43 protein-coding genes and 3 rRNA genes (2 of these 46 cut by a window edge) are annotated in these 57,671 nt (G+C 66.2%); 35 read left to right on the top strand and 11 right to left on the bottom strand.

Annotated elements, in window-relative coordinates:
* The 5 genes from BLV49_RS02495 to BLV49_RS02475 all read right to left on the bottom strand — a co-directional run.
* Nucleotides 1–35, bottom strand: partial view of an ABC transporter substrate-binding protein gene (locus BLV49_RS02495; RefSeq protein WP_091179489.1) — the beginning only. It extends 1,246 nt beyond the left edge of the window; only the first 35 of its 1,281 coding nucleotides appear in the window; its start codon is at nt 33–35; the stop codon falls past the left edge of the window.
* Between the two features lie 111 nt (nt 36–146).
* On the bottom strand, nt 147–1,208 hold the full coding sequence (locus tag BLV49_RS02490) for a LacI family DNA-binding transcriptional regulator (RefSeq protein WP_091179487.1): 1,062 nt from the start codon (nt 1,206–1,208) through the stop codon (nt 147–149).
* Nucleotides 1,209–1,265: 57 nt separating this feature from the next.
* Entirely contained in the window at nt 1,266–2,660 is a 1,395-nt protein-coding gene (gene xylB / locus BLV49_RS02485; protein WP_091179485.1) for a xylulokinase, read from the bottom strand.
* An 89-nt stretch (nt 2,661–2,749) separates the two neighbouring features.
* Nucleotides 2,750–3,943 (bottom strand): xylose isomerase, encoded by a 1,194-nt coding sequence (xylA, locus tag BLV49_RS02480; protein ID WP_091179482.1) that lies wholly within the window; start codon nt 3,941–3,943, stop codon nt 2,750–2,752.
* Nucleotides 3,944–4,039: 96 nt separating this feature from the next.
* Nucleotides 4,040–4,612 carry a DUF1697 domain-containing protein gene (locus BLV49_RS02475; protein ID WP_245723508.1) on the bottom strand — a complete coding sequence of 191 codons (573 nt, stop codon included), beginning with the start codon at nt 4,610–4,612 and terminating at the stop codon, nt 4,040–4,042.
* A 6-nt stretch (nt 4,613–4,618) separates the two neighbouring features.
* Between BLV49_RS02475 and BLV49_RS02470 the strand changes: the two genes are divergently transcribed.
* The 7 genes from BLV49_RS02470 to BLV49_RS02440 all read left to right on the top strand — a co-directional run bounded on the left by BLV49_RS02470 (nt 4,619) and on the right by BLV49_RS02440 (nt 11,094).
* Nucleotides 4,619–4,960, top strand: a complete 342-nt coding sequence (locus BLV49_RS02470) for a hypothetical protein (protein WP_143033935.1) — start codon at nt 4,619–4,621, stop codon at nt 4,958–4,960.
* A 318-nt stretch (nt 4,961–5,278) separates the two neighbouring features.
* A complete protein-coding gene (gene chvE / locus BLV49_RS02465) occupies nt 5,279–6,394 on the top strand; it encodes a multiple monosaccharide ABC transporter substrate-binding protein (protein WP_091179474.1) in 1,116 nt (371 codons plus the stop codon).
* Nucleotides 6,395–6,463: 69 nt separating this feature from the next.
* Nucleotides 6,464–7,996 carry a multiple monosaccharide ABC transporter ATP-binding protein gene (gene mmsA, locus BLV49_RS02460; protein ID WP_091179472.1) on the top strand — a complete coding sequence of 511 codons (1,533 nt, stop codon included), beginning with the start codon at nt 6,464–6,466 and terminating at the stop codon, nt 7,994–7,996.
* 63 nt (nt 7,997–8,059) lie between these two features.
* Entirely contained in the window at nt 8,060–9,220 is a 1,161-nt protein-coding gene (gene mmsB / locus BLV49_RS02455; RefSeq protein WP_434061466.1) for a multiple monosaccharide ABC transporter permease, read from the top strand.
* 50 nt (nt 9,221–9,270) lie between these two features.
* Nucleotides 9,271–10,503 (top strand): ROK family transcriptional regulator, encoded by a 1,233-nt coding sequence (locus BLV49_RS02450; protein WP_091179467.1) that lies wholly within the window; start codon nt 9,271–9,273, stop codon nt 10,501–10,503.
* A 52-nt stretch (nt 10,504–10,555) separates the two neighbouring features.
* Nucleotides 10,556–10,756 (top strand): hypothetical protein, encoded by a 201-nt coding sequence (locus BLV49_RS02445; RefSeq protein ID WP_091179464.1) that lies wholly within the window; start codon nt 10,556–10,558, stop codon nt 10,754–10,756.
* Entirely contained in the window at nt 10,750–11,094 is a 345-nt protein-coding gene (locus BLV49_RS02440) for a type II toxin-antitoxin system PemK/MazF family toxin (protein ID WP_218132586.1), read from the top strand. The genes BLV49_RS02445 and BLV49_RS02440 overlap by 7 nt, the downstream gene beginning before the upstream one ends.
* Nucleotides 11,095–11,109: 15 nt before the next feature.
* Here BLV49_RS02440 and BLV49_RS02435 read toward each other — a convergent pair whose 3' ends face one another.
* The 4 genes from BLV49_RS02435 to BLV49_RS02420 form a co-directional block, all read right to left on the bottom strand.
* Nucleotides 11,110–11,601, bottom strand: coding sequence for a SprT-like domain-containing protein (locus BLV49_RS02435; RefSeq protein WP_091179461.1), 492 nt, complete (start codon nt 11,599–11,601; stop codon nt 11,110–11,112).
* A gap of 39 nt (nt 11,602–11,640) precedes the next feature.
* Complete coding sequence (locus BLV49_RS02430; protein ID WP_245723686.1) at nt 11,641–12,096, bottom strand: tetratricopeptide repeat protein; 456 nt, start codon at nt 12,094–12,096, stop codon at nt 11,641–11,643.
* A 108-nt stretch (nt 12,097–12,204) separates the two neighbouring features.
* Nucleotides 12,205–13,374, bottom strand: coding sequence for a PQQ-dependent sugar dehydrogenase (locus tag BLV49_RS02425; protein ID WP_245723507.1), 1,170 nt, complete (start codon nt 13,372–13,374; stop codon nt 12,205–12,207).
* Nucleotides 13,375–13,376: 2 nt separating this feature from the next.
* Nucleotides 13,377–14,240 (bottom strand): spermidine synthase, encoded by an 864-nt coding sequence (locus BLV49_RS02420; protein ID WP_091179455.1) that lies wholly within the window; start codon nt 14,238–14,240, stop codon nt 13,377–13,379.
* A gap of 130 nt (nt 14,241–14,370) precedes the next feature.
* On the opposite strand from BLV49_RS02420, the gene BLV49_RS02415 reads away from it, so the two are divergent.
* The 4 genes from BLV49_RS02415 (at nt 14,371) to BLV49_RS02400 (ending at nt 17,135) form a co-directional block, all read left to right on the top strand.
* The gene (locus BLV49_RS02415) at nt 14,371–15,117 is read left to right on the top strand and encodes a 5-oxoprolinase subunit PxpA (protein WP_091186641.1); all 747 of its coding nucleotides are present in this window, start codon (nt 14,371–14,373) and stop codon (nt 15,115–15,117) included.
* Nucleotides 15,114–15,728 (top strand): 5-oxoprolinase subunit B family protein, encoded by a 615-nt coding sequence (locus tag BLV49_RS02410; RefSeq protein WP_091179454.1) that lies wholly within the window; start codon nt 15,114–15,116, stop codon nt 15,726–15,728. Before BLV49_RS02415 ends, BLV49_RS02410 begins: the two co-directional genes overlap by 4 nt.
* Complete coding sequence (locus BLV49_RS02405; protein ID WP_091179452.1) at nt 15,725–16,585, top strand: 5-oxoprolinase subunit C family protein; 861 nt, start codon at nt 15,725–15,727, stop codon at nt 16,583–16,585. Before BLV49_RS02410 ends, BLV49_RS02405 begins: the two co-directional genes overlap by 4 nt.
* A gap of 61 nt (nt 16,586–16,646) precedes the next feature.
* On the top strand, nt 16,647–17,135 hold the full coding sequence (locus BLV49_RS02400) for a P-loop nucleotide/nucleoside kinase family protein (protein WP_245723506.1): 489 nt from the start codon (nt 16,647–16,649) through the stop codon (nt 17,133–17,135).
* Here the strand turns inward: BLV49_RS02400 and BLV49_RS02395 are convergent.
* Nucleotides 17,112–17,528: an OsmC family protein gene (locus tag BLV49_RS02395; RefSeq protein WP_091179450.1), complete on the bottom strand. Its 417-nt coding sequence runs from the start codon at nt 17,526–17,528 to the stop codon at nt 17,112–17,114. The two genes, BLV49_RS02400 and BLV49_RS02395, sit on opposite strands and share 24 nt — an antisense overlap.
* A gap of 269 nt (nt 17,529–17,797) precedes the next feature.
* On the opposite strand from BLV49_RS02395, the gene rpoB reads away from it, so the two are divergent.
* The 15 genes from rpoB (at nt 17,798) to BLV49_RS02320 (ending at nt 39,917) form a co-directional block, all read left to right on the top strand.
* Entirely contained in the window at nt 17,798–21,289 is a 3,492-nt protein-coding gene (gene rpoB / locus BLV49_RS02390; protein ID WP_091179447.1) for a DNA-directed RNA polymerase subunit beta, read from the top strand.
* A 45-nt stretch (nt 21,290–21,334) separates the two neighbouring features.
* Nucleotides 21,335–25,216: a DNA-directed RNA polymerase subunit beta' gene (locus BLV49_RS02385; RefSeq protein WP_091179445.1), complete on the top strand. Its 3,882-nt coding sequence runs from the start codon at nt 21,335–21,337 to the stop codon at nt 25,214–25,216.
* A gap of 130 nt (nt 25,217–25,346) precedes the next feature.
* Complete coding sequence (locus BLV49_RS02380; protein WP_143033934.1) at nt 25,347–26,024, top strand: hypothetical protein; 678 nt, start codon at nt 25,347–25,349, stop codon at nt 26,022–26,024.
* Nucleotides 26,025–26,182: 158 nt separating this feature from the next.
* Entirely contained in the window at nt 26,183–27,850 is a 1,668-nt protein-coding gene (locus BLV49_RS02375) for a GspE/PulE family protein (RefSeq protein ID WP_091179442.1), read from the top strand.
* Nucleotides 27,851–27,928: 78 nt separating this feature from the next.
* Nucleotides 27,929–29,449, top strand: coding sequence for a PilT/PilU family type 4a pilus ATPase (locus BLV49_RS02370; protein ID WP_281245300.1), 1,521 nt, complete (start codon nt 27,929–27,931; stop codon nt 29,447–29,449).
* On the top strand, nt 29,449–30,678 hold the full coding sequence (locus BLV49_RS02365) for a type II secretion system F family protein (RefSeq protein WP_176980695.1): 1,230 nt from the start codon (nt 29,449–29,451) through the stop codon (nt 30,676–30,678). The genes BLV49_RS02370 and BLV49_RS02365 overlap by 1 nt, the downstream gene beginning before the upstream one ends.
* Nucleotides 30,679–30,850: 172 nt before the next feature.
* Entirely contained in the window at nt 30,851–31,348 is a 498-nt protein-coding gene (locus BLV49_RS02360; RefSeq protein ID WP_245723505.1) for a type IV pilin protein, read from the top strand.
* Nucleotides 31,349–31,442: 94 nt separating this feature from the next.
* Nucleotides 31,443–32,816, top strand: a complete 1,374-nt coding sequence (locus BLV49_RS02355) for a type IV pilus modification PilV family protein (protein ID WP_091179440.1) — start codon at nt 31,443–31,445, stop codon at nt 32,814–32,816.
* The gene (locus BLV49_RS02350) at nt 32,813–33,508 is read left to right on the top strand and encodes a type IV pilus modification PilV family protein (protein ID WP_091179438.1); all 696 of its coding nucleotides are present in this window, start codon (nt 32,813–32,815) and stop codon (nt 33,506–33,508) included. Before BLV49_RS02355 ends, BLV49_RS02350 begins: the two co-directional genes overlap by 4 nt.
* Before the next feature lie 71 nt (nt 33,509–33,579).
* A complete protein-coding gene (locus BLV49_RS02345; RefSeq protein WP_245723504.1) occupies nt 33,580–35,268 on the top strand; it encodes a hypothetical protein in 1,689 nt (562 codons plus the stop codon).
* Nucleotides 35,265–36,110, top strand: coding sequence for a prepilin peptidase (locus BLV49_RS02340; RefSeq protein ID WP_091179434.1), 846 nt, complete (start codon nt 35,265–35,267; stop codon nt 36,108–36,110). The genes BLV49_RS02345 and BLV49_RS02340 overlap by 4 nt, the downstream gene beginning before the upstream one ends.
* Nucleotides 36,111–36,122: 12 nt before the next feature.
* Nucleotides 36,123–37,172, top strand: coding sequence for a type IV pilus assembly protein PilM (gene pilM, locus BLV49_RS02335; RefSeq protein ID WP_091179432.1), 1,050 nt, complete (start codon nt 36,123–36,125; stop codon nt 37,170–37,172).
* The gene (locus BLV49_RS02330) at nt 37,169–37,840 is read left to right on the top strand and encodes a hypothetical protein (RefSeq protein WP_091179429.1); all 672 of its coding nucleotides are present in this window, start codon (nt 37,169–37,171) and stop codon (nt 37,838–37,840) included. Before pilM ends, BLV49_RS02330 begins: the two co-directional genes overlap by 4 nt.
* A gap of 2 nt (nt 37,841–37,842) precedes the next feature.
* A complete protein-coding gene (locus BLV49_RS02325; protein WP_091179428.1) occupies nt 37,843–38,547 on the top strand; it encodes a hypothetical protein in 705 nt (234 codons plus the stop codon).
* A 92-nt stretch (nt 38,548–38,639) separates the two neighbouring features.
* Nucleotides 38,640–39,917, top strand: a complete 1,278-nt coding sequence (locus BLV49_RS02320) for a hypothetical protein (protein WP_091179426.1) — start codon at nt 38,640–38,642, stop codon at nt 39,915–39,917.
* Here the strand turns inward: BLV49_RS02320 and BLV49_RS02315 are convergent, their stop codons facing one another.
* Nucleotides 39,918–40,802 carry an EamA family transporter gene (locus tag BLV49_RS02315; RefSeq protein ID WP_091179423.1) on the bottom strand — a complete coding sequence of 295 codons (885 nt, stop codon included), beginning with the start codon at nt 40,800–40,802 and terminating at the stop codon, nt 39,918–39,920.
* A 619-nt stretch (nt 40,803–41,421) separates the two neighbouring features.
* Here BLV49_RS02315 and BLV49_RS02310 point away from each other — a divergent pair.
* The 9 genes from BLV49_RS02310 to BLV49_RS02270 form a co-directional block, all read left to right on the top strand.
* A 16S ribosomal RNA gene (locus BLV49_RS02310) occupies nt 41,422–42,948 on the top strand.
* Between the two features lie 429 nt (nt 42,949–43,377).
* Nucleotides 43,378–46,510, top strand: a 23S ribosomal RNA gene (locus tag BLV49_RS02305).
* A gap of 116 nt (nt 46,511–46,626) precedes the next feature.
* A 5S ribosomal RNA gene (rrf, locus tag BLV49_RS02300) occupies nt 46,627–46,743 on the top strand.
* The 16S, 23S and 5S rRNA genes sit together here, the layout of an rRNA operon.
* A 149-nt stretch (nt 46,744–46,892) precedes the next feature.
* Nucleotides 46,893–47,723 (top strand): PP2C family protein-serine/threonine phosphatase, encoded by an 831-nt coding sequence (locus BLV49_RS02295; RefSeq protein ID WP_091179420.1) that lies wholly within the window; start codon nt 46,893–46,895, stop codon nt 47,721–47,723.
* An 11-nt stretch (nt 47,724–47,734) separates the two neighbouring features.
* Complete coding sequence (locus BLV49_RS02290) at nt 47,735–48,973, top strand: FHA domain-containing protein (protein WP_091179418.1); 1,239 nt, start codon at nt 47,735–47,737, stop codon at nt 48,971–48,973.
* Between the two features lie 2 nt (nt 48,974–48,975).
* Nucleotides 48,976–50,580, top strand: coding sequence for a serine/threonine-protein kinase (locus BLV49_RS02285; RefSeq protein WP_245723503.1), 1,605 nt, complete (start codon nt 48,976–48,978; stop codon nt 50,578–50,580).
* Nucleotides 50,568–51,296 carry a hypothetical protein gene (locus tag BLV49_RS02280; protein ID WP_434061448.1) on the top strand — a complete coding sequence of 243 codons (729 nt, stop codon included), beginning with the start codon at nt 50,568–50,570 and terminating at the stop codon, nt 51,294–51,296. Before BLV49_RS02285 ends, BLV49_RS02280 begins: the two co-directional genes overlap by 13 nt.
* Nucleotides 51,297–51,401: 105 nt before the next feature.
* Entirely contained in the window at nt 51,402–56,702 is a 5,301-nt protein-coding gene (locus BLV49_RS02275; RefSeq protein ID WP_143033933.1) for an Ig-like domain-containing protein, read from the top strand.
* Between the two features lie 23 nt (nt 56,703–56,725).
* Nucleotides 56,726–57,671, top strand: partial view of an AAA family ATPase gene (locus BLV49_RS02270; RefSeq protein WP_176980694.1) — the 5' portion only. 23 nt of this gene lie beyond the right edge of the window; 946 of the gene's 969 nt are visible here — the first part of the coding sequence; the start codon lies at nt 56,726–56,728; the stop codon falls past the right edge of the window.

The raw sequence follows: 57,671 nt of genomic DNA, 5'->3' as shown, positions 1-57,671 counted from the left end.
AGCGCGCCGGCGAGAACGGACATACTCTTGCGCATTGTGCTTCCTCCATTGGAACGGTGCGGATGCCGAACGAATCGGTTGTGCCATTCAACGATGGAAACGTTACCAAACGCAAGGGAAGGGCGCCGGTGCTTATCGAATCGTGATCAAGAGGAGTGGGCGAGCGAGAGGCCGGGAGGCGCCTCGGCGGAGCCGCGCATGCGCAGGCGCGCGGGCAGCAGGGTCGTGCGCGCCGGGCCGTCGAAGCCGTCGAGGCGCTCGAACAGCTGCTCGGTCGCGATGCGGCCCATCGCGCGCGGATCCTGCGCGATGACGGAGAGCCCCGGCGACAGCTCGCCGGCGAGTTCGAGGTCGTCGAAGCCGAGCATGGCCGGCCGTGCGCCTCCAGGGAGCTCGGCGAGGGCACGCAGGACGCTGATGCTCGTCCGGTTGTTGGCGGTGAACACCGCCGTGGGCGGGTCGTTCCCCTCGAGCATCCGGATGAGCGCGGGGCCGTGGCTGCCCTCGTCCGGGACGGCGGAGTGCACGAGCGCCGGGTCGAAGGCGATTCCCGCTGATTCGAGTGCGTCCCGGTAGCCCGCGACGCGTTCGACCGTCGTGTAGAGGTGCGCGCGGTCGGTGAGGCAGGCGATGCGCCGGTGCCCGTGCGCGATCACGTGCGCGACGCCCGCCCGGCAACTCGTGCGATTGTCGGTGACGACGGCGTCGGCGATGTTCCCCGGCGCGGGCCGGTCGACGAACACCATCGGGATGCCCGCGTCGATCTCCGCTTTGAGATAGCCCAGATCGCCGCCCTCCGCGGGCGTGACGACGAGTCCCTCGAGTCGGCGGGCGCACAACGACAGCACGACCTGCCTGGCCCGGTCGAGGTCGCGGCGGAACGAGCCGACGAACAGCATCGACTCACGATCGCGAGCGACGTCTTCGACGGCCTCGGTCAGCTGGGAGAAGAACGGGTCGGTGACGTCTTCGATGACGAGGCCGATCGTCGCCGTCGCTCCCATTCGCAACTGCCGGGCCGACTCGTTGCGCCGGTAGCCGAGCTCGGCGATCGCGCGCAGAACGGCGGCCGTCTTCGCCTCGCTCACGTGCGGATCGCCGTTGACGACGCGGGACACCGTCGACAGTCCGACGCCCGCGTGCGCGGCGACGTGCTTCATTGTCGGCTGCTGGCCGTGCGACGGCGCAGCCTCGTCGTCGAGTGGCATCGGTGCTCCCTGCGATCGGTTCAAGGGAACGTTACCAAGACCGGCCGCGGCGCGGCACTAGCGTCGCGCGGCGTAGTTCGCGCGGATGTGCTCCCGGAAGTCGGCGACCGGCTCTGCCGCGATGGAGATCGACCACGCGGGGCGTTCCCCCGTGAGGGCCCACGCGGCCTGAACGGCCGCGCCGTCGGCCACGTATTCGCCCGGCGTCGGGATGACGACGGGGACGTCGAAGACCTGCGCGGCGATCGCCTGGACCGCCGGATTCTGCGCCGCCCCGCCCGTCAGCAGCAGCCGCGTCGCCTCGACGCCCTGGCCGCGCACGGCTTCGAGGCCGTCCGCGAGGCCGCACAGCAGGCCCTCGATCGCGGCGCGCGCGAGATTCGGCCGCGTCGTCGAGCCGAGAGTCATGCCGAACAGCGTCGCTGTCGCGTCGGGGAGGTTCGGGGTTCGCTCGCCCTCGAAATAGGGCTGGAGAACGAGGCCCTGCGCGCCCGGCTCGCCCTGCAGCGCGAGCTCGCCGAGCTCTGCGTGGTCCACCCCGAGCAGGCGGGCGATGGCGTCGAGGATGCGCGCAGCGTTGAGGGTGGCGATGAGCGGAAGGTAGGCGCCGTCCGCGGAGGCGAAGCCGGCTACGGTTCCGCTGGCGTCGCGCGAGGGTGTGTCGGTGACGGCGAAGACGGTCCCCGAGGTGCCGATCGAGACGACGACGTCTCCCGAGCTTGCGCCGACGCCGAGTGCGGCTCCCGCGTTGTCGCCGGCGCCCGGCCCGACTACGAGGCCGTCGGGCGTCGTGCCCGCCGACTCTCCGGGTCCGAGGACCCGAGGCAGCACCGCCGCGTGCCCGAGCGCGCGCTCGAACAGCTCGAGATCGTAGGCGTTCGTCTCCGCCGACCAGTACGCCGTTCCCGAGGCATCCGATCGGTCGGTCGTGAGCTCGTCGAGCACGGGGCCGAGCGGGGACTCTTCTCGGGGGCCGAAGCCGCGCAGCCGCCAGGTCAGCCAGTCGTGGGGGAGGGCGACAGCGGCGACGCGGGCGGCGTTCTCGGGCTCCGCGTCGCGCAGCCAGCGCAGCTTCGTCGCCGTGAACGACGCGACGGGCACGACGCCGACCCGGCGCGCATACTCGTCGGCGCCGACCTCGCTGATGAGATCGCGTGCCGCCTGCGCGCTGCGCGTGTCGTTCCAGAGCAGCGCGTCGCGGATGACGCGGCCGTCCTCGTCGAGGACGACCATGCCGTGCTGCTGCCCGGCCACGGAGATCGCCGCGACGTCGTCGAGTCCGCCCGCGTCGGCGATCGCCGCCTGCAGCGCGTCCCACCACGTGGCGGGAGCCACTTCGGTGCCCTCGGGGTGCGAGGCGCGGCCTCGCCGCACGAGGGCACCCGTCTCGGCATCCCGAATCACGATCTTGCAGCTCTGCGTCGACGAATCGACACCGGCGACGAGCGTCATGTCTGTCCTTCTCGGATTAGGTTGCCGCATATGGTCGTCGGCGGCGGGCGCAAACGACCATATGCGGCAAGCGAAGAGTGCCGGTGAGCCTAGCCGCGAGCGCCGAGCAGGTGCTCGAGCATGAGCTGCTGCAGGCGCACGAAGCCGAAGCCCTTGCCGTTGAAGTACGCGTTCGCGTCGAAGTCCTCGAACGACGAGCGGTCGGCGAGCAGCTGGTCGTAGTTCTCACCCTCACCGAGCGTCGGGGTCGACAGCTCGTCCACGCGCGCGGACTTCAGCGCCTCCTGCACTTCGGGGTCGGCGCGGAACGCCGCAGCGCGCTCCTTGAGCAGCAGGTAGGTGCGCATGTTCGCGGCGGCTGAGTCCCACACGCCCGACTCATCCTCGGTGCGGCTCGGCTTGTAGTCGAAGTGGCGCGGGCCGTCGTAGGCCGGTCCGCCGTTCGGGCCGCCGTTCTCCAGCAGGTCGACGAGCGAGAACGCGTTCTGCAGGTCGCCGTGGCCGAACACGAGGTCCTGGTCGTACTTGATGCCGCGCTGGCCGTTGAGGTCGATGTGGAACAGCTTGCCCTGGTACAGCGCCTGCGCGATGCCCGCCGTGAAGTTCAGACCGGCCATCTGCTCGTGACCGACCTCGGGGTTGATGCCGACGAGCTCGGGGCGCTCGAGCGTCTCGATGAAGGCGAGGGCGTGGCCGAGCGTCGGCAGCAGGATGTCGCCGCGAGGCTCGTTCGGCTTCGGCTCGATCGCGAAGCGGATGTCGTAGCCCTTGTCGGTCACGTACTGGCCGAGCAGGTTGACGGCCTCGCGGTAGCGCTCGAGCGCGGCCTGCACGTCCTTCGCCGCGTCGTACTCCGCGCCCTCGCGGCCGCCCCACATGACGAATGTCTTCGCGCCGAGCTCGGCGGCGAGGTCGATGTTGCGCAGCACCTTGCGCAGGGCGAAGCGGCGCACGGCGCGGTCGTTTGAGGTGAAGCCGCCGTCCTTGAACACGGGGGCGGAGAACAGGTTCGTCGTCACCATGGGAACGACGAGGCCGGTGTCGGCGAGCGCTTGCTTGAGGCGGTCGATCTGGTTCTGGCGCTCGGCGTCGGTCGAGCCGAACGCGAACAGGTCGTCGTCGTGGAAGGTGAGGCCGTAGGCGCCGAGCTCGCTCAGCTTCTCGACGGCGTGCACGACGTCGAGCGGCGCGCGCGTCGGGCCGCCGAAGGGGTCGGTGCCGTTGTAGCCGATGGTCCAGAGGCCGAACGAGAACTTGTCGTCGCGGGTGGGGGTGAGGCTCATGTGAAACTCCGTTGGTCAGCGAATCGCGATTTGTCGATCTGAACAACATATTAGATCACGGATGCCGCAAGCGGAAGACCCGCGCGCGCTCCGTCGCTAGGGCAGCAGCTTGCGCAGGGTCCGCAGGTTCCGCGTCGTCGTCGTGGCCTTGTAGCGCTTCTTCGCGAGCTCCTTCGCGAACGCCGTCGAGGTCGACGAGCCCGCGGGGGCCTCCCAGTAGAGCACGCCGCTCCCCGGCGCGACGCGCTCGTCCGCGTCGCCGAGTGACTCGGCGAACCGGGCGGCCTCGGCGAGCACGGAGCTGTCCGAGCCGAACACGACGTACGGGTGGTGGCCGTCGCGCTCGCCGAAGGGGTAGCCGGCGATGATCGCATCGAGATCCGACTGGGGGAGCAGCACGATCCAGGCCTCGTAGCCGAACGTCTCCGAGAGCGCGCGCTCGATCTCGGTCTTGAGCGTCGCCGCCGCCCCCGCCGCCGAGAACACGACGTTGCCGCTCGCGAGCACCGTGCGCACGTCCGCATAGCCGAGGTCGCGGAACATCGCCGCGAGCGGCGCCGAGCGCACGGTGATCCCGCCGACGTTGACGCCGCGCAGCAGCGCTACCCACCGCGTGGAACCGCTCGAACCAGCATCCGCCATGAGCGCTCCGCCTCCCTGTGAGAGCATGTGGGCATGACGCTACCAGCCGATCAGCCCTTGCGCCGGCCGCTGTCGGCGCTGCTGCGCGTCGCTGTCGCCGCCTGCATCGTCGCGGTCGCCGCGGCGCTGTTCGTGCTCTTCGTTCGCTCCGGCGGAGGCGACGCCTTCGGCTGGGGCATCTTCCTCGCTCTCGCTCTCGGCGAGTTCGCCTGGATTGCCGCGAGCGCGCTCGCCCTCGTTCTCGCCGGCGTCGCCGCAATCCGCGGCGCCGACGGCCGGCGGACCCGAGCCGTCGTCACGGCGGCCGTGGCCCTCGCCCTCGCCGCCTGCTACGTCGTGTACTGCCTCAGCGGGCTCTCCCTGCTCGCGGGCTGACAGCCGCTCGGAAGGGCGGCCGCCCGGCTTGACGGTGGCTTTGTCGAGCCCCGCAACATATCGTTCTGCGCGCCCGGAGGCGAGCACGTTGCGCCTCCGCCGGCGCGATGGCGAAGAGCTTCAGGTGAGCCTTCCGCACGTTCGCTTTGTTGTCGGCGTAGACAAAGCGCGATAAACGGGCTATGTTTTCTCCGTCAACAAATGCCGCGGAGGTTCCGGCGGTACAAGGGCGTAACGCACCACGATTTCCTGCGGAGACGACTGTGCCCTTCCTGCCGGCCTCGAATCGCGCGTGACCGCATTCAGAGAGGAAAGCACATGTCCATCACCAAGAAGCTCCTCGCCCTCGCGGGCGCCGGGGCTCTCGCAGCATCGCTCGCTGCCTGCTCCGGAGGAGCCGCCGGCGGCGACTCGGCCGACGGAGCCGTCGACTGCAACGTGGGCATCTCGATGCCGACGCGCTCGCTCGAGCGCTGGATCAACGACGGCGAGCAGCTGCAGAAGCTGCTCAAGGACGACGGCTGCACCGTCGACCTGCAGTACGCAGACAACAAGACCGACCAGCAGATCAGCCAGATCCAGAACCAGATCGCCGGCGGAGCGAAGATCCTCGTCGTCGCCTCGATCGACGGCAAGGTCCTCGCGCCGGTTCTCGAAGAGGCCAAGAAGCAGGATGCCGTCGTCATCGCCTACGACCGGCTCATCAACGGCACCGAGAACGTCGACTACTACGCGACCTTCGACAACTACAAGGTCGGCCAGCTGCAGGGCCAGTACATCGTCGACACGCTCGACCTCGACAACGCCGACGGCCCGTTCAACCTCGAGCCGTTCGCCGGCAGCCCCGATGACAACAACGCGAAGTTCTTCTTCTCGGGCGCGTGGGACGTGCTGAAGCCCTACATCGACAGCGGAAAGATCGTCGTGCCGAGCGGCAAGGCGCCGGCATCCGACGATGACTGGGCCTCGATCGGCATCCAAGGCTGGGCGTCCGACAAGGCTCAGGCCGAGATGGACAACCGCCTCTCGTCGTTCTACACGGGCGACAAGAAGGTCGACATCGTGCTTTCCCCGAACGACAGCCTCGCGATCGGCATCGAGGCCTCCCTCAAGTCGGCCGGCTACAAGCCCGGTGACGACTACCCGGTGATCACGGGGCAGGATGCCGACAAGGCCAACGTCAAGGCGATCCTCGACGGTGAGCAGTCGATGACCGTGTGGAAGGACACCCGCACGCTCGGCAAGCAGGTCTTCACGATGATCCAGCAGATCGTGAAGGGCGACGAGGTCGAGGTCAACGACACCAAGACCTACGACAACGGCAAGAAGGTCGTGCCCTCGTACCTGCTCGACCCGCAGGTCGTGACGAAGGACCAGGTGCAGGAGAAGCTCATCGACTCCGGCTTCGTCAAGGCCTCTGACGTCGGACTGTAGCAGCCTGCGGCCGGCGCCCCTCGCGGCGCCGGCCGCTCGCCATCTCCCACCCGACAGCAAAGGAAACTCATGGAGTCATCCAGCATCCTGACGATGACCGACATCACCATGACGTTCGGTCACGTGAAAGCACTCGATGGCGTCTCGATCGCCGTGCGCCGCGGCGAGGTGCACGGCATCTGCGGCGAGAACGGCGCCGGAAAGTCCACCCTCATGAAGGTGCTCAGCGGCGTCTACCCTGTGGGCAGCTTCGCCGGCAGCATCCGATTCGACGGGAAGGATGCCGCGTACCGCTCGATCAACGACAGCGAACGCGACGGCATCGTCATCATCCACCAGGAGCTCGCTCTGAGCCCCTACCTCTCGATCGCCGAGAACATCTTCCTCGGCAACGAGCGGCACAGCCGCGGCGTCATCGACTGGAACGCGACGAACGCCAAGGCCGCCGAGCTGCTCGACCGCGTGGGTCTGCGCGAGAACCCGTCGACGCCCGTGCTCGAGCTCGGCGTGGGCAAGCAGCAGCTCGTCGAGATCGCGAAGGCGCTGTCGAAGAACGTCAAGCTGCTCATCCTCGACGAGCCGACGGCGGCGCTCAACGACGAGGACTCCGCCCACCTGCTCGGCCTCATCGAGCAGCTGCGCGATCAGGGCATCACGTGCATCATCATCTCCCACAAGCTCAAGGAGATTAAGCGCATCGCCGACAGCGTGACGATCATCCGCGACGGCAAGACGATCGAGAGCTTCTCGATGTCAGAGCCGGACGCGACAGAGGGCCGCATCATCCGCTCGATGGTGGGTCGCGACCTCAACAACCTGTTCCCGCCGCGCGATCCCGACATCGGCGAGGAAGTGCTGCGCGTCGAGGACTGGACGGTCTACCACCCCGTCGACACGGGCCGGAAGGTCGTGGACAACGCCTCGTTCACGGTGCGCGCGGGCGAGATCGTCGGCTTCGCGGGGCTCATGGGCGCCGGCCGCACCGAACTCGCCATGAGCGTGTTCGGTCGCTCGTACGGCACGAAGATCTCCGGCCGCATCTTCAAGCGCGGACAGGAGATCCAGGTGCGCACGGTCGGCGACGCCATCCGGCACGGCCTCGCGTATGCGACGGAGGACCGCAAGCGCTTCGGGCTCAACCTCATCAACGACATCGCCGAGAACATCTCCTCCGCGGCGCTCGGGAAGCTCGCTCGCGCGGGCGTCGTCGACCGCAACCGCGAGCACAAGGTCGCCGACTCGTACCGCGAGAAGATGAACATCAAGGCGCCGTCGGTCTCCGCGATCGCCGGGAAGCTCTCGGGCGGGAACCAGCAGAAGGTCGTGCTCTCGAAGTGGATCTTCACGGGACCCGACGTGCTCATCCTCGACGAGCCCACCCGCGGCATCGACGTGGGCGCGAAGTACGAGATCTACGGCATCATCAATGAGCTCGCGGCCCAGGGCAAGGCCGTGATCGTCATCTCCTCGGAGCTGCCCGAACTCCTCGGGCTCTCCGACCGAATCTACGCAATATCCGAAGGACGGCTGACGGGCGAGGTCGCCCGCGCCGACGCGACGCAAGAAGTGCTCATGGAGTACATGACGGCGGGAAAGGACTGAGTCGTGAGCACCTCGACCACCACAGAACCGACAACACCTGTACAGGAGAAGAAGCCGCGCAAGCTGCCGGGCTTCTCCGTGAACCTGCGCCAGTACGGCATCCTCGCCGCGCTCGCGATCATCATCGTGCTGTTCCAGGTCCTCACGGACGGGCGGCTGCTCTACCCGGGCAACATCAACAACCTCATCCAGCAGAACGCGTACGTGCTGATCCTCGCGATCGGTATGGTCATCGTCATCATCGGCGGCCACATCGACCTCTCGGTCGGCTCGATCGTCGCGATGGTCGGCGCGATAGCGGCGATCGCCATGAACCAATGGGGGCTCCCGTGGTGGGCGGCCGTCGTCGTCGCGCTGCTGGTCGGAGCGCTCGTCGGCGCCTGGCAGGGCTTCTGGGTCGCCTTCGTCGGCATCCCGGCGTTCATCGTCACCCTCGCAGGCATGCTGCTGTTCCGCGGGCTCACGCTCGTGCTGCTCACGGGCGGCACGATCAGCGGACTGCCCGAGGGCTTCGTCGCGATCGGCGCGGGCTGGTTCCCCGGCTGGCTCGGTGAACTCGGCGGACGCGACGTGCTCACCCTCGTCTTCGGCGTCGTCGCCGTCGTCCTCCTCGTGCTGCAGCAGACCCGCGCCCGTGCGGCGCAGCGCAAGCTCGAGCTCGTGCGCGAGCCGCTCGCGTCGTTCTGGATCAAGCTCGGCATCGCCGGGGTCGCGATCCTCGCGCTCGCGTGGCTGCTGAGCGACTACTCGGGAACGCCGTACATCCTCGTCATCCTCGCGGCGCTCATCCTCGCCTACACGTTCGTGCTGCGCAACACGATCTTCGGCCGGCACGTGTACGCGATCGGCGGCAACCGCTTCGCCGCCGTCATGAGCGGTGTGAAGACGAAGTGGATCGACTTCCTCATCCTCACGAACATGGGCCTGCTCGCCGGTCTCGCAGGCGTCGTCTCGACGGCGCGCGCGGGTGGAGCGGTCGCCTCGGCCGGAATGAACTATGAGCTCGACGCGATCGCCGCTGTGTTCATCGGCGGCGCGGCCGTGCAGGGCGGCGTCGGAACCGTCGTCGGCGCCGTCATCGGTGCGCTCGTCATGGGCGTGCTCAACATGGGGCTCTCGATCCTCTCGGTGGATGCCGCCTGGCAGATGGCCATCAAGGGACTCGTGCTGCTGCTCGCCGTCGCGTTCGACATCTTCAACAAGCGCCGCGGAGGAGCACAGTAGTCCCACTACGCTCAGAAGACGACAATGACGACCGAAGGGGGAGCAGCTCGATGAGCCGTCGTGCGGACACCACCGACTCCCGCGCTGCTCCCTCGTCGTCGTCCCGCCCCGGCACCCGAACGAGCAACGATCAGCTTCGGCGGTTCAACCTGTCGATGCTCATGGGCATCCTGCACCACAACGGCGGCTGCTCCCGCGCGGAGCTCACCCGGCAGACCGGCCTCAACCGGTCGACGATCGCGGTGCTCGTCTCCGAGCTCGTCGAAGCGGGGCTCGCCTACGAGGGGGAGCCCGAGACGGTCGTCGGCCAGATCGGCCGGCCGAGCCTGCGCGTGCACCCCGAGCCTCGGCTCGCGGCGATAACTGTCAACCCCGAGCGAAACAGCATCGCGATCGGTCTCGTGGGCCTTGGCGGCGAGATCATCCGCAACGTGCGCTTCGACACCGCGAAGGTGCCGACGCCCGCCGAGACCGTTCGCGTGACCCAGTCCATCGTCGGCGGCATGCAGGCCGAGATCGAGTCGGACTACGACGTCGTCGGAATCGGCGTCGCCGTCCCGGGTCTCGTGAACGCCGACAACGCGCGCATCGTGAACGCGCCGCAGCTGTCGTGGCGCGAAGTCGACCTCGCGACCCCGATGGCCGACGCGTTCAAGCTGCCCGTGTACGTGGCGAACGATGCAAGCGTCGGCGCGATCGCCGAGAACCTCTTCGGCGCTGCCCGCGGAGTCCGCGACCTCGTGTTCGTCAACGGCAGCAGCTCGGGCATCGGCGGCGGCGTCATCATCGACGGCGCCCCGCTGCGCGGAACGAAGGGCTTCGCGGGTGAGCTCGGCCACATCATGGTCAACACGAACGGCCGCCGCTGCCACTGCGGGCGGGTCGGCTGTCTCGAGACGGAGGTCAACCTCGCGGCGATCCTCGAACGGCTCGGGCTGAGCCGCGCCGACGAGCATGAGCTCGACATCGAGCTCGGCGTCACGCGCGACCACGCGGTGCTCGACGAGGTGCGTCGGCAGCTCGGCTTCCTCTCCATCGCGCTGACCAACCTCGTGAACATCTTCGATCCTGAGATGGTCGTGCTCGGCGGCTACCTTGGCGCGCTGCTCACGGTCTCCGACGAACGGCTCGGCGGAGCGCTGAGCCTTCGCTCGATGTCAGGCCACTCCCGCAACGTCCAGCTGCGCCGAGCGCGGCTGCGCTCCCGCCGCGTGATGGTCGGCGCCGCGGAGCTCGCCTTCGCCCCGCTCCTCGCGGACCCGATGGCGTTCCGCCGGGTGTGAGTGACCGATACGCGGTGTTCAACGTTTGTTGAACGCGCGTATGATGTCTGGCATGGCTTCATCGATCGGATTCCGTCCGACGCCGGACGATGAGCGCATCCTGCGCGAGGCCGGGCAGCCCGGCGAGAGCACCTCGGACACGTTGCGCCGAGCGCTACGGCTGCTGGATCACGAACGCTGGTTGGTTCAGTTCCGCGCCGACGCCGAACGGCTCAAGGGTGAAGACGTCAACGCGGAGCCGGAGGCGTGGTGATCCGCGGCGCCGTCTACCGAGTTGATCTTGGTCGTCCGCGGAGTCACGAACAGGGCGGCAAGCGGCTGGGTCTCGTCCTCTCACCCTCGGACTCGCCGCTGTCAGTCGTCACCGTGGTTCCCACGTCGACGTCGGCCGGTCCGTCGCTCCATCGTCCCGAATGCGACGTCGCGGGTCGGCTGACGCGCATGCTGGTCGACCAGATCAGCTCGATCGACGTGGATTACGTTGTCGGTGACCCCGTCGACTACCTCACTCGAGATCAGCTGGGCGAGATCGAGCTTGCGGTTGCCCACTATCTCGGAGTTCAGAATACGAGCCCAACCCGGCCTTCCTAGGTCAGGCCCTGACCGCTATGCGACGGGAGCCGCCGCGCTCCGGCGCATCTGCGCAGTGATCTCCCGCTTGCGCCACACGATCTCGAACGCCGGATCGAAGCGGCGCGAGCACACGCCGCACGAGACCCGCCGGGTCGGCCGGCGGTAGCGGAAGAGCCGGTGCCCGTTGGGGCAGTTGCCGACCCACGGCGCGAGCTCGTCGGCGATCTCGCCGTTGTGCAGTCGCGAGCCGACGTAGCCGATCTCCTGCGCCGTGCGCTTCCACGCCGCCCCGTGCCCCGCGCGCGCGCCTGCCATGGCGTGGGCGACCTCGTGCAGCAGGATCTGGTGGATCTCGTCGTCCTCGTAGCGGGCCGCGAGGTACCGCGAGACGGTGATGCGCTTGAGCGTGTAATTGCACAGTCCCGCTCGCTTCTTGGCATTGTCGAAGCCGAACGACCACGACTCGTCGAGGTGCAGGGAGATGAGCGCCTGCGCCCACACCCTTACCTTCGCGAGATCTGCCATGAGATCACGCTAGGGCACGGGTCCGACATTCGCCCAGAATCATTTCTGACCGAGGAACGACTCCGTCACCGTGATCGCGACGAGAGACGACTCGATCTGCTCCTCGGACGCGCCCATGTCGCGGCGGATGCGCACGGCGGCCTGGAAGTCGGCGAGCGCGCGCTTGAGGTCCTTCTGGTCGAAGTAGACGCGACCGCGGTGCTGCAGCGCGAACGCCTCGTACAGCTGCCATTCGTGCGTGTGGGCCTCCTCGACGAGCGAATTGAGCTCGTGCAGGGCCTGGTCGAACTCCTTGCGGTACTGCATCACTTGCGCGCGCAGCATCCGGGGCCGCATGAGGTCCCTGCGGTTGCCCGTGAACCGGGCCAGGCGCACGGCCGCGTTCGCCATGTCGAGCGCGTCGTCGAGCTGGCCCGCGACCTTGAGCAGCCACGTCTTCTCGCACAGGGCCTCGAGGCTGCGCATGTCCCCGAGGTCGTCGAGGCGCTCGCCCACGGCCTTCAAGTCGACTTTCTCCCGAAGTGTGGCTGCGTCATAGCCGAGGATGATGCTCAGGGTGCTCTCCTATGGTGCGGCGGATGCCTCGCGCATCCGCTTTCGAGGCTAACCCTCGACCATCGGGATCAGCTGTACCTTGATCAGCCTGTCGTCATCCGGACCGGGATTTCCCCGCCCGTCCGTGTTGTTCGTGAGCACGTACAGGCTGCCGTCGGGTGCGGGCGCCACGTCGCGGAGCCGGCCGAACTCGTGCGTGAAGTATTCGGATGCCGTCACGGCGCCCTCGAGCCCGTGCGAGCCTTCGGGAACGTGCACGCCGTCGAGCATGACCCACAGCCGCTGCCCGCCGAGCCCCGCCATGAAGAGCGTGTCGTCGATGACGGTGAGTCCGCTCGGGCTCGCGTCCGAGGTGCCCCACTGGTACACGGGATCGATGAAGCGGTCGTCGTTCGCGATGCCCTCCACCGTCGGCCAGCCGTAGTTGCCGCCCGGAGTAATGAGGTTGAGCTCGTCCCACGTGTTCTGACCGAATTCGCTCGCCCACATGCGCCCGTCGCTCGTCCATGCGAGCCCCTGCGGGTTGCGGTGGCCCATGGAGTACACGGGCGAGTCTTCGAAGGGATTGTCGTCGGGGATGCCGCCGTCGGGGGCGAGCCGCAGGATCTTCCCCGCGAGCGATCCCTCGTCCTGGGCGACATCGCCGCCGGTCGCGTCGCCCGTCGTCGCGTACAGCATCCCGTCGGGGCCGAACGCGAGGCGCCCTCCGTTGTGGATCTGCGCCTTCGGGATGCCGGTGAGGATGTTCTCGCGCTCGCCGAGGCTCAGGGACTCCGGCATCCCGTCCAGCGCGTACCGCACGATGCGGTTGTCGCTCTCGCTCGTGAAGTACGCGTACAGCCACGACGCGTCGTCGTTCTCGAGCAGGGCGAGACCGAGCAGCCCGCCCTCGCCGCCGTGGGAGACGCCCGCGACGGTGCCGATCATGCGCACGTCGCCGGCGGCATCCATCACCCCGATCTGCCCGGAGTCGCGGAACGACAGGATCGCGCCGCCACCGAGCGGCACGATCGACCACGGCGCCTGCAGGTGCGTCGCGATCGTCTCGGTGTCGCCGCTCGGCATCACGGGCTGGCTCCCGGCGGGCGCGGGCGTCGTGGGCGGGGGAGTGCGCGTCGGCTGCGCCGTGCCGGGTGCGCAGGCGGCGAGCATGAGGGCGACGGATGCCGCGAGCGCGACGGCCGGCAGCATCCGGTTTCCTCGTCCTCGCGTGCGCACGGCTACCCCTTCGACGCGACCTTGAAGACGCTGCGCTCGGGCAGCGGGGAGGCGACGGCGGTCTCGTCGGTGACGACGGGCGCGCCGCCGACGAAGCCGCGCAGCTCGTCCCCCGCGACGACCTTCGCCGGATGCGGACCGCCCGCGAGCAGCCGCGGCACGAAGTCGAGCGGCAGCACGCTGTTCGAGGCGACGAGCACGATGTTGCCGAAGCGGCGACCCTTGAGGATCTGCGTCTCGGCGAACGCGGCGACCTCGCTGAAAACGGACTGCAACGTCGCCGCCTGGCTGCGCGCGAACGCGAGTCCGGGCCCGTCGGCCACGTTGACGGCGAGGATGCCGTCGGCCGCGAGCAGCGCGCCAACCTCGCGGTAGAACTCCGCGCTCGTGACGTGTGCGGGCGTGCGCGCGCCGCTGAAGATGTCGGAGATGACGAGGTCGGTCGTGCCGCGCAGCCCCGCGGGCAGGCGGCCGAGCACCTCGCGGGCGTCGCCGTAGCGCACCCGGATCTGCGCGCGCTTCGACCACGGCAGGTTCTCGCGCACGAAGTCGACGAGCTCCTGCTCGAGCTCGATCACCTGCTGACGGGAGCCCGGTCGGGTCGCCTCGACGTAGCGCGGCAGCGTGAGGGCGCCGGCCCCGAGATGCACAGCCGTGATCGGCGCGCCGGGGTCGCGCACGAGGTCGACGACGTGGCCGATGCGCTGCACGTACTCGAAGAACAGCTCGCTCGGGTCATCGAGGCTCACATGCGACTGCGGCGTGCCGTCGACGACGAGCTGGAACGCGCCGGGCACGAAGCGGTCCGGCTCGATCACCGCGGAAAGGCCGCTGTGCTTCAGCACGATCGACGGAAGCTCGCTCATACGGGAAGTCTACGGCGGTGATGCCGCGGTGGCGCGGCGGCGCGTGAAAGGTGGCGCGGAGTGTGCCACTCGTTGTTGGAAATCGTTCAGGTCAGCTCGCGCCGCACACGACTAGCCTAGAAACGTGCGCATCGACCTCAACTGCGACCTGGGCGAGACCGTCGACGGACAGCCGACGGCCGACGATGCCGCCATGTTCCCGCTCATCACGAGCGCGAACGTCGCGTGCGGATTCCACGCGGGGGATGCCGCCACGATGCAAGTCTCGTGTGAACGCGCCGTTCAGCACGTCGTCGCCGTCGGCGCCCACGTGTCCTACGCCGACAGGGAGAACTTCGGGCGCACCGACCTCGAAGTCGACGACGGCGTGCTCGAGGCGCAGATCCGCGAGCAGCTCGAGGCGCTCGCCGAGGCCGCTGAAGCAGCCGGCACGCGCGTCCGCTACGTGAAGCCGCACGGCGCCCTGTACAACCGCATCGCCCGTGATCGCGACCGCGCCGACGTGGTCGCCGCCGCCGTCTCCGGCTTCGACCCGGCGCTCCCGCTCATGGGGCTGCCGGGCTCGCACGTGGCCGACGCGGCTGCCGCCGCCGGACTGCGTTTTCTGCGCGAGGCCTTCGTCGATCGCAACTACCTCGCCGACGGCTCGCTCGTTCCCCGCAGCCGACCCGACGCGCTCCTCGCGGGCGGCTCGGTCGCGCTGCGCGCCGTCCGCATCGTCACCGACGGCGCCGTCACCGCGGTCGACGGCACGCTGCTGCGGCTCGAGGTCGATTCGCTGTGCGTGCACGGCGACAGCCCGGGCGCCGTCGAGATGGCGCGTGCGGTGAGGCGCGAGCTGGATGCCGCCGGCGTGAGCGTCGAGGCGCGCGCATGAGTCACAGCATCCGCCGGGTCGGCGATCTCGCGCTGCTCGTCGAGTGCGAAAGCCTCGCCGAGGTCATGGCACTGCACCGCGGCCTCAGCGAACGTCCGGACGCGGTCGTCGACATCGTGCCGGCGGCGCGCACGATCCTCGTCACCATTGCGGAGCCGCGGCAAGCTGACCGTATCGCGACCTGGCTGCGGGAGGCGACACCTGTTGCCGCCGACGAGGGCGGCCCCCTGGAGCCGGTCGAGATCGAGGTGCAGTACGACGGCGAGGACCTCGCGGAGGTCGCACGGCTCACGGGGCTGTCGGAGCGCGAGGTCGTTGAAGCCCACACGGGTGCCCGGTGGGAGGTCGCCTTCGGCGGCTTCGCACCCGGGTTCGGGTACCTCGTCTGCAGCGACGAGCGGCTGCGCGTGCCGCGGCGCACGTCGCCGAGGACGCGCGTGCCGGCCGGGTCGGTCGGCCTCGCGGGGGAGTTCACCGGGATCTACCCGCGCGAATCACCGGGCGGCTGGCAGCTCATCGGTCGCACGGACGCCGTGCTGTGGGACGCGGAAGCCGAGCCCCCGGCGCTCCTGGAGCCTGGCGTCACGGTTCGATTCCGGGAGGCGTCGTGATCTCCCTCCTCATCACGACCGCCGGGCCGCTGACGACGGTGCAGGACCTCGGCCGGCCCGGGTACGCGCACATCGGCGTCCCTCATGCGGGCGCCCTCGATCGCGGAGCGCTTCGACTGGGCAATCGCCTGCTCGGGAACCGCGAGGGCGCCGCCGCGCTCGAGATCACGGTGGGCGGCTTCGAGGCGGTCTTCAGCGACGAGTGCTGGTTCGTCGTGACCGGGGCATGGGCGCCGCTGCGTCTCGACGGCGAGCCGGTCGACCCGCACGCACCGACGCGTGCGCTCGCCGGCCAGTCGCTGAGCATCGGCGTCGCCGAGCGCGGGCTGCGCAGCTACCTGTCGGTGCGCGGCGGATTCGCCGCCCCGCCGGTGCTCGGCTCGCGCTCGCGCGACACCCTCGCGGGGATCGGGCCGGCGGTGATCACGGACGGCGACGAGCTGCCCATCGGGAAGCCGCCGGCGGACGGCGTGCCGACGCTCGAGATCGCCCCGTGGGGACCCCCTGGCGACGGTCGGGTCGAGGTGGGCGTGCACGCGGGACCGCGGCAGGACTGGTTCACCGCGGCATCCGTCGATCGCTTCTTCACCTCCCCGTGGGAGCTCTCGCCCGAATCGAACCGCATCGGTGCGCGCCTGCTCGGGCCGCCGCTCGAGCGCGAGCGAGACGATGAGCTGCCGAGTGAGGGAATGTTCGCGGGCGCGATTCAGGTGCCGCCGTCCGGGCTGCCGACGGTGCTGCTCGCCGACCACCCCGTCACGGGCGGCTACCCCGTCATCGGCGTCGTGCGGGACGCAGACCTCGACGCGTTCGCGCAGCTGCGGCCCGGGCAGCAAGTCGCGTTCCGGCACGCATAGCCGAACGCGACCATAAAAAGAGCTATGGCGAGCGGTTCGCCCTCGCCTCTATGATCGGCGCGTGAGTCGCGTCGTGTTCATGTGCGGCCCCGCCGGAGCGGGGAAGACGACGGTCGCGAGTCGCCTCGTCGCGGACGAGGGCTTCGAGCGGCTTTCGGTCGACGAGGAGGCGTGGAACCGGGGCCCGTGGCGTTCGCACCCGATTCCCGCGGCCGTGGCGCAGGAGATCGACGTCGAGCTGCGCGCGCGGCTGCTCGCGCTGATTGCGATCGGCCGCGACGTCGTCCTCGACTACTCGTTCGCCGCGAAGGCCGTGCGCGACGACTATCGAGCGCTGCTCGCTCCGCTCGGCATCGTGCCCGAGACCATCTACTTCGACACTCCACGCGAGGTCGCCCTCCAACGGGTTCGCAACCGTCGCGGCGAGGGGCCCAACGACGTCATGCTGAGCGCCGAGGTCGCCGCCGCCTACTTCGACGGCTTCGAAGTGCCGACGCCGGACGAGGGACCGTTGACCGTCGTCACCTCACCGGCCAGCGGGCACGGCTGAAACCTGCACCGGGAACCCCGACGCGACGGAGTTGCCCACGGTAGATGCCGCCTTCGCTCGTCTGATGACCTCGTCCACGGGGGAGCCGTCGGTGGCCTGCGCCTCGACGGTGACGTTCACGCCGGTCACGCGCGCCGGCTGGCCCTCGAGAGTCAGCTCGACCTCGACGTGGAGGTCGTCGATGACGACGCCCATGTCGTGCGCCGCATACTGGACGTCGTTGCAGAGGCAGCCGCCGATCGCCAGGGCAAGCAGCTGGCCTCCGTTGAAGCCGAGGCCGAGGCCGCCCGCGACGTCGGGCGGGCGGTCGACGACGAGCGTGTGCGAGCCCGCGGCGCCGACCGCCGCGCGAGTTCCCGAGATGCTGTGCAGAGCCACCGTCATCGTCGACATGGTCGTCTCGCTCCCGCGACTACTGGAGAGTCGCCTCTGAAACGCACGTTATACCTGAGAGAGTGCCGATCGTCAAGAACCGCAGTGGACACGGCGCGTCAAAAGACATACACTTGATCTTTGCGCTCCCTGACGTTCTACCATGCCTTCATATTGCGGTCGGCCAACGTGCATCTGCTTCGCGCAGGGCACTAATAAACATGGCGTGAGGCGAGTACTCCATTACTAACAGTAACTAGGCCCGACGGGGCCCACGGAGGTTATATCCCTTGGCTGCTGCGCGCAACGCAACCACAACCACATACAAGAACGGCCGTAACGCACATCGGCCTTCATTCGCCAAGATCAGTGACACGCTGACCGTCCCGGATCTTCTGGCACTTCAGACGGAGAGCTTTGACTGGCTCGTCGGAAACGAGCACTGGAAGGAGCGCGTCGCCGAGGCGGCCGCATCCGAGCGCAGGGACCTGCCGTCCGCGTCCGGACTCGAGGAGATCTTCGAAGAGATCTCGCCGATCGAGGACCTGGGCGAGACCATGCAGCTCTCGTTCGCGAATCCGTACCTCGAGCCCGAGAAGTACTCCATCGAGGAGTGCAAGGAGCGCGGCAAGACCTACGCGGCCCCGCTCTACGTCGAGGCCGAGTTCATGAACCACCTCACGGGTGAGATCAAGACCCAGACCGTCTTCATGGGCGACTTCCCGCTCATGACCGCGAAGGGCACGTTCATCATCAACGGCACCGAGCGTGTCGTCGTGTCGCAGCTCGTCCGCAGCCCCGGCGTGTACTTCGAGCGCACGCCCGAGAAGACGAGCGACAAAGACGTGTTCTCGGCGCGCATCATCCCGAGCCGCGGCGCATGGCTCGAGTTCGAGATCGACAAGCGCGACCAGGTCGGCGTTCGCGTCGACCGCAAGCGCAAGCAGTCGGTGACCGTGTTCCTCAAGGCCCTCGGCCTCACGAGCGAGCAGATCCTCGACGAGTTCGCCGGCTACGACTCGATCGCCTCGACGCTCGAGAAGGACCCGATCCTCACGAAGGAAGACGCCCTCCGCGACATCTACCGCAAGCTGCGTCCGGGCGAGCAGGTCGCCGCAGAAGCCGCTCGTGCGCTTCTCGACAACTTCTACTTCAACCCGAAGCGCTACGACCTCGCGAAGGTCGGTCGCTACAAGATCAACACGAAGCTCGGTCTCGAGGCCCCGCTGAGCGACTCGGTGCTGACCGTCGACGACATCGTCGCGACGATCAAGTACCTCGTCCGCCTGCACGCCGGTGAGACCTCCTACACCGGCACGCGCAACGGCAAGCCGGCCGAGATCCGCCTCGACGTCGACGACATCGACAACTTCGGCAACCGTCGCATCCGCGCCGTCGGCGAGCTCATCCAGAACCAGGTCCGCACCGGTCTGTCCCGCATGGAGCGCGTCGTCCGCGAGCGCATGACCACGCAGGACATCGAGGCCATCACCCCGCAGACCCTGATCAACGTGCGACCCGTCGTCGCCGCGATCAAGGAGTTCTTCGGAACGAGCCAGCTGTCGCAGTTCATGGACCAGAACAACCCGCTCGCGGGTCTGACCCACAAGCGCCGCCTCTCGGCGCTCGGCCCCGGTGGTCTGTCGCGTGAGCGCGCAGGCGTCGAGGTGCGCGACGTGCACCCCTCGCACTACGGCCGCATGTGCCCGATCGAGACCCCTGAAGGCCCGAACATCGGCCTCATCGGCTCGCTCGCGACCTTCGCGCGCATCAACGCGTTCGGCTTCATCGAGACGCCGTACCGCCGCATCGTTGACGGCAAGGTGACCGACCAGATCGATTACCTCACGGCCATGGAAGAAGAGGACTACATCGTCGCGCAGGCGAACGCCGTGCTCAACGACGACAACACCTTCCGGGACGACCGCGTGCTGGCTCGTAAGGAAGACGGCGAGGTCGACCTCGTCCCCGTCGAGGAGATCGCCTACATCGACGTCTCCCCGCGCCAGATGGTCTCGGTGGGCACCTCGCTCATCCCGTTCCTCGAGCACGACGACGCGAACCGCGCCCTCATGGGTGCGAACATGCAGCGCCAGGCTGTGCCGCTGCTCCGCAGCGACTCGCCGTACGTCGGAACCGGTATGGAGGGCTACACGGCCATCGACGCCGGTGAAGTCGTCACCGCGACCGAGGCCGGTGTCGTCACCGAGGTCTCGGCCGACGCCGTCACGCTGCAGCTCGACGAGGGCGGCACGAAGACCTACTACCTCGACAAGTTCGTGCGCTCCAACCAGGGCAACAGCTACAACCACCGCGTCATCGTCAACGAGGGTGAGCGGGTCGAGGCCGGCGAGGTCATCGCCGACGGTCCGTCCACGCAGAACGGTGAGCTCGCGCTCGGCAAGAACCTGCTCGTGGCGTTCATGCCGTGGGAGGGCCTCAACTTCGAGGACGCGATCATCCTGAGCCAGAACATCGTGAAGGATGACACGCTCAGCTCGATCCACATCGAGGAGTACGAGGTCGACGCCCGCGACACGAAGCTCGGCAAGGAGGAGATCACCCGTGACCTCCCCAACGTCAGCCCCGACCTGCTGAAGGACCTCGACGAGCGCGGCGTCATCCGCATCGGCGCCGAGGTTCGCCCCGGCGACATCCTCGTCGGCAAGGTCACCCCGAAGGGCGAGACCGAGCTGAGCGCTGAGGAGCGCCTGCTTCGCGCGATCTTCAACGAGAAGAGCCGCGAGGTGCGCGACACGAGCCTCAAGGTTCCGCACGGTGAGAACGGCACGGTCATCGCCGTCAAGGAGTTCAACGCCGAAGAGGGCGACGACGAGCTCGGCTCGGGCGTCAACCGCCGCGTCGTTGTCTACATCGCCCAGAAGCGCAAGATCACCGAGGGTGACAAGCTCGCCGGCCGTCACGGCAACAAGGGCGTCATCTCGAAGATCCTGCCGGTCGAGGACATGCCGTTCCTCGCCGACGGAACTCCGGTCGACATCATTCTCAACCCCCTCGGCATCCCGGGCCGCATGAACTTCGGCCAGGTCCTCGAGACCCACCTCGGCTGGATCGCAGCCCAGGGCTGGAAGGTCGAGGGCAACCCGGAGTGGGCGAAGCACCTGCCGGCCGAGACCCGCGAGGGCGCTCCCGGCACCAAGGTCGCGACCCCGGTCTTCGACGGTGCCGAGGAGCAGGAGATCGCCGGTCTTCTCGACTCGACGCTTCCGAACCGCGATGGCGAGCGCCTGATCAACTCGTCGGGCAAGACGCGGCTGTTCGACGGCCGCTCCGGCGAGCCGTTCCCCGACCCGGTGTCCGTCGGCTATATGTACATCCTGAAGCTGCACCACCTCGTCGACGACAAGATCCACGCCCGTTCGACCGGACCGTACTCGATGATCACCCAGCAGCCGCTCGGTGGTAAGGCACAGTTCGGTGGACAGCGCTTCGGTGAGATGGAGGTGTGGGCCCTCGAGGCCTACGGTGCCGCGTACGCGCTGCAGGAGCTCCTCACGATCAAGTCCGACGACATCCTCGGCCGCGTCAAGGTGTACGAGTCGATCGTCAAGGGCGAGAACATCCAGGAGCCCGGCATCCCCGAGAGCTTCAAGGTTCTGATGAAGGAGATGCAGTCGCTCTGCCTGAACGTCGAGGTGCTCTCGGCCGACGGCACGGCGGTCAGCCTGCGCGACACCGACGACGACGCGTTCCGCGCCGCCGAGGAGCTGGGCATCAACATTTCCTCCAGGTTCGAGTCCTCGTCGATCGACGAGATCTAACGCCTGGCCACTGTAGACAACTCACAGAGAATTTCAGGAGAGAAATTGCTCGACGCAACAACATTTGACGAGCTTCGCATTGGCCTGGCGACCGCCGATGACATCCGTCGTTGGTCATACGGTGAGGTCAAGAAGCCCGAGACCATCAACTACCGCACGCTGAAGCCGGAGAAGGACGGTCTGTTCGGTGAGCAGATCTTCGGACCCAGCCGCGACTGGGAGTGCTCGTGCGGTAAGTACAAGCGCGTGCGCTTCAAGGGCATCGTGTGTGAGCGCTGTGGTGTCGAGGTCACGAAGTCCTCGGTGCGCCGCGAGCGCATGGGCCACATCGAGCTCGCAGCTCCCGTCACCCACATCTGGTACTTCAAGGGCGTGCCGTCGCGTCTCGGGTACCTGCTCGACATGGCGCCGAAGGACCTCGAGAAGGTCATCTACTTCGCCGCGTACATGGTCATCAGCGTCGACGAGGAAGCTCGTCACGCCGACATGCCCGGTCTCGAGAACGAGCTCCGCCTCGAGCTGAAGACGCTCAGCGAGCAGCGCGACGCGCGCATCGCCGACCGTCTGAAGAAGCTCGAGGATGACCTCGCCGCTCTGGAGGACGAGGGTGCCAAGGCCGACCAGAAGCGTCGCACCAAGGACGCCGCTGAGAAGGAAATGACCCAGATCCGCAAGGGCTTCGACGAGCAGATCGCTCAGCTCGAGCGCGTGTGGGAGGACTTCCGCAACCTCAAGGTCGGCGAGCTCAAGCCCGAGGACGCCGTGTTCCACGAGCTGCAGGACCGCTACGGCCTGTACTTCGAGGCGTACATGGGCGCCGAGTCGGTGCAGAAGCGCCTCGCGAGCTTCGACCTGGCTGCCGAGGCCGAGGCTCTGCACCTGCAGATCGCCGAGGGCAAGGGTCAGAAGAAGATCCGCGCCATCAAGCGCCTCAAGGTCGTCAACGCGTTCCTGCAGACCGGCACCTCGCCGGCCGCGATGGTTCTCGACGTCGTCCCCGTGATCCCGCCGGAGCTGCGCCCGATGGTTCAGCTCGACGGTGGCCGCTTCGCGACGAGCGACCTCAACGACCTGTACCGCCGTGTCATCAACCGCAACAACCGACTTCGTCGTCTGCTCGACCTCGGCGCCCCCGAGATCATCGTCAACAACGAGAAGCGGATGCTGCAGGAAGCGGTTGACGCGCTTTTCGACAACGGCCGCCGCGGCCGTCCCGTCACGGGCACCGGAAACCGTGCGCTGAAGTCCCTGAGCGACATGCTCAAGGGAAAGCAGGGTCGCTTCCGTCAGAATCTGCTCGGAAAGCGCGTCGACTACTCGGGCCGTTCGGTCATCGTCGTCGGCCCGCAGCTCAAGCTGCACCAGTGTGGTCTGCCGAAGCAGATGGCGCTCGAGCTGTTCAAGCCGTTCGTCATCAAGCGCCTGATCGACTTGAGCCACGCTCAGAACATCAAGGCCGCGAAGCGCATGGTCGAGCGTGCACGCCCCGAGGTGTGGGACGTGCTCGAGGAGATCATCCGCGAGCGCCCGGTTCTGCTGAACCGCGCTCCGACGCTGCACCGTCTCGGCATCCAGGCCTTCGAGCCTCAGCTGGTCGAGGGTAAGGCCATCCAGCTCCACCCGCTCGTGTGTGCCGCCTTCAACGCTGACTTCGACGGTGACCAGATGGCCGTGCACCTTCCGCTGTCGGTCGAGGCTCAGGCCGAGGCTCGCATCCTCATGCTCGCCTCGAACAACATCCTCAAGCCGTCGGACGGCCGCCCGGTGACCCTGCCCTCGCAGGACATGATCATCGGTCTGCACCACCTGACGACTCTCACCGAGGGTGCTGTCGGAGAGGGCCGCGCCTTCTCGAGCGTCGCCGAGGCCATCCTCGCGATGGACCAGCACACGCTGCACCTCAACGCGAAGGTCCGCCTCCGCCTCGACAACCTGCACTTCCGTGCGGGCGAGGAGCCCGAGGGCTTCGAGCAGGGCAAGCCGTTCCTGTTCGAGACCACCCTCGGTCGCGCGATCTTCAACGAGGCGCTGCCGGCCGACTACCCGTTCGTGAACGAGGTCGCCGACAAGGGCAAGCTGAGCCAGATCGTCAACGACCTGGCCGAGCGCTACTCGAAGACGGACACCGCGACGACCCTTGACAACATCAAGGACGCCGGCTTCCACTGGGCGACCCGCTCGGGTGTGACCGTCGCGCTGAGCGACATCCTCACGCCGGCGTCGAAGAAGGACATCGTCGCCAAGTACGAGAAGCAGGCCGCGAAGGTTCAGGGCCAGTTCGACAAGGGTCTCACGACCGACGCCGAGCGTCGCCAGGAGCTCATCAAGATCTGGACCGAGGCCACCGACGAGGTCGCCCAGGCGATGCGCGAGGGCTTCCCGGCTGACAACACCATCAACCGCATGGTGTCGTCGGGTGCTCGTGGTAACTGGTTGCAGATCCGCAACATCGCGGGTATGCGTGGACTGGTGAACGACCCGAAGGGTGGCATCATCCCGCGTCCGATCATCTCGAGCTACCGCGAGGGACTGTCGGTCGCCGAGTACTTCATCGCGACGCACGGTGCTCGTAAGGGTCTGGCCGACACGGCTCTCCGTACGGCCGACTCGGGTTACCTGACCCGTCGTCTCGTCGACGTCTCGCAGGATGTCATCATCCGCGAGAAGGACTGTGGCACCTCGCGCGGCCTCGAGCTGCCGATCGCCGCGTTCGACTCGCAGGGCACCCTGGTGCGCGACGCGAACGTCGAGAACTCGGTGTTCGCTCGCTCGCTCGCGACGGATGCCGTCGACGCGAACGGCACGGTCGTCGCCGAAGCAGGATCCGACGTGGGCGACGTGCTCATCGACCAGCTGGTCGAGGCGGGCGTGGAGACCATCAAGGTTCGCTCGGTGCTGACCTGTGAGTCGGGCGTCGGCGTGTGCGCCGCCTGCTACGGCCGCTCGCTCGCGACCGGAAAGCTCGTCGACATCGGAGAGGCCGTCGGCATCATCGCGGCCCAGTCGATCGGTGAGCCCGGAACGCAGCTCACGATGCGTACGTTCCACACCGGTGGTTCCGCGTCGGCGGATGACATCACGCAGGGTCTTCCCCGCGTGCAGGAGCTCTTCGAGGCTCGTACCCCGAAGGGTGCGACCCCGATCGCCGAGGCCGCCGGCCGCGTCACGATCGAGGAGACCGACAAGAGCCGCAAGATCATCCTCACCCCCGACAACGGCGACGAGCCGGTCGTCTACCCGGTGCTGAAGCGCGCGACGCTTCTCATCGAGGACGGCCAGCACGTCGAGCTCGGCCAGCCGCTCCACGTCGGTGCGATCGACCCGAAGGAAGTCCTGCGCGTGCAGGGCGTCCGCGAGGTCCAGAAGCACCTCGTCGGCGGCGTGCAGGGCGTGTACCGTTCGCAGGGTGTGCCGATCCACGACAAGCACATCGAGGTCATCGTGCGCCAGATGCTCCGCAAGGTCACCGTGGTCGACCACGGCGACACGGAGCTCCTGCCCGGTGAGCTTGTCGACCGTTCGCGCTACAACGAGCTGAACCGCGCCGCTCTCGCAGAGGGCAAGCGCACGGCATCCGCTCGTCAGGAAGTCATGGGTATCACCAAGGCTTCGCTCGCGACCGAGTCGTGGCTGTCGGCCGCGTCCTTCCAGGAGACGACCCGCGTGCTCACGCAGGCCGCCATGGAGGGCAAGCGCGACCCGCTCGTCGGTCTCAAGGAGAACGTCATCATCGGTAAGCTCATCCCCGCCGGTACGGGCCTCGGCAAGTACCGCAACGTCGCCGTCGAGGCGACCGAAGAGGCGAAGGCTGAGCGCTACCCGAACCGCATCTTCGCGGATGACGGCGCCTTCAGCGAGTCCGACCTGTCGTTCGTCGACTTCGACAGCTTCTCGAGCGACGACTTCAATCCGGGCACGTACAGCTAAGGCTGACTGCTGAACGAGGGCTCCGATGATCCACACGGATCATCGGGGCCCTCGTCGTCTCTGGCGGTCCGTGCCCGTGCGCCTCGGCGTGTACGATCGTTCCAGGCCGGCCAAATCACAGGGAGAGCGGATGAGCAGCACGGGCGAAGGACGCAAGTCCTCACGCGTATGGTTCATTGTGGCGACTGTGGTGATCGCCGTTCTCGTGTTCGCGAGCGGAATGCTTGTCTCCGGCCTCGTCTCCGCGTCCAAGGCTGACGATGCGCCCTCGGCCCCTACGCACACGACGCGGCCGGCGAAAGCCCAACGCCCGCTGCCGAAGAACCAGCCGCCGGCCGAGCTCACGGGACCGAACCCGACCTCGTGCGAGAAGATCTACTCTCCCGAGATGCTGCAGAAGCTGCAGGCGACCGGGATGCCGCTCAACGACCCGTCCGTCCAGGGCAGCGTCGGCACGAAGGACGACGAGCTCCGCGCCGTGATCGAGTCCCACAAGCCGCTCAACTGCAGCTGGGGCTACGCGGGCGACTTCGGGCTCACGACGAGCATCGTGCGGCTGGATGCCGACACGGTGAAGAGCGTCATCGACCGCATGGGCACCCTCGGCTACCGCTGCGAAGACGAATCGGGCGGCACCCGCTGCCTCGTCGCGTTCACGCAGGCCGGCAACCGCTACGGCGAATCCCACTTCATCCGCGACGGCGTCTGGCTCGCGACGAGCTGGGTGAACTACGCGCCCGCGAACTACACGCCCGACATCGTCGCGATCCTCTGGCCCGACACCGCCGGGAGCGGCACAGGGGAGTGACCGGCTCGGGTGTCACCCGAGCAAGTGACCCCCTCACGCGGGACTATCCCATACCAGCGATGGCTCGATAGTCTGAGCGACGCGCCGGGAAAACCCGAATCTCGGCGCGCGGCCGCGCCTGAACCCCACTGCGGCCACCTCGTCCCCTGAGGAGCGCCATGCCGTCGATCGTTGAGATCCTCATCATGCACGGCGCGCTCCCCATCGAGCACGTGGATCGCATCAATACGCGCAGTCAGATCGATGACGAGCCGACGCTGCAGCGCTACGTGCAGGACGGACTTGTCACCGAGGGGCAGCTCGCGCGCGCCCGCGCGTCACAGCGCGGCATGCCGTTCGTCGAGCTGCTCGAGTACCCGGTGGAGCGCACGGCGGTCGCCCTCGTCCCCTCCACGATCTGCCGCCGCTACGAGCTGCTCCCGATCGCCGTCATCGAAGGCAAGCTGCGCGTCGCAGTCGCCGACCCGAACAACGTCATCGCCCTCGACGACGTACGCGCCGCGACCGGCATGCCCGTGCAGCCCGTCATCGCCGAGTCGAGCGACCTGCGCAGCGCCATGGATCGCTTCTTGCGCGCCGACGACGAGCTCAGCGACCTGACAAGCACCCTCGAAGAGGAGGCCGGGCCTGCCGAGATGTCGGTGAGCGAGGCCTCCGACGACGAAGCGCCTATCGTGCGGTTCGTGAACCTGCTCGTATCGCAGGCCATCCAAGACAACGCCTCCGACATCCACATCGAGCCGGCCGAGCACGAGCTGCGCGTCCGCTACCGCATCGACGGCGTGCTGCATGAGATGCAGGGCGCCCCCAAGAGCATCCAGAACGGCGTCATCTCCCGCCTCAAGATCATGAGCGAGATCGACATCGCCGAACGGCGTCGCCCGCAGGACGGCCGCATGTCGGTGAGCCACGGCGGCCGCGCCATCGACTTGCGCGTCGCGACGCTGCCGACGGTGTGGGGCGAGAAAGTCGTCATGCGCATCCTCGACAACTCGAACACGAGCCTGTCCCTGCGCGACCTCAACATGCTCGACACCAACCTCGAGACCTTCAGCACCTCGTTCTCGAAGCCGTACGGCATGATCCTCGTCACCGGCCCGACGGGCTCCGGAAAGTCGACGACTCTCTACACGACCCTCGGCACCATCTCCCGCCCCGAGATCAACGTCATCACTGTCGAGGACCCCGTCGAGTACCGCATGGCCGGCGTCAACCAGGTGCAAGTGAACCCCAAGGCCGGACTTACGTTCGCCGGCGCCCTGCGCTCGATCCTCCGCTCAGACCCCGACGTCGTGCTTATCGGTGAGATCCGCGACCACGAGACGGCGCAGATCGCCGTCGAGGCCGCCCTCACCGGCCACCTCGTGCTCTCGACGCTGCACACGAACGACGCCCCGAGCGCCGTCGTCCGCCTCACCGAGATGGGCATCGAGCCGTTCCTCGTCGGCTCCGCGCTCGACTGCGTCGTCGCCCAGCGCCTCGCGCGCCGCCTCTGCGACCACTGCAAGCAGCCCGTCGAATACACGCACCGCGAGCTCAAGCGCATGCGCTTCCCCGGCACCGACGCCGACGGCAACACTCCCGTGCTCTTCGGACCGGTCGGCTGCCAGCGGTGCTCCAAGACCGGCTACCGCGGACGCATCGCCCTGCACGAGGTCATGAGCGTCACCGAGCAGCTCGAACGCCTCACCGTCGAGCACGCCTCGAGCGCCGACATCACGCGCGCCGCCCAGGCAGAGGGCATGCTCACGCTGCGCGACGACGGCTGGGCGAAGGCGACCATGGGGCTCACGTCCCTCGAAGAGATCCTGAGGGTCGTCGTGTAGCCGCATCCGATACCTGAACCCGCATTGCTGCGATGAACCCCGCAGCCTATTCACCACACACGACACGAGGGAGCGCATGTGGTAGACGAACGGCCCATTTACGAGATTCCGGTCGTAGACGGCGAGGCGCCGAGTTTCGACGAGATCCTGCGAACGCAGGGAGTCGACAGCGGATCGGATGCCGCCGCGCCCACCCGCGGCGAGCGCTTCCGCTCCCGCCGCGAGCTCGCCGCCGAGCGCGAGGCGCAGGCAACCTTCGGCGTGCCGCTCGACGGGGCGAACACACCGGGCGGCCCGACGGCGCTCAACATGCCTGCGAGCGCGCCGACCGAGCCGCCCGCGGTCTCGGTCGCTCCGCCGATGAGCGCGACCGAGCCGGCGACGACGCCGTACCCGGTTTCGCGCGCCGGCACGCCCTCGTATGGTCTCGTCTCCGCACCGGTCGAGACCCGCAACTTCACCCTCGACGAAGCGCTGCGCGAGGTCGTGCGCCTCGGCGCGTCCGACCTGCACCTCACGGCCGACGCGCCACCCATGCTCCGCATCAACGGCGGACTGCAGCCGATCGAGGGCGCACGCCCGTGGAGCGTGCCGACGATCACGCGGGAGCTCCGGCAGATCCTCAACGAGCGCCAGTCGGCGCTGTTCAACGACACGCTCGAACTCGACTTCGCGCACCCGCTCGACGAGTCGAGCCGCTTCCGCGTCAACTACTACCAGCAGCGTGGCCTCATCGGCGCGGCCTTCCGCCTCATCCCCACCGAGATCAAGTCGCTGCGCGACCTCGGCGTGCCCGAGTCGGTCGAGCGCTTCTCGACGCTGCCGCGCGGTCTCGTGCTCGTCACCGGCCCGACCGGCTCCGGCAAGTCGACGACGCTCGCCGGCCTCATCGACCTCGTCAACAAGCAGCGGGCCGACCACATCGTCACGGTCGAGGACCCGATCGAGTTCATGCACCGCAACCAGAAGTCGATCGTGAACCAGCGCGAGGTCGGCGAAGACACCCACAGCTTCGCCAACGCGCTCAAGCACGTCCTTCGCCAGGACCCCGACGTCATCCTCATCGGCGAGATGCGCGACCTCGAGACGATCTCTGTCGCCCTCACCGCCGCCGAGACCGGCCACCTCGTCTTCGCGACCCTGCACACGCAGGATGCGGCGCAGACGATCGACCGCGTCATCGACGTGTTCCCGCCGCACCAGCAGGGGCAGGTGCGCACGCAGCTGGCCGCGACACTACAGGGCGTCGTTTGTCAAACCCTCGTGCCGCGCGCGAGCGGCAAGGGCCGGGCGGTCGCGACCGAGGTGCTCGTCATGACGCCGGCGCTCTCCAACCTCATCCGCGAAGGCAAGACGCACCAGATCCTCTCGTCCATGCAGGCGGGCAAGGACCTCGGCATGCACACGATGGACCAGCACCTCGCACAGCTCGTCAACGCGGGCACGATCACGGTGAAGGACGCCGAGAAGAAGGCGCACGACCAGGCGGGCTTCCGCTCCCTCCTGTACGGCGCTCCGTCGCCCACCGAAGACAAGGCACGCGCCCTGCAGGCTTCTGGACCCAGCTTTGGAGATAGCTACTCTGAGCGGAGGCGCTGATGCCCACCATCACCGGATATACCTACAAGGGCCGCAACGAGGCCGGCAAGATCGTCAAGGGCAAGATGGATGCCTCGGGCGAGGCCGCCGTCGCCTCGAAGATGCGAATGCTGGGCCTCTCGCCCGTCGAGATCGCCGCGGCTCCGGAGGCGACGGGCCTTAATCGGGAGATCTCGATTCCCGGACTCTCGAAGGGCGTGACCCTCAAGGACCTCGCGATCATGAGCCGGCAGATGTCGACCATGACGAGCGCCGGACTGTCGCTGCTGCGCACGCTCAGCATCCTCGCCGAGCAGACCGAGTCGAAGCCGCTCGCGAAGATTCTCGTCACGGTCCGCGACGATGTAGAAGCCGGCTCATCGCTGTCGGACTCCATGAAGAAGTTCCCTCAGGACTTCCCGCCCATCATGATCAACATGGTGCGCGCGGGCGAGACCGGCGGCTTCCTCGACAACGCCCTCAACACCGTGGCGACGAACTTCGAGAAGGAAGTCGAGCTCCGCAACAGCATTAAGTCCGCCATGACCTATCCGATCGTGGTCGTCGTCATGGTGATCCTCGCAGTCGCCGGCATGCTGATATTCATCGTGCCCGTGTTCAAGGACATGTATGAGGGCATGGGGGGCACGCTCCCGCTGCCGACCCAGTTCCTCGTGATCCTGTCGCAGAACATGATCTGGGCAGGGCCGCTGATCATCATCGTCGCGGTCGTCACCGCCATCTGGTGGAAGCAGAACAAAAACACCGAGTCGGTGCGGCAGAAGGTCGACCCGCTCAAGCTCAAGATGCCCGTATTCGGGATGTTGAACGTCAAACTCGCGATCGCGCGGTTCTCCCGCAACTTCGCTGACATGATCGGCGCGGGCGTGCCCATTCTGCAATCGCTCGCGATCGTGGGGGAGACCTCCGGCAATTGGGTGATCGAGAAAGCGTTGGTCAAGGTCGCCGACTCCGTCCGCACCGGTAAGTCGATTGCCGGCCCGCTGAGCGAGGAGCCAGTGTTTCCCGCCATGGTGACCCAGATGGTCGCCGTGGGCGAGGACTCCGGCGCTCTGCAGCCCATGCTGGAGAAGATCGCCGACTTCTATGACCAAGAAGTGAAGACGACGACAGAGCAGCTCACGTCTCTCATCGAGCCGCTCCTGATCGCATTCCTCGGCATCGTCGTCGGCGGCATGATCGTCGCCCTCTACCTGCCGATCTTCAACATCTACTCGCTTATCGAATAAAACGTGAATAAAGCTCATGAACAGGGGTTTTACCCCCGCTACTGGGGTATGAAACTGGGCGTTTTGTCCCCCCTTCGTGTGTAACCGATGAGCGAAAGCCCAATATACGCTTAGTGCCAGAAGTCGCGCAGCGACACTCGGAACCCGCCGAGTTTTCCCGTAAATCACAGAAATGGAATACCCGACCATGCTCTCTCGCATCACGGCTGCTGCTGCGGCCCGATACAAGGCAATTCAGGAGAAGGAAGAAAAGGGCTTCACCCTGATCGAGCTTCTCGTCGTCGTGATCATCATCGGCGTCCTCGCCGCGATCGCGATCCCGATCTACATCGGGGTCCAGGAAAGCGCCAAGGACAGCGCAGTCAAGTCTGACCTGACCAACGCAAAGATTGCAGTAACGTCCTTCTACACCGAAAACTCAAAGACTCCGACGTTCACCGTTACGCGAGACGCGACTTCAGGTGACGTAACAGGTACTGGCGATTTTGACGCTCTGAAGGCGTACGGTCTGACTCTTTCGAAAGACACCGAATCTGGGAGCTTGACGTTTGGCTCGAGTACAGATGCCGATGACTTTTGTCTTCAGGCACACCGCGACGGTAAGGATGCCTCTGAAGGTTGGTTCTCCATCACAGCCGGTGACGGCGTGACTGATGGAAAGTGCAGCTAGTCGATTCTTGTAGGTGGCGGGATGCTGGAAGTGCCAGCATCCCGCCTCTGCCAATATCGTTCTCACCCTCTGATCCCTAGCGGAGGTGATACCCGTGCGCCGCATCCGCGCCATTCTCCAGAGCCAGTCCGAACCCGAATCGGGCATGACGCTCATCGAAGTCATCGTCGCGATGATGATATTCGCGATCATCGCACTTGGCGTCGCCTTCACCATGACCAACGTCATGTCGCTCACTCGAGACAACCGCGAGCGGACTGCCGCCGTGAACCTAGCCGCTTCAGAAATCGACCTCGTCCGGTCATTTGACGACGTCTTTGCTGTCACCGACAACCCCTCGACGAAGACGGTCGGTGGAACCACTTACACGATCACTCGCGACACCTCCTGGGTCTCCTCTTCTGGCGCCGACGTCAGCTGCACGAGTGGTGGGGACTCGCTGCAATACAAGCGCATCAACGTCCGAGTGAGTTGGCCCGAGCAAAAAGCTCAAGGAGCCAACCCCGTTCAAGCGGATACGATTCTCACCCCCGGTTCGCGCATCAACCAGCCCACAACCGGCACGATCCTCGTCTCGGTGACCAAGGGGTCCGGCAGCGGCTACGCCGGCGTTACCGTCAAAGCGGTACCCAAGTCCGGCGGGGCAACCACGATTACCGAAACGATTCCCGCAACAGACGCCGACGGGTGCAGCTACATCCTGAACGTCGAACCAGGAACGTACGACGTGTCCATCAACGTCAGCGGCGGTATCAGCAGCACGCAGTCGACTTCGACTCCAAAAGCGACGACGACCGTCGCGGAAGGGACGTCCTCGGCTGTCGCCTTCACCTATGACAAGGCCGCGACTTATAACGTGAACGCCATCGCAAAACCAAACCCCGCGGCTGAACCTCCTGCTCTCAAGCTCGCGTCAAATCGGGATGTGAGCTTCCTCAGCACATATGGCGCTTTCACCCCCAGCTCTGCAGCGAGTTCGTACGACCTGTTCCCCTGGCAGTCGGGATACGAGGCGCTGCTCGGCGCATACGCCGGCCCGACAACGGAGAAGCCCTGCACAGTCGTCGACCCGAGCGCGTGGGAACCTGACTCGACGGTCGATCCGGCACTCGCGGGCTCTCGCATGCCGGGTGCTGCTGCGGATCCCGGCGGAGGTGTGACCGTCGACATGCCCGTCGCAGCCGTCACAATTTTGGGGCAAAGCGGCACACTCTACGCGACACAACAGACGACGCCGAAACTCCCCGGTGAGCCGGTGTGCACGACGACGCATAAGTACAACTTCGGCACAGTAAACGGTGATGTCACGATCGGACTGCCGTACGGCACGTGGTCGTTTTCCATCGCGACTGGTGGATGGTGGCCGACCGAGTCCACTATCTCGGTGAGCAACGTGACGATCGTCACCGGAGGAGTCATCGACACTGCCGCGAACGTGGTCACGCTCGACCCCAGGGTGGCGCCGTGATCTCGCAACTGCGCGCGCGACTCGAGCGGACCGGAGACCAAGAGCAAGGAATCAGCATGTCTGAACTCCTCGTGTCGATGCTGGTCTTCTCCGTATTGCTCACCGTCGTCGCAGGAATGTACGTGAGCATCACGCGGTCGTCGAATCAGAGTCAAGCGATCGACGCCAGTACGCGCGTGGCCGCAAACGCGATGAATGAAGTGTCTTTAGTAATCCGCAACGGAACGACAATTACCCAGGCCAGCACGACTGATCTGATCGCGGCGTTCCCGGAGGCTAAATCCGACTCGCTCACGGTGTACTCGATTCTCGACTCGACATCAGCGGGTCTCACGCCGGTCAAGGTGCAGTTCTGGATCAACGCGGACAGGGAGCTCATCGAAACGCGCTGGGCGGCCACGAAAACCGGAGAATACTGGACCTGGCCATCGAGCACGCCTTCCACCTCGCGCAACCTCAGCGGATCCCTACTCGTCTCTGAAGAGAAGCCGCTCTTCACCTACCTGGACGAGGCCGGAACGAAGATCACCGGCGGAACCAACGGCACCCTGTCGCCCGACCAACGCGCGAAAGTCACGTCAGTCTCGATCACGATGCGCGTCGAGGCAGCAGATGGTGGAGCGGATCTGCGCACAGTCGACCTTGACAACGTGGTCGGCGTGCCGAATCTCGGAAATGTGAGGCAGGAATGAAACGCTCACTAGCCCGAATGCTGCTTCGAACGCGGACGCGTGCCCAAGAGGAACGCGGCGCCGCACTCGTCATGGCAATCATCATGGGCGTCGTGCTCATGATGGTGATCAGCACAGCCGTCGCTATCGGGCTGAGCGGAGTTCGTAGCTCAAAGACAAACGAAGACTGGAACGCCGCGCTCGCCGCTGCCTACGCCGGCGTCGAGGAGTACCGCAACCGACTCGCGAACGACTCGACGTACACGAAATTCGGCAATCCAGTCTCAGACTTCTCGTCGACAAGTAACGTCTCCGTCGACAGCAATAACCCAGCGTTCGGCATGGGGCCAAGCGGCTCCTGGGCAACGGTGCCCGGCAGCGGGGGAGCAGCCACCTTCCGCTATGAGGTCGACAACTCAAAGTACTCCGCAAAGGGGGTGCTCAGTCTTCGCTCTACGGGCCGGGTAGGCGACTCCACGCGAACCGTCGTGGCGGATCTACGGCAGAGCGGCTTCATCGACTTCCTGTACTTCACCGACTACGAAGTGCGGGATCCGGACCTCGGTGGTCGAAGCTGTACGGTGAGATACCAGTGGCAGGGCTCGGTGAGTTGCGACACCATCCAGTTCGCCTCCGGCGACACGATGAACGGCCCTATGCACTCCAACGACACGCTCCGACTGTGCGGCACGTTCAATGGCGAAGTGACCACGGGAGACCCCGGAACAAGCGGCTCGAACTACATCGCCTCCTGCTCGAATCCCCGGTTCAACTACGGCAAGCCCAAGTCCGGCCAAACGATTGGCATGCCAGAGACCAATTCCGAGATGAAGAAGGAAGTCCGAACCGATCTCGGTGACGACGTCCCCCAGCCCGGGTGCCTCTACACTGGGCCGACAAGCATTGTGCTGAACGGCGATGGCACGATGACCGTCCACTCACCATTCACGAAGTTCACGCGCGTAGCGGGCGACGGGGCAACGAGCGGTACGAAACCAAGTGAGTGCGGAACACCCGGCACAGACTCGAACCAGCTCGGTTCGAGCGGTGGCGCCAAGATCAACGTGCTCGACGAGAACCTCGTCTACGTGCAGAACGTGCCGTCGGTGTCATCAAACAAGAACTACACGCGGAATGGCTCATGGCCGGACGGCTTCACCTGCAAATCCGGCGGCTCCGGATGGACTTTGGGTTCTCTTGCGTATCCCATGGCAGACGAGAAAGTGCCGTCGCTGGACCCTGCACACTATGGGTGTCGCAACGGCGACGCCTTTGTCAAGGGAACGCTATCGGGGGCCATGACTATCGCCTCGGAGAACTACCTCTACGTCACCGGCGATATCAAGTACAAAGACGCGGGCTCTGACATTCTCGGTCTTGTCGGCAACACCGCCGTCTTCGTCTGGAATCCCTACACCTGCACGAGTTGGAACACCGACTGGCGCGGCAACAGAACTACCTGTAGATCCTACGGATTCACAATGGCCAAGAACCGCACAATCAGCGCGGCCATCCTCTCGGTCGCACACAGCTTCACTGTGCAGAACTACGACGTCGGCTCCAGCCGAGGAACACTCACCGTGAAGGGCGCGATCGCCCAGAAGTTCCGCGGTCCTGTGGCGACCACGGGAAACACCGGTTACGACAAGGACTACAACTACGACGACCGGCTGCGATATACCGCCCCGCCGAAGTTCCTTTCGCCCGTCTCGACGACGTACGGCATCAGCAAGGTCGGCAGCGTCGGCTCCGCCTTCAACGCTGACGGGAGCACACGATGATCGATACCGCGCTCGCCGTCCTGCTCATCGCGTTCATCGGCCTCTTCGGCCTCGCGATCGGCTCGTTCCTCAACGTCGTCGCCTACCGGGTGCCCCTCGGGCTCTCGGTCGCGTCGCCGCCGAGCGCCTGCCCGGGCTGCGACAGCCCCATCCGCTCGCGCGACAACATCCCTGTGCTGTCGTGGCTGCTGCTGCGCGGACGCTGCCGCACCTGCCGCGAACCGATCTCGGCGCAGTACCCGCTCGTCGAGGCCGCGTCGGGCATCTTCTTCGTCGCCGTCGCGGCCTGGTTCATGCCGCGCATCGCCGCAGCCGAAACACTCTGGCCGCACGGCGTCGCCGCCTCGCTCGCGCTCGTCGCGTTCCTGTACCTCGCGGCGATCAGCATCCCGCTCACCCTCATCGACCTGCGCACGCAGAAGCTGCCGAACCGCATCGTGCGGCCGGCCTACCTCGTCGCCGGGGCGCTGCTGCTCACAGCATCCGCCCTCACCGGCGACTGGGCGGGCGCGCTTCGCACCCTCGCGGGAGCCGTCATCCTGTTCGTGCTCTACCTCGTGCTCGCCCTCGTCTACCCGGGCGGCATGGGCTTCGGCGACGTCAAGCTCGCCGGCCTGCTCGGTCTCTACCTCGGCTACCTCGGCTGGGGTTCGCTGCTCGTCGGCGGGTTCGCGGCCTTCGTCGTCGGCGGCCTGGTCTCGCTCGCGCTCATCGCCCTGCGCCGCGCGAACCGCAAGAGCGGCATCCCCTTCGGCCCGTGGATGCTCGCCGGCGCCTTGATCGGCGCCCTCGCGGGCGAACCCCTCTTCACCGCATACCTCACCATGCTCGGCATGGCATAGCAAGGAGAAACAATGGCAGCGAACGTCGTCGGCGTCGACATCGGCACCCGGTCCGTCAGGGCCGTGGAGGTGAAGGATGCCGCCAAGCCGCGCCCCACTCTCGTGAGGTACCACGAGGTCGCCCTCCCGCCCGGCGCGGTGCAGCGCGGCGAGGTCGTCGAGCCGCACACCGTGTCCACGGCCGTGAAGCGGCTGTGGTCGGAGGGCAAGTTCAGTTCGAAAAAGGTCGTACTCGGCATGGGCAACCAGCGCGTGCTCACTCGCGACTTCAGCGTGCAGCGCATGTCGCGCGAGCGCATCCGCGAGTCGCTGCCGTATATCGTGCAGGACCAGCTGCCGTTCCCCGTCGCCGACGCGCTGCTCGACTTCTACCCCGTGTCCGAAGCGCTCACCGAGCACGGCCCCTCGATCAACGGACTGCTCATCGCCGCGATCCGCGAGTCCGTCGTCGGAAACGTCAGAGCAGTGGAGCACGGCGGCCTCACGGCGAACGGCGTCGACCTCGTCCCGTTCGCCCTCGCACGGCTGCTCGCCGGATCCGAGCAGGGCAGCGGAACCGTCGGCATCGTCGACATCGGCGCTACGGCCACCACGGTTGTCATCGCCACCAACGGGGTTCCGCAGTTCGTGCGCATCATCGCGGCCGGCGGTGACGACCTCACCGAGACCCTCAGTCAGCGCCTCGAGATGTCGCTCGATCGCGCCGAAGAGGTCAAACGTCTCATGGGCCTGCGCACGCACGTCACCGACCCGAACGACGAAGAGGCCATGGTCGTCATCAACGAGACCGCGAACGAGCTGCTCACAAGCATCCGCAACACCGTGGGCTACTTCTCGAGCGCCCGCCCCGACGCGCCGCTCGAGCGCATCGCCGTCACCGGGGGAGGAGCGCACCTCTCCGGACTGCCCGAAGCCCTCGGCGAGCTGACCCGTCTGCCAGTCGTGCACGCGGATCCGTACTTGAGCGTCGGTCTCGCCCGCGGACTCAACCCCGACCAGCTGCGCGCAAGCCAGTCCGCCATCGCCGTCGCACTCGGCCTCGCCCTGGGGAGCGCAGCATGAGCGCCGCAGAGAACATCATCGTCGGCACGATTCCCCGCGCCGACCTCATGCCGCCCGAGATCAAGGCGGCGCACACGCATCGCATCGTGCGCAATCGCGTGATCACGGGCGTCATCGCCACCGTCGTCGTCACGGCGCTCGCCGTCTCCGGGCTCTTCGCACTTCAGGTCGTGACAGCCGCGAACCTCGTCGCCGAGCAGCAGCGCACGACCGACCTGCTGCTCGAGCAGCAGAAGTACAGCGAAGTGCGCGAGATCAAGCAAGAGGCGGCCACGGTCGAGGCCGGCCAGCGCGTCGGCGCCGCGACCGAGATCGACTGGAAGGCCTACCTCGACGCCGTGCAGAAGACCCTGCCGGCCGACGTCGCCATCACCGACGTGCAGATCGAGGCCGCCTCGCCGCTCGTCGACTACGCGCAGGCCGACACTCCGCTGCAGGGCCAGCGCGTCGCCGAGCTCGCGTTCACGGCCGTGAGCTCGACCGTCCCCGACGTCTCCGCCTGGCTCAACGGACTCTCGACCCTCACGGGCTTCACCGACGCATCGCCCGACTCCACGAAGCTCGACGACGAGACCGGAACCTACTCCGTCACCATCACCATGCACGTGAACGATGAGGCATGGTCCGGCCGCTTCGAGGACAAGAAGCCCGAAAAGAAGGGCGAATAGCCATGGACAAGACAAAGCTCTGGATCCTCGGCGGCGCCATCATCATGATCGCGACCCTCGCCGGCGGCTGGTTCGTGGGCGCGCAGCCGCAGCTCGCCGCCATCGCCGACACCGAGGCGCAGACCCGCACGATCGAGGCGCAGAACCAGGCGACGCAAGTCGCGATCGTGCAGCTCAAGGGCGACTACGACAACATCGACCAGTTCCGCTCCGGCCTCGAGAAGCTGCGTGAGTCGATCCCGTCGGATGCCGCCATGCCGACGTTCCTCACGCACGTCGACGCGCTCGCCGCCCGCGCCGGCACGACACTCGTCGGCATCACCGTCGACCAGGCCCAGCCCTACACCAAGCCGCAGAGCGCGACCCCGGCCACGGCGGCCCCCGCAGACCCCGCCGCCCCGGAGAGCGCCGACGGGCCGGCGACGGCGAGCGACGACTCCGCGACCGATCCCGCCGCGACCGACGACAAGGATCCCGCGCCCGTCATCGCGAGCGACAGCCGCATCACCGCTGACAATTTCGTCGCGATCCCGATCTCTATCGACGTGCGCGGCAGCTACGCGCAGGCGCTCTCGTTCACGAGCGCTCTGCAGCACGGCAGCCGGCTGTTCCTCGTCACGGAGCTGTCGACCGACGAGAACTCCGAGAATCCCGCCGAACTCGACGCGCACATCTCCGGCTACGCCTACGTGCTCCTGGCGCAGTGAGCAAACGCGGGAACACGCGCGCAACCCCCTCCCTCGAGGGGTAGCCGGGCACTAGAGTTTGGCTGAGCGCAAACTGAAGCGAGGAGGCCGTCATGAGCGACCCGAATTCCAGCCCGGCACCGCGACCAGAAGACAACGCACGCCCCGTCGGCGACAGCACGCCGCTGCCCGACGAACCTCAGGTTCCCAGCGAACCGGAACCTCAACCGACGACGCCGGTCGAGCCGAACCCCGTCGCCCCCGACGAGCCGTCGCCCACCGCACCGCAGACGCCGTCGCCTGAACCCGTCGCGCCCGACATCCCCGGCGCTCCCGAACCGGCACCGACCACTCCGCAGCCCTCGCCGAGCTCGCCCGAGCCCGACCAGCCGGGTCCGCTGGACCCGGGCGCGCCCGCCGCGAGCAGTCAGGCTCCGGATGCCGCGACCCGCGCGGTTCCCACGGCGGGCGGGCGGTCCGACGACTTCGACGCTCCCGACGACACGCAGTCGCCCGAAGACCGCGAAGCCGCCACCGCTGCCGCGATCGCCCGCAACTCGGGATCCGACCCCGCGACCGATGCCGAGGCTCACCACGAGCACCGCATGACCGACGCCTACGACGAGCGAGCGGTCAGCGACGAGCACCGGCTCACCGCGTCCGAGCCCGCTCCGGCCGAGACGCCGCGCGCCGAGAACGCTCCCGTCAGCTACGAGCAGACCCCCGACACCGTGAACGGCGACGACACCGACACGGTCCGCCACGAACCGACACGCGAAGAGACGCCCACGTACGCGGCGACCACCGTTCCCGCCGACGAGGCCGACCGCGACGCCGAGCCGGGCGGAACCGCGCAGTACGTCCAGGCCCCCGAAGAACCGACGCGTCGGGGCAACCGCGGGTTCGGCATCCTCATCAGCGTGCTGCAGGCGATCATCTTCGCCGCCGTCTTCTACGGCGTGCTCCTGCTCCTCGACTACCTCGCCGGCACGAACCTCGACTACGTGGGCACCCTGCTGTCGCCGCTGTTCCTCATCACGGTCGCGATGTTCTTCATCGGCCTCGTGATCGTCTCCCTGCTCGTGAACCGCGCGGGCTGGGGCGTGTGGATCCTGCTCGGCCTGCTCGTCGCCGTCTTCGCCTACGTCGGCGCGATCGGCGGCAGCCTCGCGCAAGACGCGATGTCCGTGCCCTCGAACCGCGTGTGGCAGTACATCCTCGACCACCTGCTGACCTGGCCGACGGTTGTCGCCTTCGTCCTCGGCCGCGAGGTGCCGATCTGGTTCGGCGCCTGGATCGCGCGTCGCGGGCGCCGCGTCCACGAGCGCAACATCGCCGAGCACGACGAGTACCAGCGCCAGCTCGACGAAGGACCTTACGGCCGCGCCTGATCAGGGGAAGATCTCGCCCGTCTCCTCGAGGCGCGACTTCTTCCGCGGCCGCTGCGTCGCGATCGCCGTGCATGCCGCGACGCACACGAGAACGATCGCCGTGACCTGCAGGGGCGTGAAGTTCTCGCGCAGCACGAGCCAGCCGAACAGCGCAGCGGTGACGGGGCCGAAGCTCGTCACTATCGAATAGAGCCGCGGCGAGATCCGCCGGAGGATGAACGCGTCGAGACTGTACGGGAGCCCCGACGACAGAACGCCGATGAGTGCGAGCAGCCCGACGATGCCCCATGACCACTGCGCATCCTGCAGCGTGAGAGCGGCGAGCGGCACGAGCAGAACAAGACTGACGATCCCCGCGATGCTCAGTCCCTGCAGTCCGGGAAGCGACAGCGCGACCCGCCGGGTGAGCAGAATGTATGCCGCCCAGCTCGCCGCCGCGGCAAGCGCGAGCAGAACGCCCGGCACATTGATCTGCCCCTCAAGCCCGGTGAGCATCACGACGCCCGCGCCGACCGCGATGGCGCAAAGCACGTCGAGGAGCCGCCGCGAGGTGAAAAGCGCGACCGAGAACGGGCCGAGGAACTCGATGGTCGCGGCGATGCCCAATCCGAGCAAGTGCACCGACTCGTAGAACGCGGCATTCATCACGACGAGGCTGAGGCCGAGCGCGAGCGCCGGCCAGAGGGTGCGCCACGTGAGGCTCCGGAACCGGGGACGGCTCACGGGCAGCACCATGATGAGCATCACCACTTGGCGCGCGGCCACCACGATCGGGGTGCCGACGAACGGAATCGCGATGCCCGCGAGCGAGGACCCGAAGTTGATGCTCAGCTCCGTCCCGAACTGGGTCGCGGCGCCCACCGCCTCATCTCGTCGTGTCGTCACCCGATCACTCTACGGGGATGCCGCCGGCCGGGTCGGCGCGCGGAAAACCGCGCGACACGCCCGGGATGCAGTGGTGATTTGGCAAGGCGGTTCTGCGTGCGTAAAGTATTCATTCGTCGCCACAAAGGTGCCGAAGAGCGGAAGAGCTCACGGGCCTCAATCGGCGAAATCCTCCCGGTTCAGATTCTGAACTTGTCGAGCTGTTCTGAACGGCTTAGGATGGAGACCCCACCCGAAGACGGGTCATTCATACGCCTTTCGAACCAAGACGAAATCGATCGGATTTCGAGCAGGTTCGGCGTGTGAATAGACAAGCGAAATCGGTGTGGTAAAGTACTGAGGTTGCTCTGAGACGAGATCCGAGAAGGATTGAACTCAGAAGCGTCTGGTCCTTGAGAACTCAATAGCGTGCACATGTCAAATGCCAAATTATCCTCGGCCTGACCGTTTGGTTGGGTTTGAGATTCCTTTGGATTAATTGGATAACGAATGTCAGTAATGATGTTTTGTTTCTGTTAGTCAGATTGAACTCGTGTGGTGTCTGCCGTTTTCCCGGTGGGTGTCGCACATGTTGAATGTGCACAGTCGCTCCTTTATGGGGTGGTTGTGTGTTTATGCATTTACGGAGAGTTTGATCCTGGCTCAGGACGAACGCTGGCGGCGTGCTTAACACATGCAAGTCGAACGATGAAGCCCAGCTTGCTGGGTGGATTAGTGGCGAACGGGTGAGTAACACGTGAGTAACCTGCCCCTGACTCTGGGATAAGCGCTGGAAACGGCGTCTAATACTGGATAGGACCTGGCCCTGCATGGGGTTTGGTGGAAAGGGTTTACTGGTTGGGGATGGACTCGCGGCCTATCAGCTTGTTGGTGAGGTAATGGCTCACCAAGGCGACGACGGGTAGCCGGCCTGAGAGGGTGACCGGCCACACTGGGACTGAGACACGGCCCAGACTCCTACGGGAGGCAGCAGTGGGGAATATTGCACAATGGGCGAAAGCCTGATGCAGCAACGCCGCGTGGGGGATGACGGCCTTCGGGTTGTAAACCTCTTTTGTCAAGGAAGAAGCCTTCGGGTGACGGTACTTGGAGAAAAAGCACCGGCTAACTACGTGCCAGCAGCCGCGGTAATACGTAGGGTGCGAGCGTTGTCCGGAATTATTGGGCGTAAAGAGCTCGTAGGCGGTTTGTCGCGTCTGCTGTGAAATCCCGAGGCTCAACCTCGGGCCTGCAGTGGGTACGGGCAGACTAGAGTGCGGTAGGGGAGATTGGAATTCCTGGTGTAGCGGTGGAATGCGCAGATATCAGGAGGAACACCGATGGCGAAGGCAGATCTCTGGGCCGTAACTGACGCTGAGGAGCGAAAGGGTGGGGAGCAAACAGGCTTAGATACCCTGGTAGTCCACCCCGTAAACGTTGGGAACTAGATGTGGGGGCCTTTCCACGGTCTCCGTGTCGCAGCTAACGCATTAAGTTCCCCGCCTGGGGAGTACGGCCGCAAGGCTAAAACTCAAAGGAATTGACGGGGGCCCGCACAAGCGGCGGAGCATGCGGATTAATTCGATGCAACGCGAAGAACCTTACCAAGGCTTGACATATACGGGAACGCCCTAGAAATAGGGTTCTCTTTGGACACTCGTATACAGGTGGTGCATGGTTGTCGTCAGCTCGTGTCGTGAGATGTTGGGTTAAGTCCCGCAACGAGCGCAACCCTCGTTCTCTGTTGCCAGCACGTAATGGTGGGAACTCAGGGGATACTGCCGGGGTCAACTCGGAGGAAGGTGGGGATGACGTCAAATCATCATGCCCCTTATGTCTTGGGCTTCACGCATGCTACAATGGCCAGTACAATGGGCGGCGATACCGTGAGGTGGAGCGAATCCCAAAAAGCTGGTCCCAGTTCGGATCGTAGTCTGCAACTCGACTACGTGAAGTCGGAGTCGCTAGTAATCGCAGATCAGCAACGCTGCGGTGAATACGTTCCCGGGCCTTGTACACACCGCCCGTCAAGTCATGAAAGTCGGTAACACCCGAAGCCGGTGGCCTAACCCCTTGTGGGAGGGAGCTGTCGAAGGTGGGACCGGTAATTAGGACTAAGTCGTAACAAGGTAGCCGTACCGGAAGGTGCGGCTGGATCACCTCCTTTCTAAGGAGCATCTCCAACCCTCGGGTTGGTAGAGCACCAGATCAACACCGACCGTGTGTTGCTGGTGAGCTCATGGGTGGAACATTTGACATGGCTCATTTGGTGTCTGGGGTTTCTAGTACGCCGCTTCTTCGGGAGTGGTTGGAACGGGGCTTGAGGCAACCGGGTGGGCCGGCACGCTATTGGGTCCTGAGGGACCAGAAACCGGTGCCTTCGGGTGTCGGGTATGGTTTCTCGGACTCCGGCCTTTCTCGCTTTGGGTGAGGGGTTGGGGTACCGACCGTACGTTGAGAACTACACAGTGGACGCGAGCATCTTAGAAGCACCTCTTTTTGGGGGTGTTTCTTGAATAAAGTTTCCCGCATGGCTTCGGTCGTGTGGGTTGCTGGTCAATTTCTTTTCGAAGGAATCGATTTTTTGGACTCATGTATTCAAGTTTCTAAGGGCAAACGGTGGATGCCTTGGCATCTGGAGCCGAAGAAGGACGTCGTAATCTGCGATAAGCCTCGGGGAGCTGATAAACGAGCTGTGATCCGAGGATTTCCGAATGGGGAAACCCCGCCAGGCGGCGTGCTGACCTGGTGACTCCCGTCTGAATGTATAGGGCGGGTAGAGGGAACGTGGGGAAGTGAAACATCTCAGTACCCACAGGAAGAGAAAACAATAGTGATTCCGGTAGTAGTGGCGAGCGAACTCGGAAGAGGCTAAACCGTGCATGTGTGATACCTGTCAGGGGTTGCATGTTCGGGGTTGTGGGACTTCTGTCATTGTGCTGACACGCGGTGGCTGTGGTGAGTGGTATAGACGAACGGTTTTGAATGGCCGGTCAGAGAGGGTGCGAACCCCGTAGTCGAAATGCCATGAGCGCGGTATGAAGTATCCCAAGTAGCACGGGGCCCGAGAAATCCCGTGTGAATCTGTCAGGACCACCTGATAAGCCTAAATACTCCCAGATGACCGATAGCGGACAAGTACCGTGAGGGAAAGGTGAAAAGTACCCCGGGAGGGGAGTGAAATAGTACCTGAAACCGTTTGCTTACAAACCGTTGGAGCCTCCTTGTTGGGGTGACAGCGTGCCTTTTGAAGAATGAGCCTGCGAGTTAGCGATATGTGGCGAGGTTAACCCGTGTGGGGTAGCCGTAGCGAAAGCGAGTCTGAAGAGGGCGATTCAGTCGCATGTCCTAGACCCGAAGCGAAGTGATCTATCCATGGCCAGGCTGAAGCGACGGTAAGACGTCGTGGAGGGCCGAACCCACTTCAGTTGAAAATGGAGGGGATGAGCTGTGGATAGGGGTGAAAGGCCAATCAAACTTCGTGATAGCTGGTTCTCTCCGAAATGCATTTAGGTGCAGCGTTGCGTGTTTCTTGCCGGAGGTAGAGCGACTGGATGGCTAATGGGCCTTACCAGGTTACTGACGTCAGCCAAACTCCGAATGCCGGTAAGTGAGAGCGCAGCAGTGAGACGGTGGGGGATAAGCTTCATCGTCGAGAGGGAAACAACCCAGACCACCATCTAAGGTCCCTAAGCGCGTGCTAAGTGGGAAAGGATGTGGAGTTGCAGAGACAACCAGGAGGTTGGCTTAGAAGCAGCCATCCTTGAAAGAGTGCGTAATAGCTCACTGGTCAAGTGATTCCGCGCCGACAATGTAACGGGGCTCAAGCACGCCACCGAAGTTGTGGCATTGACATTAGTACCAAGCCGCACGACTTGTCGTGTTGGTTCAGGTGTGTTGATGGGTAGGAGAGCGTCGTGTGGCCGGTGAAGCGGCGGGGTAACCCAGCCGTGGAGGCTACACGAGTGAGAATGCAGGCATGAGTAGCGAAAGACGGGTGAGAAACCCGTCCTCCGGAAGACCAAGGGTTCCAGGGCCAGGTTAATCCGCCCTGGGTAAGTCGGGACCTAAGGCGAGGCCGACAGGCGTAGTCGATGGACAACGGGTTGATATTCCCGTACCGGCGAAGAACCGCCCGAGTCAATCCAGTGGTGCTAAGAGTCCTAGCCAGGATTCCGGATGTCCCTTCGGGGGCTGATGGGTTCTGGTGAACGCTCGACCCCGTGCTGGTGCGGCTAGCGTATTAACAGGTGTGACGCAGGAAGGTAGTCGGTCCTGGGCGATGGTTGTCCCAGGCCAAGGCTGTAGGCCGGGAGGTAGGCAAATCCGTCTCCCACATAGGCTGAGAGTCGAAGGGGAACCCGTAAAGGGTATGATCCGATGATCCTATGCTGCCGAGAAAAGCATCGACGCGAGGTTCTAGCTGCCCGTACCCCAAACCGACACAGGTGGTCAGGTAGAGAATACTAAGGAGATCGAGAGAATCGTGGTTAAGGAACTCGGCAAAATGCCCCCGTAACTTCGGGAGAAGGGGGGCCGCCCGCCTATTAGGACTTGCTCCGAAAGGGTGTGGTGGCCGCAGAGACCAGTGGGAAGCGACTGTTTACTAAAAACACAGGTCCGTGCCAAGTCGCAAGACGATGTATACGGACTGACGCCTGCCCGGTGCTGGAAGGTTAAGAGGAACGGTCAACCCTTCGGGGTGAAGCTGTGAATTTAAGCCCCAGTAAACGGCGGTGGTAACTATAACCATCCTAAGGTAGCGAAATTCCTTGTCGGGTAAGTTCCGACCTGCACGAATGGCGTAACGACTTCCCAGCTGTCTCAACCGCGAACTCGGCGAAATTGCACTACGAGTAAAGATGCTCGTTACGCGCAGCAGGACGGAAAGACCCCGTGACCTTTACTACAGCTTGGTATTGGTGTTCGGTGTGGCTTGTGTAGGATAGGTGGGAGACTATGAAGCGGGCACGCTAGTGTTCGTGGAGTCGTTGTTGAAATACCACTCTGGTCACTCTGGATATCTAACTTCGAACCGTGATCCGGTTCAGGGACAGTGCCTGGTGGGTAGTTTAACTGGGGCGGTTGCCTCCCAAAAAGTAACGGAGGCGCCCAAAGGTTCCCTCAACCTGGTTGGCAATCAGGTGGCGAGTGTAAGTGCACAAGGGAGCTTGACTGTGAGACTGACAGGTCGAGCAGGGACGAAAGTCGGGACTAGTGATCCGGCAGTGGCTTGTGGAAGCGCTGTCGCTCAACGGATAAAAGGTACCTCGGGGATAACAGGCTGATCTTGCCCAAGAGTCCATATCGACGGCATGGTTTGGCACCTCGATGTCGGCTCGTCGCATCCTGGGGCTGGAGTAGGTCCCAAGGGTTGGGCTGTTCGCCCATTAAAGCGGTACGCGAGCTGGGTTTAGAACGTCGTGAGACAGTTCGGTCCCTATCCGCTGCGCGCGCAGGAAATTTGAGAGGATCTGACCCTAGTACGAGAGGACCGGGTTGGACGAACCTCTGGTGTGTCAGTTGTTCCGCCAGGAGCACCGCTGATTAGCTACGTTCGGGATGGATAACCGCTGAAAGCATCTAAGCGGGAAGCCGGCCTCGAGATGAGATTTCCATCCCCTTCGGGGGGAGAGGCTCCCAGCCAGACGACTGGGTTGATAGGCCAGATGTGGAAGCACAGCAATGTGTGGAGCTGACTGGTACTAATAAGCCGACAACTTGATTACACAACAAGTCCAAAAAATGTTGTTCGCGTCCACTTTGTGGTTCCTGACGCACGGTCAGAACCAAACACAAACTCAACATGGTTTGACACATGGTTTTCACGTGTGTTGATGGTTGTTACGGCGGCCATAGCGAGAGGGAAACGCCCGGTCACATTCCGAACCCGGAAGCTAAGGCTCTCAGCGCCGATGGTACTGCAGGGGGGACCCTGTGGGAGAGTAGGACACCGCCGGACTTAACGTCAGGAAGGCCACCCCAGTTTCGGGGTGGCCTTCCGCATTTAACCCACCAAAATCGCGGCTCTCATACCCGATCGGTTCATGCATCTGCATGGGGAGTGCTCCCCATCGGCAGCGCTGGATCCGCTTACTAGGCTTGTGCCTTATGGCGACCCCCACGACCTACACGCTGCCCCGTTCCCGGGTCGCCATCACTGTGAACGGCTGCACCGACGTCGGCAAACGACGCCGGGTCAACGAAGACGCCATCATCATGTCGTCTCCCGTCTTCGCTGTCGCGGACGGCATGGGCGGACACCTCAAGGGCGATGAGGCCAGCCGAGCCGTCGTCGAGCACCTGCAGCTGAGCATCACTCCCGGCGAGCCGACGACACCCGAGATCGTGTTCACCGCGATCACGGCGGCGAACGCGCGCATCCTCAGCTGGGCGGAGGAAGTCGGCGTCGCGGGAAGCACCGTCGCCGGCGTCGCCCTCGTCTCGCTCTCCGCCCAGGCCGACTGCCACTGGATGGTGTTCAACATCGGCGACTCCCGCGTCTACCTCTGGGACGACGACGAACTGCGCCAGATCACCGTCGATCACTCGGCCGTGCAGGAGCTCATCGACGCCGGAGAGCTTTCCCCGGCGGATGCGCACACGCATCCGCAGCGCAACGTCGTCACGCGCGCTGTCGGCGTCGAGACCGCCGCCGACCCCGATGTGTGGCTGCTGCCCGCCGTCGACCGGCAGATGTTCCTCATCTGCTCCGACGGGCTCACACGGGAAGTGTCGGACGAACGCATCGCCGGCGTGCTCGGCTCGGGGAGCCCCGACCCTGCCGCCGAGCTGGTCACCCTCGCGCTCGAGGCGGGAGCGCGCGACAACGTCTCCGCCGTCGTCGTCGACGCCACGACGATCGATACGACACCTCCGAGCCCGGGATATCATGATTCGAAGGGCCTGGGCGCGCTCGAGCAGACCCGGCCTCGTTCATAACGAGGGGTGAGATGACGCAGTACAGCTACACGCCTGCGAGCGGCCGTGACTGGCTCGCCGTCGCCGCCGAGGGCCGGCTCCTGATCGTGCGCGTGAGCGCTGACGACGAACTGCTCGCTCGCGTGGCCGCCCTGCGGCTCGAGGAGCTCTCGGTGCACGAGACCCTCGACGCGCTCACGGAACGGGGCCTCGCTCGCACCGCCGACTTCGCACTGTGCTTCTGGGTCTCCGGTTCCCTGCAGACCGAGGGCGCCGGCGTAATCGTCTACGGCGACACCGCGGTCGACGTCGCAACGGCTGACGGATCTCGCCGCGTACGCCCGACGGGTGTGAGTGGGTGGGGCGAGGAGCTCGTCGAGGGCGCCACGAGCATCCGCTTCGCACCGCACGGCGACGAGGAGAGCGCGCTCCCGCTGCAGGCGGGCGCCGTGTGGGCGTCAAGCATCACCGTCGTCGCGGACTCGCTGGAGCCCGCGGCCGCACCGCAGCCGAGCCCAGCTGGGGCCGTCGCCGAACCCGAGTCTGACGCCGAGCCCGTCGCCGAGCCCGAGCCGCAGCCGGAGCCCGCCGAGGAGCCGAGCTTCTCCCGCCCGGCCACCGCGCCGACGACGATGTACGGCGAATCACCCTCTGCGCCGCCGGCGCCGCCGCTCCCCGTGCCGAACCTCGAGGCGACGATCGTGCCCGAGGCGACGCTGCACCCGCAGCAGCTTCCCGTGACGCCCGCGCCGGTCGCGGCATCCGACGTCGACGAATCCACCGTCGTGCGCGCCCCCGGCTCCGCCGAGGCGCCCGCGGGACCGCACACGCCCCTCGGCGACCACGACGGCATGACCGTGCTCGCGAAAGACGTGAAGGCGGCGCGGGACGCCGCGCACGTCGCCGAGCACTCGGCGGCGGCATCCGATCTGCCCTCCTACGCGTTCGCGCTCGAGCTTCCCGGCGGCCGAACGCAGCCGCTCGACGCTCCCGTCGTGCTCGGCCGGGCGCCGAGCGTGTCGAACGTTCCCGCGTCGGTGCTGCCGCACCTCGTCACCCTCGCGGGCGACGACATCTCGCGCAACCACGTGCGCGTCGCCGTCGAGGGCGACACCGTCGTGGTCACGGACCTGCACTCGAGCAACGGCACCCACGTCGTCGTTCCCGGGCGGCCGCCGCAGCAGCTGCGCGGAGGTGAGCAGGTTCCCGTGATCTCTGGCACGATCGTCGACCTCGGCAGCGGAGTGACGCTGCGCGTGCTCGAGGCGTGAGCGTGCCACGGGCCGCAGCCCAGCCGCCGCAGATTCCCGGACTGCACGCCGAACGGCTCCTCGGCTCGGGCGGCTTCAGCGACGTGTTCCTGTACAGCCAGGAGCTGCCGAAGCGGCAAGTGGCCGTGAAGGTGCTCGCGCTCGACGAGGTGACGGACGAGTCGCGCGCCGCGTTCGTCGACGAGGCGAACCTCATGGCGCAGCTGTCGGCGCACCCCTACATCGTCACAATCTACAACGCCGCCGTCGCCGCCGACGGGCGGCCGTTCTTCGTCATGGAGTACTGCCCGGGTCCGAGCCTGTCGCAGCAGTACCGGTACCGGCAGTTCACCGTCGCCGACGTGCTGCGCACGGGCATCCGCGTCACGAGCGCCGTGGCGACAGCGCACGCGGCGGGCATCCTGCACCGCGACATCAAGCCCGCGAACGTGCTCACGAACGCCTACGGCTGGCCCGCCCTCGCCGACTTCGGGATCTCGGCCGTCGTCGACCCCGACGTGACGCCGGACGCCGGGACGGCCGGCGACGACCGCTCGCTCGGCCTCTCGATCCCATGGTCGCCGCCGGAGATGTTCGACGACGCGCCCGCCGGCGACGTGCGCAGCGACGTCTACTCGCTCGCCGCTACCGTCTACACGCTGCTCGCCGGCCGCTCGCCGTTCGAGGTTCCGGGGCAGCCGAACGGATCCATCGACCTGATCGGACGGATCGAGCGCGGCGCCATCACGCCGCTCGAGCGCACCGACGTTCCCAACTCGCTGCTGAGCGTGCTGCGGCGCGGCATGGCCGTGCGACCCGACGACCGCTTCGACTCCGCCATCGACTTCGGCCGGTCGCTGCAGCGCGTGGAGCTCGAGCTCTCGTTCGCGCCGACGACGCTTGACGTGCCGAACCTCGCGCAAGCGCGCCCCCAGGCGACGCCGGGCGACGAGGACGCGACCCGCGTGCGGCCCATGGTCACGGTCATGCCCTCCGCTCCCGCGGCCCCGCCGAAGGACGCCGACGCCACCGTCATCCGCTCGGGCGTGCCGAGCGTCGCGGCGCAGACGCCCGAGCCGGACGCGACGCGGATCCGGCCGAGGCCGATCACGCCCAAGGCGAACCCGCAGCCGGACTCCAGCTCCACCGTGCGCACGGGACCCAAGACGGTGGACGCCTCGGGGGAGTCGGACGCCGCGCCCGCGCCGAAGCGCTCGCGGGGACGCCTCGTCGGCGGCATCGTGGGCGCGGCGGCGGTGCTCGTGATCGCCGGCGGCGTCGCGGCATCCGTCATTCTGGGATCGACGAGCGGGCCGGAGCCGACGAAGACGTCGACAGGAGCGCCCATCATCATCACCGACGTGCCGGCGCCGGAGCAGGAGCGCGTGACGGTAGCGGAGGACGGCTCGAGCGTGACGTTCGAATGGTCGAACCCGGAGCCGCGCCAAGGCGACAGCTACGTGTGGCAGCGGCTCGACGGGCCGGATGCCGGGCAGAAGCACCCCACGCAGGAGACAACGCTCACGCTCACCGGGCTCACGGGGCACGATAAGGTATGTGTGTCCGTCTCGATCAGCCGGCAAAACGGCAAGACTTCGACCGAACCCCTGGAGATGTGCACGTCGTGAACGCCCCTCGCATCGAATTCTGCGGTGAATGGTACGACGTGAGCCCCGACGACGTGTTCTACATCGGCCGCGAAGGCGACCTCACGATCGACGACAACCCGTTTCTGCACCGCCGGTTTCTCGCGATCGGCTTCGAGTCGGCGATGTTCTGGCTCATCAACGTCGGAAACGCGCTGTCGGCGACGGTGACCGATACGACGGGCCAGGTGCAGGCGTGGCTCGCGCCGGGCGCCCGGCTGCCGATCGTGTTCGGCGAGCTGCAGGTGCTGTTCAGCGCCGGCTCGACGACGTACGACTTCACGATCCACACGGACGCGCAGTACTTCGGCACGTCACCGCTCACCTCGGTCGCTCCGGGGGAGACGACGATCGGTCCCATCCAGCTCACGAGCAGCCAGCGCCTGCTCATCCTCGCCCTCGCCGAGGACGTGCTGCGGCAGAACTCGCCCGGCCGCGGCGAGATCCCTGCGTCGTCGCAGGCGGCGGAGCGGCTGGGCTGGACGCAGACGGCGTTCAACCGCAAGCTCGACAACGTGTGCGACAAGCTCGACCGCATCGGCGTGCCCGGGCTGCGCGGCGGGCGCGGGAAGCTCGCCACGAACCGGCGCGCGCGGCTCGTCGAGTACGCCGTGTCGACGCGCATGGTCAACCCGGACGACGTCGTGCTTCTCGATCAGGAGGCGGCGGCGAACGCCCGAAGCAGCACGAGCGTGTGACGCTCTCGCGCGTCAAGCTTGGCGTGCTACGGTAGCCTGCGGCTTATGCCTTCTGAACAGGCACAATCATAGGGACGCGCGGGGGACGGTAGAACAGTGAAGCGCATGACGGCATGGCTTCGCGAGCGCAAGATCACCGCCTCGGTGGTCGCAGCGGCACTCGTCATCGCCATTCCCGTCACGTTCGCCGTGCTGCACCCCGGCTACCCCGCCTCCGACGTCGACCTCGACGCCCGCGACGTGTGGGTCACGAACGGGCACGAGCTGCTCGCGGGACGCATCAACATGCAGATCGAGGAGCTCGACTCCTCGGTCTCGACCGTCGCGAACGACATCGACGTCTTCCAGAACGGCGACACCGTTCTGCTGCACGACAGGGCGGCGTCGACGGTCGAGAGCATCGACCCCGCCTACACGACGCTCGGCAATCGCGCCGACCTGCCGCCCGCCGCCGAGCTCGCGTTCGGCGGCACACGGCTCGCCGTGCTCGCGCCCGACAACGGCAACCTGTGGATCACGAACGTCGCGACGGGACTCGACTTCACGACCGTGGACAACCCCGCTCTCGCGAAGCTCGGCAAGAACGCGCAGATCGCCGTGTCGCGCACGGGCACCGTCTTCGCGGCATCCGCCAAGAAGGGGACGCTCTACACCTACCCCGTCTCGGGCGGAACGCCGAGCGAGCAGGAGATCCCGAAGCTCGAGAACTTTCAGCTGACCGCGGTGGGGGAGCAGCCCGTGCTCTTCGACGAGGACGGCAACTCCGTCATCGTGCCGGGGCACGACGCTGTCGCGCTTCCGTCGCCCGGACTCATGCTGCAGCAGCCGGGTGACGACGCCGACGATGTGCTCGTCTCCGGCGCGAGCTCGCTCATGGCCGTTCCGCTCACCGGCGACACGGTGACCGAGGTCGACGCGAAGATCCGTGCGAAGGCGCAGAAGGAAGCCGACGTCGCCGCTCCCGTGAACCTCGCCGGCTGCTGGCACGCGGCGTGGGCGACCGGCAGCCGGTACCTAGCGAAATGCCACGGCGACAAGGCGCAGTACGAGGCCATCGAGCCGAGCACGGTCGGGGCGCGGCTCGTGTTCCGCGTGAACCGCGACGTCATCGCCCTCAACAACCTGCAGAACGGCGACGCCTGGCTCGTCGCCGCCGACATGCGCCTCGTGCACAACTGGGAGGACGTGACGCCGCCGCAGGAGGACGACGGCGAGGAAGGCGACGAGAAGGCGTCTGTGCAGTCGTTCGAGGACACCCTCGCGGAACGCACCGACCAGAACCGGCCGCCGCTCGCGCACGACGACGAGTTCGGCGTGCGACCGGGCCGTACGACGGTGCTTCCGCTTCTCAACAACGACTCCGACCCCGACGGGGACGTGCTCACGATCATCGACACGAAGGGCTTCGGCGACCAGTGGGGGACGCTCGAGTACATCGACGGCGGGCGCGCGCTGCAGTTCGCGCCCACGAGCGACCTCGGCGCCGGGACGTTCTCGTTCCGGTACACCGTGAGCGACGGGCGGCCCGGCGGAATCGCGGAAGCATCGGTGAGCGTCACGATCCGGCCCGAGGAAGACAACTCCCCGCCCGAGTCGACGCGCGTCGGCGCGACGGCGGTCGACGCGGGCCAGACGATCACCTACAACGCGCTCGCCGACTGGATCGATCCTGACGGCGACGACATCTACCTCGAGTCGGCGGCGTCCGACGCGGGCGACCGCGTGCGGTTCAAGCCGGACGGCACCGTGACGGTGACGCACACCTCGGGTCAGCTCGGGCCCCGCGACATCGTCTTCACCGTCTCGGACGGGCGCGCCACAGCGACCGGCTCGTTCACGCTCGACGTGAAGTCGGCCGGATCGTCGAACCCCGTCGGCACGCCCGACTTCTCGCACACATTCGTCGGCGAGGCCGTCGACATCCTCCCGCTCGACAACGACCTCTCGCCATCGGGCGAGCAGCTCACCCTTCTCGGAGCGGAGTCGCTGCAGGGCTCCGTGTCGATCGCCGTGAACAGCGACGACGGCACGATCACCGCCTCCGCGGGCAAGGCGGGCACGTTCTACGTCAAGTACTCGCTCGGCGCGGGCGAACGCACGAGCATCGGCCTGATCCGCCTCGACGTGACGGAGAAGGCGGACGCCGACCTCGCGCCGATCGCCGTGCGCGACACCGGCTACGTGCGACCGGGTGAGCCCGCGATGATCCCCGTGCTCGACAACGACGTGTCGCCGACGGGCAGCGTTCTCGCCGTGCAGTCGGTCGAGGCGACCGGCGACGCGGCGCAGCTGTCGATCGAGCTGCTCACGCAGAGCATGATCCGCGTGACTGCGACGGAAGCGGTGACCGGGCAGGTGCAGTTCACCTACACGGTCTCGGACGGGAAGAACGAGGCGACGACGACCGTCACGATCGTGATGGTGCCGCCGCTGTCGAAGCACCAGGCGCCGATCGCGGCCGACGACCAGGTCCGCGTGCGCGTGGGCGACATCACGAGCGTTCCCGTGCTCGACAACGACGTGCATCCCGACAACGCCCTCATGACGCTCGACCAGAAGCTCGCGCAGGGCACCGAGGAGGGGCTCGCGTTCGTCACCGACGACACCGTGCGCTACCAGGCGCCCGCCGACCCGGGCGTGTACACGGCGGTCTACACGGTCATCGACGAGTACGGGCAGAAGGCCACGGCATCCGTCACTTTCACCGTCGTCGCGATGAACAAGGACACGAACGCGGCGCCGACGGCGAAGACGCTCACCACCCGCGTGTTCGCGGGCAGCTCCGTCGACATCGACATTCCGCTCGACGGGCTGGATCCCGACGGTGACTCCGTGCAGTACGACGGGCTCGCGAGCGCGCCGCTGCTCGGCGAAGTGCGCAACGAGCAGAGCCAGAGCTTCACCTACGTCGCCGGCAGCCTCGAGCTCGGCACCGACACGTTCACCTACAAGGTCAAGGACGTTCTCGGCGCGACCGCCGTCGGCACGATCAAGATCGCGGTCATCGACCGGCCCGCGCAGGCGATGAACCCCGTCGCCGTCGACGACACGATCGAAGTGCGTCCCGGTCGCGTCGCATCGGTCCCCGTTCTGAAGAACGACTCCGATCCGAACCAGTACTCGTTCTCGCTTGACGACAAGGTCGCCGACGTGCCTGACGGCGTCGTCGCGACGGTCGACGGCAAGAGCATCATCGTAGAGGCGCCGGACGAGGAGACGACGTTCGCGCTGCGGTACACGATCCGCAACGAGAAGGGCGGCTTCGACTCCGCCTACGTCATGGTGCGCGTGACGAACGACGCCACGATCCAGCCGCCCGGTGTGGCCGACCAGATCGTGGAGCAGGACGAGGTGATCGGCAAGGAGACCGTCGACATCGACGTGTTCTCGGGCGCCACCAACCCCGGCGGCACGGTCGCCGACCTCGTGCCGAGCCTCGAGGGGCCCAACGCCGACAACGCGGAGATCCTCGACGACGGCACCGTGCGGGTGACGCTCGGCGACGCGCGCATGGCGATCACCTTCCGGCTCACCAACGAGCAGGACAACCTCAGCTCGGCCGCGTTCATCGTGGTGCCGCCGTACTCCGACGGGCAGCCGCCGCGCCTGCGCGAGAACCTGCCCGAGCAGATCGTCGATATGAACTCCACGAAGCAGTGGAACCTCGACGACGTCGCCTTCTCGCCGTCGGGCAAGGCGATCTCGATCACGGGCGCGAAGGGCGTCTCGGCGACGCGCAGCAACGGCGAGTCCGGCTTCGTGAACGACAAGACGCTGCGCTTCACACCCGCCGCCGACTACCGCGGACCCGCGTCGATCAGCTTCGAAGTGACCGACGGCACGTCGACGGGAACGAAGATCCTCGTCATGCCGATCACGGTCGGCGACCCGAACTTCGAAGACGTCGCCCCCACGTTCACGCCGCCGACGATCCAGATCGAGGCCGGTGAAGACGCCATGAGCTTCGACTTGCGATCGGCGAGCTCGCACCCCAACCCCGACGTGCTGAGCCAGCTCACCTACAGCGGAATGGCCGGGCAGAGCAACGGCATCCAGTCCGCTCTGCGCGGCTCCGAGCTCACCGTCTCGGCCCCGTTCGGCGTCAAACCCGGCACGTCCGTCACACTCGCCGGAACGATGCGGTTCAAGCAGTTCGACGTGCCCATCCAGGCCACCGTCACCATCGTCGCGTCGACACGGCCGCTGCCGCGCGCCGTCGACCAGGCCAACAACGACGCGCGCAAGGGCACGAGCTACACGATCAACGCGCTCGAGGGCGCATTCAACCCGTTCCCCGGCGAGAAGCTCACGATCGTGACCGCGACGCTCGACAGCGGAGACGCCACGGTCAGCACGAACGGCACGATAGTGACGGTCAAGACCGGTGCGGCGAAGAGCCAGACGATCAGCGTCATCTACACGATTCAGGATGCCACGGGCGAAGAGAACCGCCGCTCCTCCGCCCGCATCACCCTCGTCGTGAAGGACGTGCCCGACGCACCACCCGCCCCGGCGCTCAGCGCGAGCGACAGCAACATCGCCGTGACGGTGAAGGGATCGCCGGCGAACAACGGCTCCGAGATCACCTCGTACACCGTCGTGCGCGACGACGGCACCCGCAAGAACTGCTCGCCCGGCGTCGCCTGCAACTTCGGCGGCACGAACGGAAAGACGTACTCCTTCCGGGTGTTCGCCACCAACGGGGTCGGCGACAGTGTGCAGTCGCCGGCGAACAGCGCCGTCTCCTACGGCGTGCCGAGCAAGCCGTCTGTTGGCGCGATGAAGTCATCGTCGAAGTACGAGGGTGCGACGGTGAGCGGACAGTGGTCGGAGCCAGCTGACAAGGGCGGAAAGCTGACCGGATACGAGTGGCAGATCCTTAAAGACGGGAACGTGACGGCATCGGACAAGCCAGGGCCCGGGACGGCATCCGCATCGGTGGGGAACGCGGGAGCGGGAAGCTACCGGCTCCAGGTAAAGGCTTGCTCGCCCGCCGGCTGCAGCGATTGGGCATCGTCCTCGAGCGCCATCTCGCTGCAGAAGAAGCCGCCGACATCGATTGAGCTCTCCCGAGGAGCCTTCCGAGAGGGCTCGTTCACCGCGTACTACTACCACATTGAGGTCAGAGGCTACGTGGACTACGCCAACCAGGGATTCACCGTGAAGTGCATCGGACCGGGAAGCAACAACGAGCACTGGGAGAAGGACACCCAGCAGCAGCGCATCCCGAACGGCACTGCCGACGGGCGCACCGTCGCGCTTAGGCTCGACGGCGAGGGCAACTTCAGCGGCGACGCCAACTGCTATGACGGCTACAACGGCGAATCCAAGCGGGCACAGGTCAACATCACGGGAACGTGGCAGGACGCGTCCGGTACTTACGGCAACGGCTGGCATAAGAATTGACAATCGAGCAGGAGACCACACGGGTGAGCATCACGCAAGAGCAGGCGGACTGGTTCAAGGACGCCTTCACGAGCCTCGTCGACAACGTCGACCAGGCGATCGTCGGCAAGCAGGAGATCATCCGGCTCGTCATCTCGTCGCTGCTCACCGGCGGCCACGTGCTGCTCGAGGACTATCCCGGAACCGGCAAGACCGTGCTCGCGAAGTCGCTCGCCAACACGCTCGAGGGCACGAGCTCGCGCATCCAGTTCACGCCTGACCTGCTGCCGAGCGACGTCACGGGCGTCACGATCTACAACCAGGCAACGCACGTGTTCGAGTTCCACAAGGGCCCGATCTTCGCGCAGATCGTTCTCGCCGATGAGATCAACCGCGCCTCGCCGAAGACCCAGAGCGCGCTGCTCGAGGTCATGGAAGAGGGACTCGTCACCGTCGACGGCGAGACCCACCCGGTCGGCAGCCCGTTCATGGTCATCGCGACGCAGAACCCCGTCGAGCAGTCAGGAACGTACAAGCTCCCCGAGGCGCAGCTCGACCGCTTCCTCGTGAAGACCTCCCTCGGATACCCCGATCGCGACACGAGCGTCGATCTCCTCATGGATGCCGCCAACCGCTCACGTGCGGCGAAGGTCGCGCCCATCATCAACGCCGAATCGGTGAACGCGATGATCGAGCTCGCCTCCCAGGTGCACGTCGAGCGGTCGATCATGGAGTACATCACCGACATCCTCGTCTCCACGCGCACCGACAAGGACGTCGCGCTCGGCGTCAGCATGCGCGGCGGCCTCGCGCTCGCCCGCATGGTGAAGGTGTGGGCGCTCAGCCAGGGCCGCACCTACGCAACCCCCGACGACGTCAACGCGCTCGCGGTGCCCGTGCTCGCGCACCGCCTCATCGTCGACCCCGAATCCGAGTTCGCGGGCATCACCGCCGAGCAGATCATCGACCGCATCCTTCTCGCGATCACTC

The sequence above is a fragment of the Paramicrobacterium humi genome, from assembly GCF_900105715.1.
GTDB lineage: Bacteria > Actinomycetota > Actinomycetes > Actinomycetales > Microbacteriaceae > Paramicrobacterium > Paramicrobacterium humi.
This window is presented reverse-complemented; position numbering and strand designations above follow the sequence as displayed.

Bases quoted from the DNA above. Each gene is read 5' to 3' on its own strand.
- BLV49_RS02490 (WP_091179487.1), bottom strand. From the start codon at position 1,208: ATGCCACTCGACGACGAGGCTGCGCCGTCGCACGGCCAGCAGCCGACA.
- xylB (WP_091179485.1), bottom strand. From the start codon at position 2,660: ATGACGCTCGTCGCCGGTGTCGATTCGTCGACGCAGAGCTGCAAGATC.
- xylA (WP_091179482.1), bottom strand. From the start codon at position 3,943: ATGAGCCTCACCCCCACCCGCGACGACAAGTTCTCGTTCGGCCTCTGG.
- BLV49_RS02475 (WP_245723508.1), bottom strand. From the start codon at position 4,612: ATGCTCTCACAGGGAGGCGGAGCGCTCATGGCGGATGCTGGTTCGAGC.
- BLV49_RS02470 (WP_143033935.1), top strand. From the start codon at position 4,619: ATGACGCTACCAGCCGATCAGCCCTTGCGCCGGCCGCTGTCGGCGCTG.
- chvE (WP_091179474.1), top strand. From the start codon at position 5,279: ATGTCCATCACCAAGAAGCTCCTCGCCCTCGCGGGCGCCGGGGCTCTC.
- mmsA (WP_091179472.1), top strand. From the start codon at position 6,464: ATGGAGTCATCCAGCATCCTGACGATGACCGACATCACCATGACGTTC.
- BLV49_RS02450 (WP_091179467.1), top strand. From the start codon at position 9,271: ATGAGCCGTCGTGCGGACACCACCGACTCCCGCGCTGCTCCCTCGTCG.
- BLV49_RS02445 (WP_091179464.1), top strand. From the start codon at position 10,556: ATGGCTTCATCGATCGGATTCCGTCCGACGCCGGACGATGAGCGCATC.
- BLV49_RS02435 (WP_091179461.1), bottom strand. From the start codon at position 11,601: ATGGCAGATCTCGCGAAGGTAAGGGTGTGGGCGCAGGCGCTCATCTCC.
- BLV49_RS02420 (WP_091179455.1), bottom strand. From the start codon at position 14,240: ATGAGCGAGCTTCCGTCGATCGTGCTGAAGCACAGCGGCCTTTCCGCG.
- BLV49_RS02410 (WP_091179454.1), top strand. From the start codon at position 15,114: ATGAGTCACAGCATCCGCCGGGTCGGCGATCTCGCGCTGCTCGTCGAG.
- BLV49_RS02395 (WP_091179450.1), bottom strand. From the start codon at position 17,528: ATGTCGACGATGACGGTGGCTCTGCACAGCATCTCGGGAACTCGCGCG.
- BLV49_RS02380 (WP_143033934.1), top strand. From the start codon at position 25,347: ATGAGCAGCACGGGCGAAGGACGCAAGTCCTCACGCGTATGGTTCATT.
- BLV49_RS02375 (WP_091179442.1), top strand. From the start codon at position 26,183: ATGCCGTCGATCGTTGAGATCCTCATCATGCACGGCGCGCTCCCCATC.
- BLV49_RS02365 (WP_176980695.1), top strand. From the start codon at position 29,449: ATGCCCACCATCACCGGATATACCTACAAGGGCCGCAACGAGGCCGGC.
- BLV49_RS02360 (WP_245723505.1), top strand. From the start codon at position 30,851: ATGGAATACCCGACCATGCTCTCTCGCATCACGGCTGCTGCTGCGGCC.
- BLV49_RS02345 (WP_245723504.1), top strand. From the start codon at position 33,580: ATGGCAATCATCATGGGCGTCGTGCTCATGATGGTGATCAGCACAGCC.
- BLV49_RS02340 (WP_091179434.1), top strand. From the start codon at position 35,265: ATGATCGATACCGCGCTCGCCGTCCTGCTCATCGCGTTCATCGGCCTC.
- pilM (WP_091179432.1), top strand. From the start codon at position 36,123: ATGGCAGCGAACGTCGTCGGCGTCGACATCGGCACCCGGTCCGTCAGG.
- BLV49_RS02330 (WP_091179429.1), top strand. From the start codon at position 37,169: ATGAGCGCCGCAGAGAACATCATCGTCGGCACGATTCCCCGCGCCGAC.
- BLV49_RS02325 (WP_091179428.1), top strand. From the start codon at position 37,843: ATGGACAAGACAAAGCTCTGGATCCTCGGCGGCGCCATCATCATGATC.
- BLV49_RS02320 (WP_091179426.1), top strand. From the start codon at position 38,640: ATGAGCGACCCGAATTCCAGCCCGGCACCGCGACCAGAAGACAACGCA.
- BLV49_RS02295 (WP_091179420.1), top strand. From the start codon at position 46,893: ATGGCGACCCCCACGACCTACACGCTGCCCCGTTCCCGGGTCGCCATC.
- BLV49_RS02290 (WP_091179418.1), top strand. From the start codon at position 47,735: ATGACGCAGTACAGCTACACGCCTGCGAGCGGCCGTGACTGGCTCGCC.
- BLV49_RS02275 (WP_143033933.1), top strand. From the start codon at position 51,402: ATGACGGCATGGCTTCGCGAGCGCAAGATCACCGCCTCGGTGGTCGCA.